The sequence below is a fragment of the Pseudarthrobacter sulfonivorans genome, assembly GCF_024391045.1.
GTDB classification, from domain to species: domain Bacteria; phylum Actinomycetota; class Actinomycetes; order Actinomycetales; family Micrococcaceae; genus Arthrobacter; species Arthrobacter sulfonivorans_B.
In genome coordinates, this window is sequence record NZ_JANFCZ010000003.1 from 115,079 (window position 1) to 171,466 (window position 56,388).

Sequence of the window (56,388 nt, forward strand, 5' to 3'; positions counted from 1 at the left end):
GCATGGTGTCTGAAGGGGTGGACGTACCCCGGCTCTCCGTGGGTGTCTACGCGACGTCCACCTCCACTCCGCTGTTCTTCGCGCAGGCCGTGGGACGTTTCGTCCGTGCCCGGAAGCGTGGCGAGACCGCATCGGTGTTCCTCCCGTCCGTGCCCACGCTGATGGCGCTGGCCAACTCCATGGAAATGGAGCGGGACCACGCGCTGGACCGTCCCGAGAAGGAAGACGGTGACGGTCTCTTCAACCCTGAAGATTCCCTGATGGCCGAGGCCAACCGGGAGGACAAGGCGTCGGACAGCCTCACCAAGGGCAAGTTCGAGGCACTCGATTCCCAGGCGTCGTTTGACCGCGTGCTGTTCGACGGCGGCGAATTCGGGACCGGGGGAGAGGTAGGCTCCGAGGAGGAACTGGACTTTCTGGGTATCCCCGGTCTGCTGGACGCCGAACAGGTGGGAACGTTGCTGCGGCAGCGCCAGCACGATCAGCTCAACCGGAAGAACCGGCGCGCGCCAGCGGCGGAGCAGGCGCCTGCCCCTGCCATTCCTGACCACCGGATGCTGATGGACCTGCGTAACGAGCTGGCCAAAAACGTGGCTGCCTGGGCTGCACGAACCGGGACTCCGCACGGTGTGGTGCACACTAAGCTCCGAACCGTCTGCGGCGGCCCGCCCGTAGCGCAGGCCAACGAGGAACAGCTGCAGTCGCGGCTGCGGAAGCTCCAGGACTGGTTCATCGGCCGCAAGTAGCCGCGGGCCGGCATGCCTTAAGATCTGGAATGCCTTAAGCAAAGGTGGGCCCGGCGCACAGCGCCGGGCCCACCTTGCTATTCGAACTGTTAGGACTGCCTCAGGAGACGTCCACGCCACCAAGTTCCATTTCGGCCACGGCATCGTCGAGATCCTCGGCGATGCCCGCCGTCAGGGAACGGATGACCGTCACGGAGTAGCCCGCCTGGACGGCATCAAGGGCCGTTGCCATGACGCAGTAGTCGGTGGCGATCCCCACCACCACCACGTCCTCGACATCGTGGCTTTGGAGCCAGTCGTCCAGGCCGATGGCGTCATCGGCCGGCGCATAGGCGTCTGCGTCAGCCGGCAGGGAGCCGGGCTGCCGGTCGCCCGTGGGCACGGCATCCTCAGGAGCCAGCAGTCCCTCGAAGCCGGAATAGGCCGCCGTAAACTGGCCCTTCTGGAAATAGGCCTGGATGTATTCGGTGTCCAGGTCAGGGTGGAGTTCGGCGCCGCGGGTGCCGGCAACGCAATGCGGCGGCCAGCTGTCCTTGAAGTCGGGCGTCTCGGAGAAGTGCGCGCCGGGATCAATATGCCAGTCCTGGGTGGCCACAATATGGTCGAACTCGCGGTGGTGGGCATCCACGTACTCGCTGATCGCGCCGGCCACCTCAGCCCCTCCGGCCACAGCGAGGGAACCGCCCTCGCAGAAGTCGTTCTGAACGTCAACGATAATCAGGGCGCGGGACATCGGTCCTCCTCAGTTTTCTTCATAGAGAGTAGGGATGGCAGGCTCTCCACGCTGCAGGCGGTTGACCACCGGCGGCAGTTCGGCCATGGTGTCGGCGTGCCGCTGCCTGGCCCGGACCACACCCTCGGATCCCGTCCACCCGGGCAGCAGCTCGCCGTTCTTCATAAACTGCTGCAGCAGCGGCCGGTCGTTCCCGTCGTCCTCGGGCCGGTGGCCGATGCCCACAATTTCCTGGGTGGCGATGCCGCGCTCGTTGAGCTTGCGCAGTGCATACTTCCGGCCGCCCATGCTGGTCTTGTTCTTGGCGGCCTTGGCTACCGGGACGAAATTGCCGGCATCGTCCGCGCGGCTGACCAGCTTGTACACCATGCTGGCGGTGGGCGCGCCGGAACCTGTCACCAGGGACGTGCCCACCCCGTAGGAATCAACAGGGGCCGACTGCAGCGCCGCGATGGCGAACTCGTCCAGGTCCGAGGTGACCATGATCCTGGTGTGCTCATTGCCCAACTGGTCGAGCAGCTGGCGCACCGACGACGCCTGGGCTATCAGGTCGCCTGAGTCCAGCCGGACACCGCCCAGGTTTGGCCCCGCCAACTCGACGGCGGCACGGACCGCCGCTTCGACGTCGTACGTATCCACCAGGAGGGACGTGCCCACGCCCAGGGACGCGAGCTGCGCCTCAAAGGCGTCCCGCTCGGTGTCGTGGAGGAGCGTGAAGGAGTGAGCGGCGGTACCCACGCTCTTGATGCCGTAGCGGAAGGCCGCCTCAAGGTTTGAAGTGCTGTGGAACCCTGCGATGACGGCGGCCCGGGCGGCCGCAACCGCAGACTCCTCATGCGTGCGGCGGGAGCCCATCTCGATGCAGGGCCGGTTGCCCGCCGCCGTGATCATCCGCGACGCCGCCGAAGCGATGGCGGAGTCATGGTTCAGCACGGACAGCACGTACGTCTCCAGCATGCAGGCCTCGGCAAACGTCGACTCCACAATCAGGATGGGCGAGTTGGGGAAATACGCCTCGCCCTCGGCGTAGCCCCAGATGTCCCCGCTGAACCGGTAATTCGCCAGGTAGTCCAGGGTGTCCTGGTTCACCACCCCCGTGCGGCCCAGGAAATCGAGCTCGGCTTCACCGAACCGGAAATCGGCGATGCCTTCCAGGAGCCGGCCCGTGCCCCCCACAATCCCGTACCGCCGGCCGTCCGGGAGGCGCCGGGCAAAGGCCTCGAAAACCGACCGGCGGTGCGCGGCCCCCGAATGGAGCGACGCCTGCAGCATGGTCAGCTCATAGTGGTCTGTGTACAGGGACGTGCGGGGATGGTCCCAGCCGGCAGAGGTACTCACAAAATTCACTCTAGTCCCCACCGGCTCCCACGTCTCGCTCCGCTTCGCCGCGGGCCCCTCGCCGGCGTGGCCCCACCCACCGGCTCCCACGTCTCGCTCCGCTTCGCCGCGGGCCCCTCGCCGGCGTGGCCCCACCCACCGGCTCCCACGTCTCGCTCCGCTTCGCCGCGGGCCCCTCGCCGGCGTGGGCCCCTTATCCCCATAGAATGGACAGATGAGCTTAAGCGTTGCGCCCGGCCCCGCTACCAGGGAGGGCACCCGGACCGGTACAGAGTCGTCCACAGACACCCTGACCGCCCCGGACATCCCCTGGAACCTGGTGATCTGGAATGATCCCGTCAACCTGATGAGCTACGTGAGCTACGTCTTCCAGAGTTATTTCGGCTACCCGGAGAGCAAAGCCAACAAGCTGATGATGGAAGTCCATAAAAAAGGACGGTCCATCGTTGCGCACGGCAGCAAGGAACAGGTTGAACGCCACGCTGTTGCCATGCACGGCTATGGCCTCTGGGCCACCGTGGAAAAAGCAACCGGCGGCAACAGCGGGAAGTCAGGGAAATCCGGCGGGTCCGGGCAGGGCAAGGGGAAACGTGGCTAAGGCATTCAAATACGGGCTCAAGGGCATCACCGGGTTCCTTGAGCCTGCCGAACGTGAGTTGCTCCGCAGCCTGATCAGCGACGTCATCTCCATGCTCCAGCCGGCCGAACACGCCAGCCAGGATCCGCTCGCGGCCCTGATCGGCCTGGACATGGATGTCAAGGAACCAACGGACCGCGCCGTGAAGCGGCTCCTGCCCAACGTCATGAAGGACGACGACGGCGCGTCCCTGGAGTTCCGCCAGCTCACCGAGCGCTCGCTGCGGGAAACCAAAATTGGCGCGCTGCGGGCCGCCGCACTGGATCTCGACAAGGACGACATCGTCCTGACGGCGGACGCGGCCAGGCACTGGTCCATGGCCCTGAACGATGTCCGCCTGGTGCTGGCCGAACGCCTGGACATCCGGGACGAGGCAGACGCCGAGCATGTACACCGGATGCAGGACTGGTCCCAGGCCGAGGACGTGGAAAGCTACCTCGCCCTGGTGTACAACTTCACTACCTGGCTGCAGGAGTCCTTGGTGCAGGCCATGCTCCAGTCCTTGGATTCACGCGCCTGACCCTGCGGCCTGCTGTCCGCTGATCCGCCGGCGCGGGCCGCAGTGTGACAAATTCGACATGAGTGCGCCGCCACAATGTGATGGCTGCGGCCGCAGGGAAGACCTATCCTCGAATAATCATGACTACAGCCTCGAGCACGGACCCGGTAGCCGCAGCAGCACGGGAGACCGCAGCCAGCAACAGCGCCGGCCTGGTGGGATCCCGCCCTCTTGGCGTCTTTGATTCGGGCGTCGGCGGGCTGACCGTGGCGCGGTCCATCATCGACCAACTGCCCAACGAGTCCATCCTGTACGTGGGGGACACCGCCAACGGACCGTACGGGCCGTTGCCCATCGCCGAAGTCAGGGCGAACGCCCTGGGCGTGATGGACGAACTGGTGGACTCCGGTGTCAAGCTGCTCACCATTGCCTGCAACTCGGCGTCAGCCGCTGTCCTCCGGGACGCCCGCGAGAGGTACACCGCCAAGTACGGCATCCCCGTCATCGAAGTCATCCAGCCCGCGGTCCGGCGGGCAGTTGCCGCCACCCGGACCGGGCGCGTCGGCGTCATCGGAACCTCGGCCACCGTAGGCTCCCGCGCGTACGAGGACACCTTCGCGGCCGCGCCGGACCTGGCCATCACGTCCGTGGCCTGCCCGGCGTTCGTCAGCTATGTGGAAGCCGGCATCACCACCGGCCCCGAGCTTCTCGCCGTCGCCGAAGAATACCTGGCCCCGCTGAAAGCCGCCGGGGTGGACACCGTGGTCCTTGGCTGCACGCACTACCCGCTCCTGACCGGTGTGATTTCGTTTGTGATGGGCGACGCCGTGACCCTCGTGTCCAGCGCCGAGGAAACGGCCAAGGACGTGTACCGGGCATTGGCCAACCACAACCTGCAGCGCACCACCGCAGCCCCGCCGGAGCATCACTTCATCGCCACCGGTGACGCCGCCCAGTTTGAGACCCTGGCCCGCAGGTTCCTGGGCCCCGAAGTCCTCTCCGTACGGCACGTGGACCACGTTGCGGCGCAGTACCCCACCGGGAGCCTGGCCCGCATCACCCCGGAAATGATCGAGGCCGCCCAGCGCGCCAGTGCCCGCCCCGGGCGCACGGGCCAGCGGATTTCCAACTTCGTTGGCGCCCACCGCGCCGGAGGTCCCGCCCAGTGAAACTGACCATCGTGGGCTGTACGGGATCGTTTCCCGGTCCCGGCTCGCCGGCGTCGTGCTATCTCCTGACCGCCAACGACGGCGAGCGGACGTGGAAGATCGTCATGGACCTCGGCAGCGGCGCACTGGGCGCCATCCAGCGGTACACGGACCTGGAGGACATCGACGCGATCTTCCTCACCCACCTGCACCCGGACCATTGCATGGACCTCTGCGGACTGCATGTGGCCGTCCGCTGGAAGCCCGGCGGCTGGGGGCGCGGACGGATCCCGGTGTGGGGTCCCGCCGCAACGGCGGACCGGATGGCCACGGCATACGGGCTGGAACTGGACCCGGGGATGCACGAGGAATTCGACTTCACCAACTGGACCGAGCGGAAGCCCGTCACCGTGGGCCCCTTCACCGTGACACCGTTTGCGGTCAACCACCCGGTGGAGGAAGCCTACGCCCTCCGCGTGGACGTCACCGAGCCGGACAAGGACGGCAACCCCGTCAGCCGGGTCCTGACGTATTCGGGCGATACCGACTCCTGTTCCGGCCTGGAAGAGGCTGCCAAGGACGCGGACATCTTCCTGTGCGAAGCCGCATTTGAGGAGGGCCGCGACGACGCCATCAAGGATGTGCACCTGACCGGCAAGCGTGCGGGGGAGGCCGCAGCTGCCGCCGGGGCCCGCAGGCTGCTGCTCACCCACATCCCGGTGTGGACCTCGCCGAGCATCGTCATGGCCGAGGCCAAGGAAGTGTTTGGGCAGCACGTGGCAGTAGCTGTGGCCGGAGTGCACTACACGATCTAGGCCTCCCGCTTACGGGCGTCACCGGAGCGGCCCGGGCCCGTCGGGCCGCTATGCTGCGAGTCGATAAGCTAATGGCATGACTTCTGAAGCAACTGCAGTGCCCGTAGTGCGCGCCGACGGCCGCGCCCCCGACCAGCTCCGCCCCATCAGCATCACCCGCGGATGGTCCAAGCAGGCCGAGGGATCGGCCCTCATCGAGTTCGGCAACACCCGGGTGCTGTGCACGGCTTCCCTCACAGCAGGCGTACCGCGCTGGCTCAAGGGCGAAGGCCGCGGCTGGGTGACCGCCGAATACGCCATGCTTCCCCGGGCCACCAACACCCGCTCCGACCGTGAATCGGTCAAGGGCAAGATCGGCGGCCGGACGCATGAAATCTCCCGCCTGATCGGCCGTTCGCTGCGCTCCATCATCGACACCAAGGCCCTGGGCGAGAACACGATTGTTCTGGACTGTGACGTCCTCCAGGCCGACGGCGGCACCCGCACCGCGGCCATCACGGGCGCCTATGTGGCCCTGGCCGACGCCATCCGCTTTGCCCGCGACAACAAACTCATCGCGAAGAACGCCCAGCCCCTCGTGGACACCATTGCCGCCGTGTCGGTGGGCATCATCGACGGCATCCCCATGCTGGACCTGCCCTATGTCGAAGACGTCCGCGCCGAGACTGACATGAACGTTGTGGTCACCGGATCCGGGAAGTTTGTCGAAGTCCAGGGCACCGCCGAAGGTGCCCCCTTCGACCGTGACGAGCTTAACCAACTGCTCGATCTTGCCCTGCTGGGCACTACCCAGCTGGCGGCGATCCAGCGCGAAACCCTCGCGGACGCGCTGTGAGCATGGCAGCTCGCGGGGGTGCCTCGCCTGAACAGGGGGTGCCGGACCGGGTGGTGCAGGGCGGCGTGCTGCCGGAAAACACAGCACCGCGGCTGGTGCTCGCCACCCACAACAAGGGCAAGCTTCGGGAACTCCGCGAACTCCTGCGCGGTCAGGTTCCCGGGCTCGACGTCGATACGCAGGTGGTGGACGCCGCTGCGGCAGGTGCCCCCGACGTCGTCGAGACGGGCGTGACGTTCGCCGAGAATTCGCTGCTGAAGGCGAGGGCGGTGGCGGAGGCCACCGGTCTGGTGTCCATCGCGGACGATTCTGGCCTGGCCGTGGACGTCCTCGGCGGGGCGCCCGGGATTTTTTCGGCACGGTGGGCCGGGCGGCACGGCGATGATGCCGCCAACCTCAGGCTCCTGCTCGACCAGCTCTCCGACGTACCGGACGCGCACCGCGGCGCGGCCTTCGTCTGCGCTGCGGCGCTGGCCGTTCCGTCGGCAGGCGGCAGCGGACACGAGGTGGTGGAATACGGCCAGCTCGAGGGCATCCTGCTGCGCGAGCCGCGCGGTGACGGCGGCTTCGGCTATGACCCTGTCCTCCAGCCGGTGGGCGAGGACCGCAGCTGCGCCGAGCTCCTGCCGGCAGAGAAGAACGCCATCAGCCATCGCGGTAAGGCCTTCCGGGCTCTCCTGCCTGCGATCGTCGAGGCCCTGGCCCGCCGGTAGCGGCGGGGCCCACACCCGCGACCGGGACGACTAAGGGAGCCACACACCTGGGTGGCTCCCTTAGTCATTTCCGGAGTCCGCGCGGAGATTGTCCCGGGATCTCAGTCCAGGTTGGTTTTGCGTTCCTCCACGGGCTCGTGCTCTTCGATGAATTCGTCCACGGGATCCGTGCCGAAGCGGGCCGCCTGGCGCTTCGCGGACATGCCCCGGAGAACCTCGATGGCGATCGGTACCACGGAAACCAGCACGATGGCGATGAAGATGATGTCAATGTTGTTGCCCACCCAGCTGAACTGGCCCAGCCAGGCACCCAGGAGCGTGACGCCGCCGCCCCACAGCACGGCGCCGATGACGTTGTAGAGGAAGAATTTCTTCTTGTCCATCTGTGCCACGCCCACGATGACGGGCACGAAGGTCCTGATGATGGGGACAAAACGCGCCAGGATCAGTGCCTTGCCGCCGTGCTTTTCGAAGAACGCGTGCGCGCTCTCCACGTTCTCGCGCTTGAAGAGCCTGGACTCGGGCTTGTTGAAGATGGCGGGCCCGGCCTTGGAACCGATCAGATAGCCGGCCTGGTTCCCGAGGATGGCAGCCACGATGATCAGGGCGCACATGCCCCACAGGTTGAATTTGATGGCGCCGGTGGACACCAGCAGGCCCGCGGTGAACAGCATCGAATCACCGGGCAGGAAGAATCCCACCAGGAGGCCTGTTTCGGCGAACACAATGGCGCAGACCACCAGGACCACCCAGGGCCCGAGCGGCGAGTCGCGAAGGAAGACATCGGGGTTCAGCCAGTCGGGCAGGAACGAGGCCAGCTGTGGCTGGACGGGTCCTGCACCGCCCAGCATGGGCACGGCAAGGTCGCTGATCGCATGAAAGTTCACCTCCCTAGGGTACTGGACCAACGTGACAGCACGTCCGCCGGGCAGGTGATATCCGCGACAGGGCCGCCCCGGTGACAGGGGAACGGCCCTGCCCGGCGGTAAAGTATGGGCCGTGGGACTGGACTTTACGGCGATCGATTTCGAAACGGCCAATGGCTTCCGGGGCTCGCCGTGCGCGGTGGGTCTGACGAAGGTCCGGGGCGGACGCGTTGTGGAGGAAGCATCCTGGCTGATGCGGCCGCCCGCAAACCACGACCACTTCGACTTCCACAACGTCCGGATCCACGGGATCCGCTCCGAGGACGTTGCCGGCCTTCCCCGCTTCGGTGAGCTGTTCCCGGAGATCGGTGCTTTCATCGGCGGCGACATCCTGGCCGCCCACAACGCCGCCTTTGACCTGGGCGTGATCCGTTCCGGCCTTGAGGTGTCAGGCCTCGCCGGTCCGGCCTACGAATACGTCTGCACCGTGATGCTGTCCCGGCGCTGTTATTCACTGGTGTCCAACTCGCTGCCGTTCGCAGCCGAGGAAGCCGGCGTTCCGCTGGTCAACCATCACGATGCCGCCGAGGACGCACGGGCCTGTGCCGGCATCCTGATCGACATCGCGGCGCGCAACAATGCCAACAGCATTGCCGAGTTGTATCTTTCGCTGGGCCTCGAGCTGCCCCGGCAGGACTCCTTCGACCCGGCGTACGACGAGCTATCCAAACCCAGCCTCGCCGCACTCTCCGGCCCTGCGGCCTGCCGCAGCGGAGCGCCCGTGCGCCCTTTTCTGTCCGGCTGGCCGGAGGAAGGTGCCAACCCCCTCCCGAACGCCGACGCCGAGCCCTCCCACCCGCTGTACGGCCAGACAGTGGTCTTCACCGGGCAGCTGGCCATGGCCCGGCCGGAGGCGAAAGTGCGATCGGCCGAGCTGGGTGCCCGGCCGGAAAGCCGGGTGACCGCGCGTACCACCGTGCTGGTGGTGGGCGACGGTTTTGTGGCCTCGGACCTGCGGTCCGGGCGGCTCACGGGCAAGGCCCGGCGTGTCCTGGAGCTCCACGACCGTGGCCAGCCCATTGAGGTTCTGTCCGAAGGGGAGTTCCTGCAGATGGTGGGCGGCTACGCCGGCGCCGCGGCAGTATAGGGAAGCGCCCCGGTTCATCCGGCGCAACAAATCTTCCCAGCAGCGGGGCCGGCTCCTAGCCTTGCAGGATGAGCCAACCTATGCACGGCCGCGGCAGCGGTATCAGCTGGTCTGCTGTGTTTGCCTTTCCCAATCCGGTTAATGAGTACGCAGCCCGGATCACCGCGGGGCTGGTGGTGCTGCTAGCCGGCGCCACTTTGCTGACCGGTTCGGGCTGGGGGCTCGTCCTGATCGCTGCGGGGTTCTGGCTGCGGGTACTTTTCGGGCCGCGCTTTTCGCCGCTGGCGCTGCTGTCCGTCAAACTCCTCGCTCCGCGGCTGGGCCGCGCCCGCCTGGTGCCCGGGCCGCCCAAGCGTTTTGCGCAGGGCATGGGCACCGTGGTCTCCAGCACTGCCCTTCTGCTGTTTGCCGCCGGCGCCGCCCCTGCCGCCTGGATTGCGCTGGCGGTCCTCATCGCGGCGGCCTCCCTGGAAGCCTTTGCCGGATTCTGCCTGGGGTGCGTGATCTTTGGTGTCCTGCAGCGCCGGGGCGTGATCCCGGCGGACATCTGCGAGGCCTGCAACAACGTGGCCCTCAGGCGGTCGTAACCCCCACCAGCAGATCGGCCATGCCCCGGATGACCTCAGGGGCCTCGAGGGCGTCGAGCCATTCCGGGGGCAGGGCCTGCTCGCCGTAAAAGGCGCCCAGGATGTTGCCGGCGATGGAACCCGTGGAGTCGCTGTCGCCGCTGTGGTTGACTGCCAGCGCCACGGCCGCCCGGAAATGGTCTGCGGGCGATGCCCCGGAGTCCCTGCGTGGTGCGGTGGCCAGGACCGCGTAAAGCCCGACGGCGAACGCTTCCTCTGCCACCCAGCCCTCGCCGAGTTCGCGCACGAGTTCCTCCGGCGCGAGGACGCCACCTTCCGCATGGCGGATCGCTGCTTCGAGGCGTGCCGGGAGCTCTGCCGCCACTTCCTCCAGCCCGCGCACCTCCTCCAGGACCGCCGTCGCCGCTTCCTGCAGGCCGGCGCCGGACACCAGCAGGTGGATGAGCAGGCTGAAGCCGCCGGCACTCTGCCGCGCGGACGGATGGCCATGGGTCAGGGAGGCGGCATCCGCACTCAACTTGTAGACGGCGTCGGACGCGATATGGGGAATCAGGCCAAAGGGCGCTGAGCGCATCACGGTTCCGCAGCCCTTCGAGTCCGGGTTCACCGGCCGGTAGACCGTACCCATCTCGCCGGTGGCCAGGCCGCTGAGGCAGGCGTTCCCCGGGGCCCTGCGGTGCCGCAGCACCTCGTTGCCGTCGATCCAGCGCTTCGGCTGCACCGGGGCGGACGACGGCACCGGCACCCCCTGGGTGTCCAGCCAGCGCAGGTACGCCAGCCACACGCACGCATTCACGTCCGCGCCCACGCCGTCATTGGCCCATTCCAGCGCCTCCACCAGGCCGTCCACCGTGTACAGCGTCATTTGCGTGTCGTCCGAAAAGTGCGTGCCGCCGTCGAACATTGCGAGGTCCGTCACGCCGGCCGTGCCGAAGCGGCCGCGGATCGTCTCGATGGAGTCGAACTCCACGGCGTAGCCCAGCGAGTCTCCCAGGGCGCCACCCAGGAGGCAGCCGTGGATGCGGGACTTCAGCGAGGGCGCGCCGGCGCCCGGATCGATGCTCATACCAGCCAATTTACCGTGATGCGGAAGCCGGACGCGCCCGGTGCCGCGCGGTCCATCAACTAAGCTCAGACTCAGCCAATGCCCAGAATTCCTTGGCACAATGCAGAGGCCGCGCCGGAACTTCCCGCCGGCAGCCAGACTTTGCCGCGCAGCGACGCCCCCGACGATTAAGGACTCCCCGCCATGACCACGCCTGTTTCCGTCCACCACGGTTCCGCCTCCGGGCCGGCAGCCGGCAACGGCACCGACGTCCGGCCCGGGCTGGTGTCCAGGCTGTCCGCCGAAGCGTTCGGCAGCCTCTTCATCGTGGTGACCGGCCTGGGCGTGCCCCTTTTCTCCATTCCGCAATCCAGCCCGCTGCCGGCCGCGCTCGCCGCGGGACTGGCCGTGACGGCGGCCATGCTTGCCTTCGGCTACGTTTCCGGCGGCCACTTCAACCCGGCCGTGACGGTGGGGCACGCCGTCGCCGGACGGATCCGCCTCGGCGACGCCGCAGCGTACATCGGAGCCCAGCTGGTGGGGGCGCTGCTGGGCGCGCTGGCGCTGTTCGGCATCCTCCGGACCCTGCCGGGAATCCAGGACAGCAGGACCGCATTCGACACCGTGACCGCCGGCTTTGGTGAGCACTCCATCATCCAGGCTCCCATGGCCGCCGTGCTCCTGCTGGAAGTCCTCGGAGCTGCCATCCTGGTGGCCGTCTTCCTGGGCACCACCACCCGCAACAACCTGAACCGGCCGGCCGCCGCCGTTGCCGTGGGCCTGGCCTTTGCGGTGTTGCTGCAGCTGGGACTCTCGGTGGGCAACGCACCCTTCAACCCGGCCCGGGCCACCGCCTCCGCCATCTTCAGCTCCAGCTGGTCCCTCGAGCAGCTGTGGCTGTTCTGGGTGGCGCCGCTCGTGGGTGCCGGCATCGCAGGGCTGGTCTTCCGTGGCTTCGGTGCCCAGGATGCTCCGGCCGCTTCGGCGGCTGACAGCGACGCTGCTGATGTTGACGGTGTAGAGGACGTTGCCGATGTAGACGATGTTGATCGCGAAATTGAATTCGCCGACGCCGATGCCCCGGCAGTCCAGGGAGCGGCCGCGCAGGAGCAGTCCCGCCGGGACGAGGCACAGGAATTTTTTGACGGAAAGCGCGGCTAGAAGCACTGGCCGGCGCCGGCCGCGGCGGGTTTGCCGCGGCTGTTGCCTTAACTGTCAGTGCCAGCCGATAGCGTAGGAATATGCGGTTACTGCACACATCGGACTGGCATTTGGGCCGGTCGTTCCACGGGGTCGGAATGCTGGACGCCCAACGGTCCTTCGTTGATCAGCTCGTCAGCGCCGTCTCCGCGCAGGGGATTGATGTTGTCCTGATCGCCGGTGACGTCTACGACCGCGCCCTGCCGGGTGTCGACGTCGTGCGCCTCCTGGATGACGCCCTGGTCCGGCTCACCGCGTCAGGCGCCACGGTGGTGCTGACCAGCGGCAACCACGACTCCGCCATCCGGCTGGGCTTCGCTTCCCGGCTGCTCGAACGCGGTGGCGTACACCTGCGGACCAGGCTGGCGGACCTGGACCAGCCGCTGGTCCTGCCCTTGGAGCCGGGCGGTGATGCGCCGGGTGCCGCCCTGGCCATCTACGGCATTCCGTGGCTGGAGCCGCGACTGGTCGCCGAGCAACTCGGGGCCGAACCGGCCAGCCACTTCGCAGTGACCCGCGCCGCCACTGACCGTATCCGGGCTGACCTGTCCCGGCGCAACGCAGAAGGAACGGTCCACTCCGTGGTCCTCGCCCACACGTTCGCCAGCGGCGGCATCAGCTCGGACAGCGAGCGGGACCTTAGCATCGGGGGAGTCGGCGCGGTCCCGCTGGACCTGTTCGACGACTTCAGCTACACGGCCTTGGGGCACCTTCACGGCCGGCAGACGCTGTCCTCGACCGTCAGGTATTCAGGCTCACCCCTGGCCTACTCGTTCTCCGAGGCCAAGCACGTCAAGGGAGGGTGGCTTATCGACGTCGGCCCCGGCGGCGTCACGGCTGTCTCGGAACTCTCCTGGGAGGCCCCGCGGAAGCTGGCGGTGCTCCGCGGCCGGATTTCCGACCTGCTGGAGTCCGGTGAGCATGCCTGGGCCGAGGACGCATACTGCCAGATCACGCTGACCGATGCCCAGCGCCCCCGGCAGGCCATGGAGCGGCTGCGCGTCCGCTTTCCGGACACGCTGGTCCTGGGTTTTGAGCCGGAGGGCGGTTCGGCCAGGGCGTCCGCGAGTTACAGCACCCGCCTCGCCGAAGCCCGGGATGACCTTGAAGTGTGCTGCGGATTCCTGGATCACGTCCGGGGCCGGGACGCGGACGACGCCGAGCGGCTGGCCATTGCCGCCGCCTTGGATGACGTGCGTCTCCGGGAGGCATCGCTGTGAGGATCCACCGCCTGGCCATTTCCGCCTTCGGACCGTTTGCCGGCACCGAAGAGATCGACTTTGACAGGCTCAGCGCCCACGGCCTATTCCTCCTGAACGGACCCACCGGGGCCGGAAAAACCAGTGTGCTCGATGCCGTCTGCTTCGCGCTCTATGGATCCGTGCCCGGCGCCCGCCAGGACGGCAAACGGCTCCGCAGCGACCACGCCGAACCTTCCCGGGAGCCTTCGGTCACCTGTGAGTTTTCGGCACAGGGACGGCACTTTGAAGTCACCAGGTCTCCGGCCTGGGACAAACCCAGCGCCCGCGGCAAGAACGGCTTCACCACGCAGCAGGCCAAAACCCTGTTGCGGGAACGCGTCGGCGGAGCGTGGACGGAGAGGTCCGGGCGCAATGACGAGGCCGGTGCCGAGATTACGGCGCTGTTGGGCATGGACCGGGAGCAGTTCACCAGGGTGGTCATGCTGCCCCAGGGCGACTTTGCTGCCTTTCTGAGGTCCAAGGCGAGCGATCGCCTGGACCTGCTGCAGAAGCTTTTCGGCACACAGCGGTTCGAAGCGCTGGAGCAGGAACTGTCAGCCCGGGCGCAGGCGGCACGGAACGATGTCGCGAAGCTGAACGGGGAACTTGAGCTGCTCGCCTCACGTGCGGAAGCCGAGGCCGCAGCACTGTTTGACGGCACACCCGCGGAAGAAACTTCTGCCGGAGATGCAGCTGTGGGGGAGCCGGACGGGCCGGCCCCGGAGGAACCGGGCGCCCGGATCGGCTGGCTGCAGGCCGGCGTGACCCGGCGCGCCCGGGGGTTGTCCGCAGCAGCGGAGGCTGCGGCGGCAAGGAGCAAACTCGCGGCGGGCCGGCTCGAAAGGGAAACAGCCCGTTGCGAACGCCGGCGCAGGCTCGATGCGGCCACGGCACGGAAGGCAGCCGTCGAGGCGGGCCTGGCCGGACTGGAAACGAAGGCGGCGACGCTCGAACGGCACCGCCGCGCCGAGGTACTCACCGGGCAGCTCCAGGCTGTCCAGTCGAGTGAATCCCAGGTTCGGAACGCTGCCGGTGCCCTCGATGCCGCCGTCACGATCCTGCGGCTGGCGGCGGGCGAGGACCCCGAACTGGAACACCTTGACCTTTCCGCTGCGGATGCGTCTGGTGCCGTCGACCCCCTGACCGGCCTTGACGTTGCGGGCGAACTGAGCCGGATCCGGTCCCTGCTGGCAGTGGTTGAGGCGCGGCTGCCCGACGAAGAGCGGCTGCACTCGCTGGCCACCAGGGGCAAGTCCCTGGCGGTGCAGCAGCAGGAACTCAGCCAAACGGATGCTGAACTGGCCGGGCTCATCGGAGACCTGCGGGCGGAGAAATCGGACCTCACGGCCGGACTGGAGCCCGTGGAACTGCTGGCCGCAGCTGCCGAATTGCGGGCCAAGGAAGCGGCTGCCGCGGAAGAGCTCCTGGACGTTGTCCGGCGGCACCAAACGGCAGTTGCGGAACAGGTGCACGCGGCGCAGCGCCATGGTGCATCCCGGGAACTCCAGCTGGAGACGAAGGCCCGCTGGCTGGACCTGAGGGAGGAAAGGCTGGCCAACGCTGCCGCGGAACTCGCGGCCCACCTGGCGGAAGGGGACGCCTGCCCGGTTTGCGGCAGTGAGGACCACCCGGCCCCTGCGGCAGCCGCGGCATCTGCCCTGGGGCTCAGCCAGGCCGAGGAGGCCGCGCAACACGCCTACGAGGAGGCGGAAGCCAAACTTGCGGCGGACAGTACCGCGTTGGGTGAGGCAAGCCAGCTGGTTGCCGTCCTCGCGGGACAGGGCGGCGGCACCCCGGAGGATGACGCCGTCCATGCAGTGGCAGCAGCACGTCTGGCCGCCGACCAATCCCGGCATGCCGTGAAGGAACTGGCCGAGCTGAAGCAACGGATTGATGAGGTGGAGGCCCGGATCAAGGCGGCGGAGGCTGCCAGGCAAAGGGGCGCCGAAGAGCTCGCCCAAGCTGCTGCTTCGGCCGTTGAGGTGGCGGAGAACCTGGCCTCGCTGGACCAGGCCCTGTCCGGCCTGCGCGGCGGCCACAGCAGCCTGACGCGGCGCCTGCGGTCTTTGCAGGACGCCGCCGCCACACTGGAGAAAGCCGTGGGGGCCCGGGCCCAGCTGGAGAAGGCCAACGCCCGCGCCGAGGAAGCGCGCCTCGAACTCGAACGGGCGTTGCCGGATGCCGGTTTCGGCACCGCCGACGAAGCCCGGGCGCACTTGCTGGCAGCTGCGGAGGCAACGGCCCTGCAGGGTGAGGTCCGGGCCAGCTACGACGAACAGGCACGGATTGCCGAGCTGTTCGCATCCGAGGACCTGGTGCTGGCGTTGGAGGAAGCCACCACAGCCCCAGTCGAAGACGAGGACTTGGTGGCTCGGCTCCAGGCGGCGGCCGCGGAGGCGAGCCGGGAGGCCCGCGACGCCGACCTCGCCGCCGGTATGGCGGGACGCTGTGTCGAGTCGCTTGCTGCTATCGGCAGCGAGTACCGGCAGCTCGCCGGATCGGCACAGGAGCCCAGGGAACATGCCCAGCTGCTCACGGCGCTGGCCGAGACCGCGGCCGGGCGCGGCGAGAACACCTACCGCATGAGCCTCAACAGCTACGTCCTCGCGGCACGGCTGGAGCAGGTGGCGCTGGCTGCATCGGAACGCCTCGTGGCCATGAGCGACGGCCGCTACCTGCTGCAGCATTCGGATGCCAAAGCTGCACGCGGCGCCAAATCCGGGTTGGGGCTTGAAGTGGTGGACCAGTGGACCGGGCACCGCCGGGACACCTCCACACTTTCCGGCGGCGAATCCTTCATGGCCTCGCTCTCCCTCGCCCTGGGCCTGGCTGACGTTGTCCAGCAGGAATCCGGCGGCATCCAGATCGATACCCTCTTTGTGGATGAAGGCTTCGGCAGCCTCGATGAGCAGTCGCTGGAACAGGTCATGGACGCGCTCGAGGGCCTTCGCGACGGCGGACGCGTTGTGGGCCTTGTCAGCCACGTGGGGGAAATGAAGCAGCGAATCGGAACACAGCTCCAGGTCATCAAGGGACGGAACGGTTCCACGCTGCGGATCTCCGACGCCGCGGAAGTGCTGGTATAAGCCGGGTATAATTGGACAGTTACCGGGTTTCGCGCATCGGGAGGAGGGACGATGCGCACGAGTGAATGTGCCCGGAAACTTGAACCCAACACCCCTTCCTTCCGTCATCTCCCCAACGGAATCAGCCCTATCCGCCAGTGAACCGGCTTCCGCCACTGCCCCTGCGTCTGCTGCCCCGGCTTCCGCCGCTGCCCCGGCGCGCGCGGGCCGGTTCGCCAGGCTCCCACAGCTGGCCGGCCGCGGTTTCATCCCGCTCGGCCTCTTCGCCCGGGTGCCCCTGGCCATGCTCACGGTAGGCGCCCTGACCCTGGTTACCTCGGCCACCGGCTCCTACGCCGTGGGCGGCATGGCGGCCGGAGCCGTGGGAATCGGAGCTGCCTTCGGAGCGCCGGTTTTCGGTGCCCTGGCAGACCGCCACGGGCAGCGCCCCGTGCTCCTGGTGGCGGCAGTCCTCAACGCATTAGCCGTCGTTGCCCTCATCAGTACAGCCTGGATTCCGGCCGACGGGTCCTTCCCTGCCGCGCTTGCCGGGGCAGCCTTCCTCGTCGGTGCAACCTGCCCGCAGGTCGGCCCGCTCGCCCGCGTCCGCTGGATGGCGCTGGTTTCCCGGCAAGGCGGCAAGGACGCCGGCCGTGACCTCGATACAGCATTGTCCTACGAGGGGACAGCCGACGAACTGACCTTCGTCCTGGGCCCGGCCCTGGTGGGGATCCTTGCCAGCATGGTGGCCCCCTGGCTGCCGCTGGCCCTGGCCGTTGTCATGACCCTGACACTGGTCCCGGCTTTTGCCCTGCACCCCACGCACAAAGCGGTGCCTTTGAAGCGGACGGCCGGAGCCAAGGCCGCCAGGATACCTGCCGCCGTCGCCCTTCCTGCCCTGGCCATGGTGGCCATGGGCACGTTCTTCGGATCAACCCAGACGGCACTGAGCTCCTTTTCCGCAAGCTTCGCCAGCTCCGAGGTCGCCGGGCTGCTGTACTCGGTCATGGGCGTGAGCTCCGCTGCCGCCGCCCTGTCCGTGGCCTACTGGTCCAGGCGTTTCAAGCCTGTGTCCCGCTGGATGGTCAGTGCGGCAGCCATGTCGGGCCTCGCGCTGCTGCTCGCGGTGCCGGATTCCCTGGGCGGCATGATCGGTGTCCTGCTGGTCCTTGGCCTGCCGGTGGGACCGGTCATGGTCACTGTCTTCACCATCGGCGGAATCGTGGCTCCCGCCGAGAGGCTGGGAACGGTCATGACTGCCCTGGCCAGCGGGATTGTGGCGGGCACAGCGCTGGGCGCCTTCCTGGCGGGCCAGCTTGCCCAGGCGGACGGCTACCAGGCAGCTTTTGTGGTGCCTGTTGTTGCCGCCGGGGCGCTGTTTGTGCTTGGTCTGGCAGCTGCCGTCCTGCTTCGGAACCGGGCGCGCCGCGGGGCGGACGCCTAGGCCCGCAGAATGCTGACGGCGTCCTCGTCGGTCAGTTGTTCGAAGTGCCGGTAGAAGCTTCCCACCGCGCGGAACTTACCGGGCAGGTGCAGGCACAGGACCGCATCGCAAACCTGGGACACGGCGGTGTAAGCCTCCACCGACCCCACGGGGGCGGCCGCCACTACAGTTCCTGCGCCGGCTGACCGTACGGCCTCCACTGCTGCGCGCATCGTCGCTCCGGTGGCGAGTCCGTCGTCGACCAGGAGGACTGTCTTGCCCGTCAGATCGTGGCTGATCGAAGGATAGGTTTCCGCCCGCCGAAGGAGTTCCGCCCGCTCACGGGCCTCCACTTCGTTGAGCCATTCCTGCCGGACACCATGCTCCAAAACCCGGGCTATCAGAGGCCGGTTGAGTAGCCGCACAATGCGGCCACCGGACCATGCCAGGGCACCATACGCAGTTTCTTCGTGTCCGGGAATGCCGAGCTTTCTGACCAGGACCGCGCCAAGAGGAAGATAGAGAGCCTTGGCTGCTGCGGCCGCAACCGGGATGCCCCCGCGGGCCAGCCCCAGCACTATGGCGTCAGGGCGTTCGCGGAACTGCGTTAGCACGGACGCCAGTTGCTCACCGGCATCCGTGCGATCCTCAAAACGCGTGCTCATCGGTCCCTCTCCGGCTGTCCCGCCCCGCTTCCAGCCTACCTTCTGCGGCTGCGGCGGGATGCCGGCGGGACCTGCTACCGCGGCCTTGGCGTCAGAAAAGTGCGGCAGTCACGGCCGCGGTGACGTCGTGGATCACGGCGGTCCGTTGCGGAACGTCAGCCAGGCCGGTGCCCTTGGTGTAAACCACCAGGGCGTAGCTCCCCGCCGAGTTGGCCAGGATGGCGGCGTCATGGAGTTCGTCGTCCAGGAGTCCGTATTTGTGGAACACGGTCACCCCCGCCGGGACGGCTGCCGGAATGAGGTCTTCGAAGTTCGTGTGCTGCATGTAGGACAGAAGCTGGTCCGTGTGCTCCGGGTCAAGGAGCCGGCCCTCGTACAACTCCGTCAGGAGGTGGGCCATGTCGGCGGTGGAGAGCGTGTTCACCTGAGGGTCATACGAAATGCCGAGGGCGGCCGCATAGGCCGACAGATTGTCCAGGCCTACCGCATCCATGAGCAGGCTCCAGGAGTCGTTGTTGCTGTCCTGGATCATGGCCTGGATCTGGAATCCCGCGGTGAAGGCGCCGAGCGTGTCCTCGAGCGATGCCGAGCCCTCCTCCACCATGCTGTAGAAGGCCGCAGCAGTCAGGACCTTGGCCGTGCTCGCGGCCTCGAAGGGTGCCGCCACGCCGTATTGATGCAGTTGACCGCTTACCGTATCCATCAGCGCGACGCCCACCTGGTACTCGCTGTTGGCGGCGACAATCGCGTCGATAGTGTTGCCGAGGGCCGCGTCGATGGGTGCGGCGACTGCTGCGCCCGCTGCCCCGGCGCCTGCCCCGGAGCGGGCGATGGCGTGAGCGGTTCCTGCAGCCTGCGATGAACCGGCCGCCGACGGCACGGCATGTGCCAGGCTGTAGACACTGGCAATAAGCGCTACGGCAAGGAACGCGGCGACGGCCGCCAGGACGGACCGGCGCCGCGTGGCGTTGGAGGGCCCGCGGGAGCGCAGTTTGTGTGGATCGTGCATCTGCCGATCCAAGCAGGGGAACCTATGCGGGAGCTAAGAAACACCTGTCAGGTGGTAGACACGTGCTTGCTAGACACCCAGGAACGAAATGGCGCCCTGCTTGAAGACCCGGCTGGTGATGGCGTTGGTGTGGTTCCGGCCCGGGAGCACCAGTTGCTCGGCCATCGACCCGGCCCGGCGGCCCAGCTCGGCCAGCTGGGGCATGGTGGTGGCGCGTTCGTCCTTGTCGCCGGCCACCAGCAGCATGGGCATGTGCGGGACGGCTTCGGCGGGGTCGAAAGGCTCGGCCTTGATGGCTTCCACCAGCGACAGCAACGCGAAAATGTTGTTGCTTGGCAGGAGCATGGCCATCTTCAGCAGCCCTGCTGTGGACTCGTCGGCAATGGGGGTGCCGTCGGCGAGGTACCGCTGGGCCGCGATGAGATCGAAGGCAGCCAGGGGATCGGCGATGTTCGGTCCGCCCAGGACCATCCGGTGCACCAGCTCGGGCTGCGTGGCGCCGAATTCCCAGGCCAGCCGGGAACCCAGTGAATAGCCCACCACATCAACCCCGCTGGCGGGGTCACCTTCGTGCGCAGGCCGCACGCCGGCGTCGAACACTATCTGCAGCAAATCCGCCCGGATCCGGCTCGGCGAGTAGGAATCGAGATCCTCCGGTGCGCCGCTGCGGCCGTGGCCCGGCAGGTCCACCGTGATGACCCGGCGTCCGGCGTCCAGGAAGGCAGCCAGCCAGCCGGTGTCCTCCCAGTTCAGCTTGCTGGAGGATGAGAAGCCGTGGATCAGCAGGACGGGCCGGAGCCCCGCGTCACTGGCCGGATCATGCACCTCCACGTACAGCTGGGGGTCGGTGCCCTCAACAGTGTGCGAATGCATATCGCCGGTGTGCCTGCCGCTCATAATGTCAGTCCTCGTCAAGTACGGCGCTCAGGCGGGGCCCGGCGCGTCAGTGCGTCATTCCCGCACCACTTTACCTGCCTGCGGACCGGGCACTTCAACCGCGGACGCCCCGGGTGCGGGCCCTCCCAACCGGGTGGCAGCAGGTGTCGTTTTCAGCGCTCAGAAGAACACCTGCTGCTACTTACTTGGGCTGGCGTTCACGCCCGGCCAGCCGGGCACCGACCCAGCAGGCTGCGGCGAGGCAGACCACCAGGGCGAAGGTGGAAAGCAACTGGATGCGGCTGCTTTCGGCGCTGAAACCGACGGCGAAGATCAAGGCCAGCAACGCCAGCCCGAAGACCGTCAGGCCCGGGAAGCCCTTCATCCTGAGCGGCAGGTCGGTGCGGTCCCGGTCGGCCCGCCGCCGGAGGATCAGCTGCGAGACCAGGGCCGTGCCCCACACCACCAGGCACGTTGATCCGACAAGCTGGAACAGGGCCGGCAGGATCCGGTCCGGGAACAGGAGTTCCAGGACGGTGGCGAAGAAGCCGAACGCCACCGAGACGCCCACCGCGATCATGGGGACGCTGGCGCCGGTCAGGCGCGACAGGAAGCGGGGCGCCTCGCCGCGTGCGGCCAGTGAGTACACCATGCGGGAGGCTCCGTAGAGGTTTGCGTTCAGGGCGGAGAGAAGCGCGACGACGGCCACCAGGGTGATTGCCGTACCGGCACCTGGGATCCGGGCCGCGTTAAGCACCCCGGCGAAGGGCGAAGCGAGGCCCTCGGAGCTGACCGGCAGGACCGCTGCGATCACAAACACCGATCCGATGTAAAAGATCAGGATGCGCCACAGCACGGTCCGGACTGCCCTGCCCACGCTGTGTTCAGGGTCCTCCGTCTCCGCGGCGGCAACGGCCACGATCTCGGTCCCGCCGAAGGCGAAGATCACCACGAACAGTGCCGTGGCGATGCCGCCGAGTCCGGCGGGGGCGAAATCGGACGTGATGTTGGCCAGTCCCGGCGAGGCCACCTCGGGGAGGATGCCCAGGAGCAGCGCAGCACCGACGCCCAGGAACAGCACGATGGCGGCAACCTTGAGGATGGCGAACCAGAATTCGAACTCGCCGAAGTTCCGGACCCCGGTCAGGTTGATGGCGGTGAACGCCACCATGAAGATCAGCGCCAGGGCCCAGACCGGGACGACAGGCCAGACGGTAAACAGGAGGCCTGCGGCGCCGAGGGCCTCCGCGGCGATGACAACCACCAGCTGGAGCCACCACAGCCAGCCCACCGTGGCGCCTGCGGTTTTGCCCATTGCCCGCTCGGCGTAGACGGAGAAGGCGCCGCTGGTGGGGTTCGCCGCGGCCATTTCGCCCAGCGCCCACATGACCAGGATGATCAGCGTCCCCGCTACCAGGTAGGACACCAGCACGGCCGGTCCCGCTGCGTGCACGCCGGCTCCGGAGCCCAGGAAGAGCCCGGCGCCAATCGCACTCCCGAGTCCCATCATGGTGAGCTGACGGGGCTTCATGGCATGGCCGAGGTGGGACTCCGGACGCACAGCCGTGGACTTCGATGTCATGCGAGTAAACCTTCTTGGGGATAGGGGTGCCCTCAAAAGGGACCTAATGAACTTACCTCCTCCGCAGCGTGTCCGGCGAAACATTTTGATTCGCCGGAAACTGGTCGTAGAATCAGTTCTAGTCAATCTGACTCTAACTACACGAGGATGTGCCCCGGCCCGGCAGCCGGCGGGAGAAGGCGGGTGAGCAAGCATGTACACAGGTTCAGCCAACGTTTCCGAACGTGCCACAGCGGCACCACTGCTTGCCATTTCCACCGTCATCTTCGCCCTGCGGCCCAGCGAATCCTCGGGCCGCCCCACGCTGTGGATTCCGCTGGTCCGCCGGATCCGTGAACCGTACAAAGGGTTGTGGGCCCTTCCCGGCGGCCCGCTGACGCACAGCGAGTCCCTGCAGGACGCGGCCTCACGCAACCTGCAGGAAACCACCGGGCTGGCCCCCAGCTACGTGGAGCAGCTCTACGCCTTTGGCGGCCTGCACCGGTCGCCCTCGCAGCGGGTGGTCTCGATCGTCTACTGGGCGCTGGTCCAGCCCACCGAAGCCGCCCTGGCTGACGAATCGGAAAACGTGAAGTGGTTCCGCGCCGACAAGGTGGGCGGACTGGCTTTCGACCACAACGCCATCGTCGACTACGCGCTGTGGCGGCTGCGCAACAAGCTCGCCTACGGCTCGGTGGCCTACCACTTCCTGGGCGAGTACTTCACGCTCGCCCAGGTCCGGGAGGTCTACGAAGCAGTCCTGGACACCCGCCTGGACCCGGCCAACTTCCGCCGCCAACTCAAATCCACGCCGGAGATCGAAGCAACCGGCGAATACCTCCAAGGCGGCAAGCACCGCCCGCCCCGCCTTTACCGCTTCACCGGCCGCCCCGGCCTCGACCCCGATAACAGGAGCACACCATGAGCAGCGTCAACACAGCCATCCAGCTGATCACGCGCCAGCAGGCTGAAAGCGCTGCGGGCGCGGCCAGCACCTGCAGCCCCGCCCTGGCCAAGGGTCCGTGGGAGTACGATCTTGCCGAGGCGCTCGCCGGTGCCCCCGCGTACGGACCCGGCGCCTCCAGCTCCGACGTGGCTCCCGCCGCGACCCCCCGCCAGGGCCAGCTGCCGGAGGAGTACAAGCTTGCCAGCGAAGCCGAGCTGGACGTCCGCATCCGTGCGGCCAAAGACAAACTGGGCGACCGTGCAGTGGTCCTCGGCCACTTCTACCAGCGCGACGAAGTCATCCAGTACGCGGACTTCGTCGGCGACTCCTTCCAGCTGGCCAACGCGGCGCTCACCAGGCCCGACGCCGAAGCCATCATCTTCTGCGGCGTGCACTTCATGGCCGAGACCGCAGACATCCTCTCCACCCCGGACCAGGCCGTCATCCTGCCCAACCTCGCCGCCGGCTGCTCCATGGCGGACATGGCAGACGCCGACTCGGTGGAGGAATGCTGGGAGCAGCTTGAGGAGATCTTCGGGACCGAGGCCGACGCCGAAGGCCGTGTTCCGGTCATCCCAGTCACCTACATGAACTCCTCCGCAGTCCTGAAGGCTTTCTGCGGCCGTAACGGCGGCATCGTCTGCACGTCCTCCAACGCGAAGGTTGTCCTGGAATGGGCCTTCGAACGGGGCCAGCGCGTCCTGTTCTTCCCCGACCAGCACCTGGGCCGCAACACTGCCAAGGCCCTGGGCGTTCCCCTGGAACAGATGCCAATGTGGAATCCGCGCCAGGAACTCGGCGGCAACGACGAGCAGGTGCTGCTCGATTCCCGCGTCATCCTGTGGCACGGCTTCTGCTCGGTCCACAAGCGTTTCAACGTGGGCCAGATCGAAAAGGCCCGTGCCGAGTTCCCCGGCGTCAACGTGATTGTGCACCCCGAATGCCCCATGGAGGTGGTGGACGCCGCCGATTCCGCGGGATCCACCGATTTCATCAAAAAGGCCATCGCCGCAGCCACAGAGCCAGCGACGTTCGCCATTGGCACCGAAATCAACATGGTCAACCGGCTCGCCGCCGAGTATCCGCAGCACACCATTTTCTGCCTGGACCCGGTCATCTGCCCCTGCTCCACCATGTACCGGATCCACCCCGGCTACCTCGCCTGGGTCCTGGAAGAGCTTGTCGAAGGGCGCATCGTCAACCGCATCACAGTGGACGACGCCGTTCAGGACAACGCCAAGACCGCCCTCGAGCGCATGCTCGCCGCCCGCCCGCTGTAACACCGGAACCGAATCGAGCCCGCCATGACAGCAGAGAGCCCAGCCCGAGGGCCGCGTCCCCAACGTCTGATCGTCGTCGGGAGCGGCATTGCGGGGCTCTACGCCGCGCTGCTCGCCGCCGATGCCGGCGCAGAGGTGGTCCTGCTGACCAAAGGCGCGCTCGCGGACAGCAACACGTTCTACGCCCAGGGCGGGATCTCCGCCGTACTGGACGAGCCGGCGCCCGGCGACACCGTGGCCGCGCACATCGCGGACACCCTCAAGGCCGGTGCGGGGCACTGCAACGAGGAAGCTGTCCGGGTTCTCTGCACTGAGGCAAGGGTGGACATCGCCGGGCTGCAGCGATTCGGCGTGCGTTTTGACCTGGAGGACGACGGCGACCCCGCCCTGGGTCTCGAAGCCGCCCACTCGGCACCGCGCATCCTGCATGCCGGTGGCGACGCCACCGGGGCCGGCGTGGCCCGGGCACTCATCCAGACCGTCCTGGCCGCCGAAGCCGCGGGCAGGATACAGGTCATCGGGCGTGCGCAGGTGACGTCCCTGCTGCAGGGTGGCGGCCGAGTAAGGGGGGTTAACTTCCTCCACAACGGGCGGGAACTGGGTGTCCACGGTGACGCCGTCCTGCTCGCCACCGGGGGAGCAGGACGGCTTTTCGCCCAGACCACCAACCCTGCCGTCGCCACTGCGGACGGACTGGCCCTCGCCTGGCGCGCCGGAGCCGCCGTGGCGGACCTCGAATTCTTCCAGTTCCACCCCACCTGCATGGTGCGGCCCGCCGTCCGGGAAACCGGAGGCAGCGAAGCAGGAGCCACGGCTGAGCCCCTCCTGATCTCCGAAGCTGTCCGCGGCGAAGGTGCCATCCTGGTGGACGCCACCGGCGAACGGTTCATGCCCGCGTACCACCCTGACGCCGAGCTGGCCCCGCGGGACGTCGTCTCCCGGAGCATTGCCCTGCACCTCGCCGGCCTCGGTGACCCCAACGGCCACGTCTTCCTCGACGCACGCGTGATCGAGGCCAGCCGCGGCCCGGGCTTCCTCGCCAAGCGGTTCCCCACCCTCAGCGCCCGCACCCTGGAAGCCGGGATTGACTGGACCCGCGAACCGGTCCCCGTTGCTCCGGCAGCGCACTACTGGATGGGCGGCGTGGTCACCGACCTCCACGGACGTACTTCCGTGCCCGGGTTGTTGGCCGCAGGGGAGGTGGCCTGCACCGGGGTCCAGGGGGCCAACCGCTTGGCCAGCAACTCGCTACTTGAGGGACTCGTTTTTGGGCGCCGGGCGGTTGATGCGTTCCTTGCGGACGCGTTGAGTGGGGTGTCGCCCGACGCTGTTCCTCCGCTCGCTGTCTCGGCCGCTGGCGGCCTCCCCTTGACGCTCGCTTCCGGAACACCCTCGGTCGACGATGCTGCACTCGCGTTGCGTGCGGCCACCGAAAACGGACCGGTTGCCATTGACGCGTCAGCGTCCGGTCCTTGGCGGATTGAAACCGTTCCGGCACCCGGGCCGGTTGAGAGGTCCTTTGCCGCGCCGGGGCCGTTTTCGCGGGATGCACTTCGACGGCTCATGACTGCCAAAGCCGGGGTAATTCGGGACGGGGTGCTGCTGCGGGAGGCAGGCACTGAATTGGCTGCCTGGGCCGATGTGTGGAACCCCCTGAACGTTCCGGACTCGCTGGATCCCAGTGCCCACGAGGACGCCAACCTGCTGCTGGCGGCGCGGCTGCTGGTGCATGCCGCCCGGGAGCGGCGGGAGTCCCTCGGTGCGCACTACCGCAGCGACGGGCAGATGGCACCTGCCGCCGTCGAACCTTTTGATCAGCGTTACACCATGAGCCGGAAAGCGAGCCTCGTTCAATGACCAGCCTGACCCTCCCCGCAGCACCCGTCCGGGACATCCTGGAACGGGCCTTTGCCGAGGACGCGCCCAGCGGAGACATCACCTCACAGCTGCTTATCCCGGCTGAGGCCCGCGCCACCGCCGTCCTCAATGCCCGGGTACCCGGGGTATTCAGCGGCGGAACCGTGTTCCGCGATGCCATGAAACTGGTTGACCCGGACACCGACGTGGAGCTGCTGATTGCCGACGGGGAAACGTTCGACGCCGGCACGCACCTCGCACGCGTCAGCGGCAGCGCCCGCTCAGTGCTCCTCGCCGAACGCGTCGCGCTCAACCTGGTCCAGCGCATGTGCGCCATCGCCACCAAGACGGCCGAATTCGTGGAACGTGCGGGCGGCACCAAGGCCCGCATCACCGACACCCGCAAAACCACCCCCGGCCTGCGGGTCCTTGAGCGGTACGCCGTGCGGTGCGGTGGGGGAGCGAACCACCGCTACAGCCTGTCCGACGCCGTCCTGGCCAAGGACAACCACCTCGCCGTGATGACCGGGGGAGATCCCGCCAGGCTCACCACCCTGCTGGCCGCTGCGAAAGCCCAGCTGGGGCACACCACACACTTCGAGGTGGAGGTGGACAGCGCCGAGCAGATCGAACCGGTGCTGGCCGCCGGGGTGGACACCATCATGCTGGACAACTTCACCATCGAAGAGCTCCGTGCCGGTGTAAAACAGGTCGACGGTCGGGCCATCGTGGAGGCCAGCGGGAACGTGAACCTGGGAACCGTCGCGGAAATCGCCGCCGCCGGGGTGGACGTCATCTCCATCGGCGGCCTCACCCACAGTGTCGCCGCACTGGACCTGGGCCTGGACGTCGAACTGAGGGCCGGCTGATACGGCCATGATCTTCCTCGACGCCGCCGCCACCACCCCCGTCCGCCGCGAGGTCCTGGAGGCCATGTGGCCGTACCTCAGCGGCGAATTCGGCAACCCCTCCAGCCATCACACGCTGGGTGAGGCCGCTGCATCAGCGCTCGCGGCCGCCCGCGCGACAGTAGCCAAAGTGCTCGGCTGCCGGCCGGGAGCAGTCACCTTCACCTCAGGCGGCACGGAGGCGGACAACCTCGCGGTCAAAGGCATCGCCTTGGCCCGGCAGGCCGCAAATCCGGCACTCAACCGGGTGGTGATCAGCGCCGTCGAACATCCCGCAGTGGAAGAGTCGGCGCGGTACCTTGAACGGTTCCACGGGTTCACCGTGGACGTAGTGCCGGTGGACAGCACCGGCCTGGTGACGCCCCTGGCGCTCGCAGCTGCGCTCCGGCCGGAGACCGCACTGGTGAGCATCATGTACGCCAACAATGAAGTGGGCACCATCCAACCGGTGACGGAACTGGCGGAACTGGCACGGACCCAGGGCATCCCGTTCCATACTGACGCCGTGCAGGCTGCCGGGTGGCTGCCCCTGGACGTCAAAGCGCTCGGCGTGGACGCGCTCAGCATCTCCGGCCACAAACTGGGGGCTCCCAAAGGCTGTGGCGTGCTGTTTATCCGTGGCCGGACCCGGATCGAGCCGTTGCTCCACGGGGGTGGCCAGGAGCGAGGCAGGCGGTCCGGCACGGAGAACGTGGCCGGAGCCGTGGGCCTGGCTACCGCGCTGACCCTGGCGCAGGCCGCCCAGCTGCAGACCGCCCACCATGTGACGGCACTGCGGGACGGCTTCATCCGGGACGTCCTCGACGCCGTTCCGGGCGCTGTCCTGACCGGTCACCCCACCGAGCGGCTGCCGTCCGTGGCCTCGTTCTGTTTTCCCGGGACCAGCGGCGAATCCGTGCTCCTGGAGCTGGAACGGCAGGGCGTGGTGTGCTCAAGCGGCTCCGCGTGCGCTGCGGGCTCCGACGCGCCCTCACCCGTCCTCACCGCACTGGGCATCGACGCCGAAGTCGCGCAGACGGCAGTGCGGTTCAGCTTCGAGTCCACCGTCAGCGGCACAGACGTGGCGGCCGCCGCCGAAGCCGTGGGCGCCGCCGTCGGAAGCGTCCGGACCCTCGGCCGCAGCTGACGTCGCGCTGGGTGGAGCGGGTCAGATGTGGCGGGCGCGGCGGAAGATCCAGTGCCGCAGCAGCGTAAACCGCACGGCCGTGGCAAAGAATCCGGAGAGCGTGGTGGTCCACAGTTCCTCAGACACGGTGGCGGCCGGATGCACCGCGTGCAGGATCCCCAGGCTGCTCCCGGTTATGACCAGCGCGATGACGATGAGGATCAGCCCGTTCAGGTGATCCTGCGCCCGCTTCCGGCTGGACGTGATCTTGAAGGTCAGGCGGCGGTTCAGGGCCGTGTTCATCACGGATGTCACGATGAGCGCCGCCGCATTGGCGAGCTGGGGATCAATCCATTGCCGCAACAGCGCGTACAGTGCCAGGGAGGATGCGGTGCAGATGACGCCCACGCCGGTGAAGCGGATGAGCTGACGGACGGCCGGAAACCTGAAGATTCCGGGGTAATGCCGTGTGGTCGGCGGCCGTCGGACGGGCTGCTGCGTCAGCTGGGCGCCGGGCGCAGCAGGGGATTCCATGTTTCAAGCCTGACACATCAGGCGGCGGTTTCCTCCCAGGACGCCGCTTTGACCGGGTTGGTGAGTTCGCCGATACCCTCCACGCGGCACACCACCGTGTCGCCCGGCTGGATCCGGGCGCATTCGGCCGGAAAGCCCGTGAGCACCAGATCGCCCGCATGCAGGGTCATAAAGGAAGTCAGGTACACCAGGATTTCGTCCACCTTCCAGCCGAGGTCGGCGCTGCTGGCGGCCTTGAGTTCGGTTCCGTTGTGGATGATGCCAATGGAGAGATCGGCGTCATCGAGTCCCGTGACAATCCAGGGACCGGCGGGCGTGAAGGTGTCCTGGCTCTTCGCGCTGATCCACAGGTCATCCGACTTCTGCAGGTCCCGCGCGGAGACGTCGTTGCCGATGGTGAAGCCGAGGACGGCGCTCCGGGCGGTTTCCAGCGTCAGGCCGCGGACGGTGCGGCCGACGACGACGGTCAGCTCGGCCTCCGGGTCAACGTAGCCAACAGTGGAACTCAGTTCAATCGCGTCGCCGGGGCCGATGACGCTGGTGGCAGCCTTGTGAAAGGCCTGCGGCGGAAGGTCCCGGCCGGGCTGGCCGGTGTTGTGCGCCATGCCCAGGACGTTGGCTGGAACAGACGGCGCAAGGAACGTGAACGAGTCCTGGTCCACGGCGGCCCCGGCCTCCCAGCCTGGCCGCGCCGGACTGTTGGCATTGGCCCGGGAGCCCGGGAAAGGTGAATCCACAACAGTCCAGGAACGGCCGGCCGCCGAACCGAAATCCGGGGCGTCGTTGGCCACGAAGAAATGCTCGTCCGCGGCAACCGGGGACAGGGGGCGGACGCGGGCAAGGCGGCAGGGTGCGCTGGAAGTCATGAAGACATCCTACGTCCTCCGGACAGTGTTCGACGGCGGCCCCTGCGGACGGGTGCGGCCTTGAGGAGTGCTCGCGGCCTTTGGGACGGCGAAGGCCGGTTCAGTACAGCTCGCCCACCGGGATTTCGACCGCCAGCCGGTTGGACGGACCGGGCAGCGGGCAGGCCCAGGCATCGTTGTAAGCGCAGGACGGGTTGTAGGCGAAGTTGAAGTCCAGGACAAACTCGGCACCAGGCCCGGAACCGCGGACGCCATGGAAGGAGCCTTTAATGGTGTCCAGCAGGTACCGGCCGGCCCCGTAGGTACCGCCGGGGCGGCCGGCCGTGGCATCGCGGAACGGCACGAAAATGCCGCCCCCGTAACCGTGCAGCTTCCAGACGCCGAGCTGGCCGAGTTCGGGGAGGTCGAACGTGCCGAGCCGGATGAACCGAATCACGCCGTCGGTGGTGGTCTCGGCGGTCATCTCCCGCCCCGCACCTTCAGGAGTCAGCGGTACGTAGAAGCGGTACACAGGATCGTAGTCCGCCGTCTTCAGGCCGGAGAACTGCGCTTTGTCCTCAGGGGTGAGGGGGGACGCGGGGTGGGTCCCGAACATGCGGTCCCGTTCATGGCGCCACAGGGAATGCGCCTCGGCGGGATCATCGGCGGCGATTCCTCGCACAGTCTCGTACAGGGCGAACGTCCGGAGCCGCCAGTCCGCGATGTCGAGGGCAGAAATATCCGCCAAGCTTGGGTCTTCTGTGCCAGAATGCTCATCCCTCATGCTCCCCAGCCTAGCCCCTTGGTTTCGGGGAAGGGCCGACGGCGACACGAGCCGTCTGCCCCAGGGTCGGCCGCGGCCTCCCGATAGGCTGGTTGCATGACAAGCAGGGCGACATCCTGGGCACTTCGGACCGCGGCGCTAGTGGTGACCGGGACCCTCGCGGCCGGGTGCAGTGCACCTGGCGGCAGTGGTCCCGCATGGACTGCGCAGCCAAATGCCTCGTCCGGTGCCTCCCCGGACGGGACCAGCACCGGTGGCGGCTCGCCGGCGGCGGAGCCTGCCCCGACGTCAAGCGGGTCGGCCGCGGCGACTCCCGGCCCGGCCGCCACCGCGGCCGCCTGGAAGACCTTCACCGACCCCGGCCGGACTGTCAGTTTCGACCTTCCCGAAGAATGGATCGCCCAGTCCGTCACCCCTGAGGACGGGGCCCTGCCCGGGGCGTTGAAGATCGAGGTGAAAAAGCAGGACGGCACCTTCATGGCTGCTTTGCGGACCGGGCTGGCGCCGTCGGAAGCCGCATGCCCGGACAGCGGCAAGAAACCCTATGTGGTCATCAGCAGCGTTCCCGTGTCACTGCCCGGCCTCGCGGGCGAAGGCACCATCGCGCCGCATGCTGTGTACCGCGTGATCCAGGGCTACCGGTACTTCGGTTCCTATGGCATCACGAACATTGTGGGCGGGGCGGACGGGCAGGCCTGCGAACTGCGAAATGTGGTCCGCGGCCCGGCCGGCAAAGGGGACTACTCGTTCGGGGACGTTGCAGTGCTGAAGGCCTTTGCGCCCGATGAGAAAGTGGCACCCGCCAAAACCTTTGACACGCTGGGGCAGGCCGCCAAGTATGTTGACGAGAGCCCGGACTTCGCGAATGTGCAGCGGATGCTAATGTCCTTGGAGATCAAAAACTAGACCGCCTCCGGCGCCACCAGCGCCGGGCCAGAGCGGCTGTTCTGCCACTACCTCACACCCCGGAGATACATGGAACGCACCGTTGCCGCACGCATGGTCTTTATGACCGTGGCGGATACCAAGGCAGCATTGGCCATCGCCGTAGCCAAGAACCCCGGCTACACCTCCTTTGAAGAAACCCTCACCATCACGGCGGACGGAGCCCCGGTCCCGGCCCGCGAACTCGCTGACTTTCACGGCGGCCGGCTCCACTACATGGAGTTTGCTGAGCCGGCCGAAGTGACGGTTGAGTACGCTGCAACGGTGACGGGGAGGGCGGAGCCGGAGGAGTCAACACTTGCCGAGCTCATCCGGTACGTCCGGCCGAGCCGCTACGCGGAATCCGACAGGCTCCTTCCCACGGCCTACGCCGAGTTTGGCGGCCTGCACGGAGTTGAACTGCTCCACGCCGTCAGGAACTGGGTCTACGGCGAGTTGAGGTACATCAGCGGTTCTTCCCGGGGAACCGACGGCGCCGTGGAAACCCTCCTGCACCGGCGCGGGGTATGCCGGGACTTCGCTCACCTGGCCATCGCACTCCTGCGCTCGAAGGACGTCCCGGCACGGCTCGCGGCAGTTTATGCGCCGGGTCTGACCCCGATGGATTTCCACGCCGTGGCGGAAGCCCACGTTGATGGCGCCTGGCATGTCATCGACCCCACCGGGCTTGCCCCGCGGGAGTCGATGCTGCGGATCACCGCGGGCCGGGACTCATCCGACACGGCATTCCTGTCCACCGTGGGCGGACGCCTGACCCTGAACGAGCTGCGGGTCAGTGCCGTGGTCAACGGGCAGCTGCCCGCCGAGGATCCGGCCAGCATGGTGGTTCTGGCCTAACTGTTCGGGCTAGCCGTTCCGGCCTTCCGGTCACCTGACCGGTTTGGCGACCACCGAAGCACGGAGCTTGTCCGTCAGCCGCCGGAGCTCTTTCAGTTCGGCAGCTGTCAGGGCCGGCCCCACCAGACTGGAGATGTCCCGGACGTGCTCGCGGCCAATCTCCTTCTGCAGGTCGGCCCCTTGTTCGGTCAGCTTCAACAGCACGCCCCGGCCGTCGTCCGGCGCCGGCATCCGGACGATGAGGCCACGTTTTTCCAGCCTCTCCACCAGCCTGCTCAGGCTTGACTGGCTCAGGAGGACATGGTCGTTGAGCTCATTGAGGCGCAGCCACCCGGACGGACATCGGGACAGCGTGAACAGGACGTCGTACTCGTTGATGGCCACATTCTTGAACGCTTTGCCGGACTGGAGCCTGCGCATGACGGCAACCTGTGCCCGGAACAGGGATTCCCAGGTTTCCGCGGCGAGGCGGCTCGGAGTTTCCTTCGCATCGGCAGTCATTACGCCTCCGAAGAAGCTGTTTCGTTGGCCTGGGACGCCATCAGCGCAGCGACGCGGCCGGCGTGGGTGGGGGGATCCGGCACGTGTGCCGGCTTCAGGGCTGCGTACTCCTTGCGCAGGACCGGCAGGACTTCCTCGCCGAAGAGATCCAGCTGCTCGAGGACGGTCTTCAGCGGCAGGCCCGCATGGTCAATCAGGAACAGTTGGCGCTGGTAATCGCCGAAGTACTCGCGGAACGTCAGGGTCTTTTCGATGACTTCCTGCGGGCTGCCCACGGTAAGGGGAGTCTGCGAGGTGAAGTCCTCCATGGACGGGCCGTGGCCGTACACAGGTGCGTTGTCAAAGTAGGGCCGGAATTCCTTGACGGCATCCTGGGAGTTCTTGCGCATGAAGAATTGTCCGCCGAGACCCACGATCGCCTGGTCAGCCTTGCCGTGGCCGTAGTGTTCGTAGCGCTCACGGTACAGGCCGATCAGCTGCTGGTAGTGCTCCTTGGGCCAGAAGATGTTGTTCGCGAAGAAGCCGTCGCCGTAGTAGGCGGCCACTTCAGCGATCTGCGGCGTGCGGATGGAGCCATGCCACACAAAGGGCGCGACGCCGTCGAGCGGGCGCGGCGTGGAGGTGAAGTTCTGCAGCGGGGTCCGGAACTTGCCGGACCAGTTAACTGTGTCCTCATCCCAGAGGCGGCGCAGCAGGCTGTAGTTCTCGATGGCCAGTTCCACGCCGTCCTGGATGTTCTTGCCGAACCAGGGGTACACGGGTGCGGTGTTGCCGCGGCCCAGGACCAGGTCCACGCGTCCGTCCGCAAGGTGCTGCAGCATGGCGAAGTCTTCAGCGATCTTGACGGGATCATTGGTGGTGATCAGCGTGGTGGCCGTGGAGAGGATGATCCGCTCGGTCTGGGCGGCGATGTAAGCCAGGGTGGTGGTGGGGGAGGACGAGAAGAACGGGCGGTTGTGGTGCTCGCCGATGGCGTACACGTCCATGCCGATCTCTTCGACCTTCTTGGCGATGGCCACGGACGCCTTGATGCGGTCGTTCTCCGTGGGTGTCAGGCCGGTGGTGGGGTCAGCGGTGATGTCGCTGACGCTGAATACGCCGATCTGCATGGTTGGCCTTCCGTTCGTGGGCTTTTCTGGGCTTGTTAACAAGATACCAGATGTGCATGCATTTGCATGTATCGATCTGTACAACGTTTCGCGGTCCCGAAAATTCCCGCGTTGCGGCCGCGCCCAAATGCCCGGCGCCCGGGCGCCCGGAGTGCCGTTAGTGCCAACTTCAGGCCCCCAGCCTGGACGGTCATGCCGGCCGGGCCGGGTGGACCGGCCGCGCCTTGCGGATGTTGAGGAAAAGGGCTTTCCCGATTTCGGCGAAACCTTTGGCATGTGGCCCGAATCACTCTAGATTGTGGAGCAGGAAAGCGCATTCCAAGAACCACTACCTCACGAAATGGGCGGCAGGGTTCTGGCGGCCCGTGGTGTTCGTCGTCGCCCTCGTTCTTTTGTGGTGGCTGGTCACGGCGCAGCAGTGGGTGGTTCCCTTCATCCTTCCCAGCCCACAGGACACCCTCAACGCCCTGACCGGTAACGGCATCTAGCTCGTCCAGCACACCGGGGTGACAACGCTGGAAACCGTCCTCGGATTTGTCATCGCCATTGTCCTGGGTGAACTGGTCGCGGTCCTGATGGTCTATTCGCGGTCGTTGGAGAAGACCATGTACCCGATAATCCTCTTTGCCCAGGCCATCCCGAAGATTGCCATTGCACCCCTGTTCGTCGTCTGGCTTGGCTTTGGCCTGGAGCCCAGGATCTGGGTGGCGGTTCTGATGGCTTTCTTCCCCATCGTTGTATCCGGCATGGCAGGCCACCGGTCCGTCGATCCGGAAATCCTGGAGCTCACCTCGACCATGGGCGCCAATCCGTTCAAGACATTCCTCAAGGTCCGGCTGCCGGCGTCGCTGCCGCAACTGTTCTCCGGTCTTAAGGTGGCGGCCACCCTGGCCGTGACGGGTGCCGTCGTCGGGGAATTCGTGGGAGCCAATGACGGCCTCGGCTATGTCATTCTCCAAGCCAACGGCAATATCGACACCGCCATGCTCTTCGCAGCCTTGATCATCATGTCCGTCCTGGGCATCCTGCTCTTCGCCATCATCCAGGTTGCCGAATGGTTCCTCGTCCCCTGGCAGGCGTCCCGGCGCACCGGCGGCGCCTCCACCAACGGCTAAGTCCCACACCCGCAGTCCAACTCAACGGAGAGAACGCTATGAAACACATCCGCACAGCCGTCCTGGCCGCCATCGCGGCGGGATCACTTGCCCTCACCGCCTGCGGGGGAGGCACGCCGGCCGGAGGCGCCCAGTCCGAGGGTTCCGGCGAGGCCAAGCCGGTGACCCTGATGTTGAACTGGTACCCCTACGGCGAGCACGCCGCGTTCTATTACGGGGTCCAGGAAGGCATCTTCAAGAAACACGGAATCGACCTGACCATCAAGGCGGGCCAGGGATCCACCAAGACCGTCCAGGCAACCGGCCAGGGCCAGATGGACTTTGGCTGGGCCGACACGCCGGCCCTCCTGGCCAACGTGGACAAGGGGGTCAAAGTGAAAAGCCTCGGCGTTTACCTGCAAACCACCCCGTCCGCAGTGCAGATCTTCAAGGACTCGGGCATTGAAACCGTGGCGGACCTGAAAGGCAAAACCATCGCGACCTCCGCCGGCGATGCCCCCACCGTCACTTTCCCGCTCTTCCTGAAGGCGGCCGGCCTGGCGGAAACCGACGTCAAGCAGCAAGACCTCGACGCCGCGGGCAAGGTGGCAGCCGCCCTGTCGAACAAGGTCGACGGGCTGATCGGGTTCGCGCATGACCAGGGCCCCACCATCGCTGCCAAGAGCGGCAAGGCCATGACCTACCTGCGGTATGCCGACCAGGGCATCAACTTCTACTCCAACGGACTTATCTCCTCGGACGCTTACCTGGCCAAAAACCCCGAGCTCGCCAAGGAAATGATGGCAGCCGTCTCGGAATCGTTCACCGCGGCAATCGCCAAGCCGGAGGCGGCGGCCAAGTCGATGGAAGGCAAGGATCCCCAGGTTCCGGATCATGCGGTGGTGCTGGAGCAGTGGACGCAAACCATCAAGCTGCTGAGCACGCCGGCAACTGCGGGCAAGAAACCGGGAACCAACGATCCCGCCGACTGGGCCGCCACCATCAAGACCCTCGCCGGAGCCGGCCTCATCGGAGAAGGCAGCGACGCGTCCAAATACTTCGATTCGCAGTACCAGCCCAAGTGAAAGCTGAGGACAACATGACAGCCCTTTTGCAGGAGAAGCCGGTGACTACCACCAAGCCGGTTGTGACCATCGAGAACTTCAACATCACGTACTCCACCAAGCGCAGCCGGATGACTGCCCTCGACGGCATCAACCTAACGGTTGAACAGGGCGAATTCCTTTCCATTGCAGGGCCTTCGGGTTGCGGAAAGTCCACCCTGCTTAAGGTCGTGGCCGGCTTGACCGCAGCGACCAGCGGCCAGGCCCAACGGCGCGGCCAGCAGATCAAGGGGCCGCGCCGTGACATTGGCTACGTCTTCCAGCGGGCAGCGCTGCTCGAGTGGCGGAACGTCAGGGGAAACATCCTGCTCCAGGCCGAAATGCGGGGCATGGACAAGGCCAAGGCGGCGCGCCGGGCCGATGAGCTGATCGAGATGACCGGCCTCGGGGGATTTGAGAAGTCCTTTCCGCATGAGCTCTCCGGCGGTATGCAGCAGCGGGTTTCGCTCTGCAGGGCCCTCCTGCACGAGCCTGACGTCCTGCTGATGGACGAACCCTTCGGCGCTCTGGACGCCCTGACCCGGGAACGCATGGACATCGAACTGCACCGGATCTGGCGGGAGACCGGCACAACCGTCATCCTGGTGACCCACTCCGTGGCCGAGGCCGCCTTCCTAGCCAACCGCGTGGTGGTCATGAGTGCGCGGCCCGGCACCATCCTGGAAACGCTTGATGTTCCTCTTGGGTCGTACCGCGACTATGCGGCCACCATGGAGGACCCGGACTTCGTCAGGGTTTCGGCACGCGTGCGCGAACTGCTGGGGGCTTCACACACAGCCGAATAGTGGATCACGGGCGCTGTCCAGGCGCCTGACCCAGAAGGCAGGGAGGGGAGCAGATCAGCTCCCCTCCCTGCTGCCTTCAGCGGCGGAAGCGCCTTGCCTGAAGCGGTCTTGAAAGGTGCGGCTACTCGGCGTCGCCCGCAGCGGCGCGGCGCCCGCTGACTTTGGGAATCGCACCGGTGGTCCAGTCACTGAACTCTGTGTCGACGTCGTCCGGTGCTCCGTACTCAGGATTCCCCTGCATGGCGCGGAGCAGCATTTTGCGTTCCCGCCGCCCTTCCACGAGCCGGTACAGCACGGGGACCAGCACCAGTGTCAGGGCGGTGGAGGACACCAGGCCGCCGATGACCACCACTGCAAGCGGCTGGGAGATGAAGCCGCCGCCCCCCGTCAGGCCCAGCGCCATCGGCGTCAGGGCGAAAACGGTGGCCAGGGCAGTCATCAGGATGGGGCGCAGGCGCTGCCGCGCACCGTGGGTGATGGCGTCCGCAACGGTCATTCCGGGCAAACCGTTGCGTGGCTGCCGGTACTGGTTGATGAGGTCAATGAGCACAATGGCGTTGGTGACCACGATGCCTACCAGCATCAGCATGCCGATCAGTGAGGGCAGGCCCAGGGGCACCCCGGTCGCCAGCAGCAGCGCAACGGCCCCGGTGGCCGCAAAGGGAACGGAGACCAGCAGGATCAGCGGCTGGATCAGGGACTTGAAGGTGGCCACCATGATGACGTACACAATGGCAATGGCTGCCAGGAGCGCCAGGCCCAACTGACGGAACGACTCCGCCTGCTGGGTGGTGGCGCCGCCAAGTTCGGCGGTAACCCCGGCGGGCAGGCTGACCTCCGCGAGGCGCTTCTGCACCTCCGCGTTCACCGCGCCGAGGTTGGAGCCCGACGGCGTGACTGACACTTTGGCGGTCCGCTGGCCGTTGCTGGAGGTAATGGACAGGGGGACGTCCACCTGCTCCACGGAGGCGATGCTGCCAAGGGTCACAGGTCCGGCGGCGGCCGGCAACGCAATATTGCGCACCGCATCGATGCTGGCGAACCGGGTACCCTTGCCGATCTGTACCGGGAAGTCGGTGGTCTCGATCCGCACCGTGCCGGCGGGCACAGGGCTGATGGTGGCGGCCAGGACGCCGGCCACCTGCGATTCATTCAGCCCGGCTGCGGCAGTTTTGGCCCGGTTCACCTTGACCTGGACCACCGGCTGGCTGGCCGCAAGGTTGGTGGTCACCTCACTGGTCTCGGGGATGCCGGTCATGGCGTCCACCATGGCGTCGCTGGCCGTCCGAAGGTCCCCGGAGGTCGCCGCCTTGATGGTGATGTCCACGGAAGACGACGTGCCAAAGCCGCCCTGCTGGGAGCCGACAGTAACCTTCCCGGCATCGGCAACCCCGGCCAATTTGGTGCGGACCGTTTCCTGAAGCTTTGCCTGGTTCACTTTCTCATCCGTCACCACTGTGAAGGTGGAGTTGGAGGACCCGGAGGAGGTGAGGGCGGCGAAGCCTGCCTGCGCGTTGCCGGACGTGACCTGGACGTTCTTGACGCCGTCAATGCCGCGGAGGACTTCCTCAAGCCGTACCGCCGCAGAGCTCGTATCGGCAAGGCTTGTGCCGGCGGGCAGCACCTGCCGGACGGTCATGCTGTTTTGGCCGGAATCCCCGAGGAGGTTGGTGGCCAGAAGCGGCGTCATGGCACCCGTCCCGCCAAGCACCAGGAGGGCGGCAACCAACGTCCACACGGGATGCTTCTGGGTCTTGCCCAAAATGGGGAGGTAAGCGCGCTGCAACAGGCTCTTCTGTTCCGACGCGTGCGCCTTGGCCCGGGCGGCAGCGGCGGCTTCACGGGCGGCCGCCGATCCGGGAGCGGCTACGGCCGGGCTCTTGAGGAACCAGTAGGCGAGGACGGGAACGATCGTCAACGAGACCAGCAGGGATGCCAGCAGCGCCATGGTGACCGTCAGCGCGAAGGGACGGAACAGTTCCCCGGCGAGTTCCCCCACGAACGCAATGGGGAGGAACACGGCCACGGTGGTCAGCGTCGAAGCGGTGATGGCACCGGCCACTTCGCGGATGGCGGTGACGATGGCGGTGACCTTGTCCTCGCCGTAGCTGAGGTGCCGCTTGATGTTCTCGATCACCACAATGGAGTCATCCACCACACGGCCGATCGCAATGGTGAGACCGCCCAAGGTCAGGATGTTCAGCGAATAGCCGGTTGCGGAGAGCCCGATGAACGTCACCAGGAGCGAAAGCGGAATGGAAACGGCCGTCACCAGGGTTGAGCGCGCAGACATCAGGAAGACCAGGATGACGGCCACGGCGAAGCCCAGGCCCAGCAGCCCCTCGGTGGTGAGGTCCTTGATGGACTTCTCGATGAACGGGGCCTGATCGAACACCGCGGTGAATTTGGCGTTGGAGCCCAGTTCCGCCTCGAGGGCCGGCAGCGAATCGTTCACGGCGTGGGAAATGCCCACCGTGTCGCCTTCGGGCTTCTTGGTGATGGACACCGCCAGCGTTTCCTGGCCGTTGGTCCGGGTGATCGAGGTGCGATCGTTGTCGCGCAGGCTCACATCCGCCACAGTGCCGATGGTTGCCCCGTTTTTGGCGCCGCCCAGCGGGAGGGACTTGATGGCGTCCAGGGAGTCCACCGGGCTGCCGATCTGCAGGGACAGGGTCTTGCCCTGGTCCTCGATGGTGCCTGCCGGGACCAGCGATCCGTTGTTCCCCAGCGCAGTCCGGATGGACTCGATGGAGGCGCCGTTGGCGGCCATGGCGTCGGGCCGCGGGAGTACTTCGATGTGCTGGCTGGCGCCGCCGGTCACATCGGCGCCGCGGACGCCGTCGATCTTCTGGAGCCTGGGCACGGAGAGCCGCTGAAGGTCGGCGTTCAGCTCGCTCAGTGGCTTGTCGGAGGACACCGCAAGGGACACGATGGGAAAGTCGCTGATGCTGCCGGCGATGGCTTGCGGCTGGACGTCCGCCGGCAGGGACCGCTTGGCGTTGGAGATGGCGCGGTCGATCTGGTTCCGGGCCCGGTCAAGGTTCGTCCCGTAGTTGAAGACCAGGGTGATCTGCGACGAGCCGTTGCGTGACGTGGAGGACGTGGACTCCAGGCCCTCCACGCCGTTCAAGGCCGTTTCCAGGGGCGCGCTGACCTGCTTGTCCACCACTTCCGGCGAGGCGCCGGGCATGGGGGTCAGCACCGTGATCTGCGGGAACTCGATGGACGGGATGAGTTCCTGCTTCAGCGATGACATGGTGATCACGCCGAACACCGAGGCGAAGACGGTGATCAGCGCGATCAGTGCCCGGTTTGCCAGTGAAAGTTGTGCTAGCCGGAACATCGCATGGTCTCCTGTGGGGGATTAACGGACTGCGGGGACCGGACCTGCCTGCCAGACCGGTGGTGCGTCAGTGGTTTGCGGGAACGCTTTCCAGCTGGAGTGCCTTGGCGGTGGCAACTTCGAGCTCGGCGGCGAGGTCCGGGTTTTCATCCAGCTTCACGCCGTAACCGGGCATCATGTCCTTCAGCTTGCCCTGCCAGCCCTTGAAGTTCTTCGGGAAGGCTTTCTGCAGCAGCTCGATCATGATGGGGACAGCCGTGGACGCGCCGGGCGAGGCACCCAGGAGGGCGCCGATCGTGCCGTCGCGGCCGGCGATGACCTCGGTGCCGAACTGCAGCACGCCGCCCTTCTTCGGGTCCTTCTTGATGATCTGTACGCGCTGGCCGGCGGTGATCAGTTCCCAGTCGCCGTCCTTGGCCTCGGGGTAGTACTCACGGAGCGCTTCGACCTTGTCGCCGTGGCGCTTGGCCACTTCCTTGACGAGGTAGGCGGTGAGGTCCATGTTGTCCTTGGCCACGGCAAGCATCGGAATGATGTTGCTGGGGCGGATGGACAGCGGCAGGTCCAGGTAGGAGCCGTTCTTCAGGAAGTTGGTGGAGAAGCCGGCGTACGGGCCGAACAGCAGTGAGCGTTTTCCGTTGACGTAACGGGTATCCAGGTGGGGAACGGACATGGGCGGGGCGCCCACGGAGGCCTGTCCGTAAACTTTGGCGCTGTGCTGGGCTGCCAACGATTCGTCGGTGCAGCGGAAGAACTGGCCGGACACGGGGAAGCCGCCATACCCCTTGCTCTCCGGAATGCCGGAAGCCTGCAGGAGGTGCAGCGCACCGCCGCCCGCACCCACAAACACAAACTTGGCGTGGATTTTCCCGTGCTCACCGGATGCCGGGTATTTCAGCGTCAGGTCCCAGCCGCCGTCGGACGCTTTGGAGATCCCGGTGACGTCGTGGCCGTAGTTGACCTCGACGCCGTTGTTGCCCAGGTAGGTGGTGAGTTCGCGGGTCAGTGCTCCGAAATCGACGTCGGTGCCCTCGGCTGCGCGGGTGGCGGCGATCTGCTGCTTGGGGTCGCGGCCCTTGACGATCAGCGGAGCCCATTTGGCGATCCGGGAGTGGTCCTCGGAGTACTCCATGCTGCGGAACAGGGTGTGGGACTTGAGCGCTTCGTAGCGGGTCTTGAGGAACTTGGTGTTGTTCTCACCGATCACAAAGCTCATGTGCGGGACGGTGTTGATGAAGCCCTTGGGTGAGCCGATCAGCTGGTTTTCGACGAGGTGGGACCAGAACTGCCGCGACAGCTGAAACTGTTCGTTGATCAGCAGGGCTTTGGCAGGGTTCACCGAGCCGTCTTTGGCTGCGGGGGAGTAGTTGAGCTCGCACAGTGCTGCGTGCCCCGTGCCGGCGTTGTTCCAGGGATCGGAGCTTTCCAGGCCGGGCTGGTCCAGGCGTTCAAACAGGGAAATGGTCCAGTTCGGCTCAAGCTGCTTGATGAACGCACCGAGGGTGGCGCTCATGATGCCGCCGCCAATCAGGACGACGTCGGCATGTTGGGTCTTTGATATGAAGGTCACAATCAGTCTCCGATAGCAGCGGCTCTGGCTGTCACAGAATATCCCTGCCCGGCCCTCTTACTGAAATTGGGCCCGTGCGTCAAGGCTTTAGCTGCACCTTCGTGAAAACTTCACTTAGCACCGGGGACGCCGGGTAGCTGCTGACACGGTCCGACAGCGCCAGCGCCGAAATAGGGAAGGCGATGGGAACTGCCGGGACGGTGGCCGCGATCTGGGCGTTGATGGTGTGATATTGGTCATCGCGTTCCTTGCCGGCAGGCAGGCCCCGCGCCCGGTTGATCTTGGAAAAGACCTGCGGGTCCTGGTAACCGAACTCACCGTTCTTTTCGCCGAAGAGCGGCCCCACGAAGTTTTCCGCATCCGAGTAGGCGCCGTTCCAGCCGAGCAGGTGCAGGGCGTGATCCCCCGGGGACTGGACTTTCTGGAGATAGCCGTCGGACCAGTCCACCGGGACGGGCTTGATGTTAAACCCGACGGCGGTCAGTTGCCTGCTGAGTTCCGCGTAGATTTTCTCCGGCGTGGGGAGGTAGGGCCGGGTGGCGTTGAGGGGGTAGTAGAACCGCAGTTCCTCCCCGGCGTAGCCGGCTTCGGCAAGGTTGGCCTTCGCCTTGGCCGGATCGTGGCCCAGCTCGGGAGCTTCGTTGTTGAAACCGCTGATCTTGGGCGGGACGAATTGTGTGGCCTTGGCGGTGTTGTCGATGAAGAACTTGCGGATCAGGGTGTCCTTGTCGATGGCCATCTCGACCGCCTGGCGGATCTTCAGGTTCTGCAGGATGGGGACTTCCTGGTTCATGCCCAGGTACATGACAGAGAACGGGTCGCGCTGGACGATCTGCATGCCCCGTTTGACGAGCTGATCGAAGTTCCCGACCGTGACGGCGTCGTAACCGTCGATCTTGCCATCCAGCAGGGCCTGCAGGCGCGTCTGCGGGTGGTCGTAGGTGACGAAGTTGATGGTGGCGATCTGGCCACGCTCACCCCAGTACCCCTTGTGCGTCACCAGCCGGACGCTGGTTTCGTCCCAGGCGGCCAGGCTGAACGGCCCGGTGCCCACCGGGTTGGTGGCAAACGCCGAAACCGGGTTGCCGTTCCGGGTCTGGTTGAGGACGTCTGCAGTGCCTGAGGTGAGCGCTGCGGGGGAGGCGATGGCAAAGGCCGGCAGGGTCAGTGCCTGAAGGAAGGCAGTGAACGGCTGGGTGAGGTCGATCCGGACGGTGTCAGCAGTTTCGGCCGTGCAGCTCTTGAAAATGGAAAGGGCCGCGTCATCGGAATGGGCTTTGAACACGCTCTTGAAGGAGATTCCCGGAGCTTGCTTGCGCAGGTCCGCCGGGAACGCGAACCAGCGGTTGAAGTTCTGGCAGACGGCGTCGGCGTTGAATGGCGTGCCGTCGTGGAAGAACACGTCGGTCCGCAGCTTGAAGGTGTAGGTGCGGCCTTCGTTCGAGTCGGCCCATTCCGTCGCCAGCAACGGGGTGGGCTTTCCGGTGGTCTGGTCCACTCCCACCAGGCCTTCGAGGATCTGCCGTGTGATCCGGTAGCTTTCCACATCGCTGGAGAGGGCCGGGTCGAGGCCCAACGGCTGGGATGCTGTGCCGAACGTGAACGTTTCGGTGGGTTCCGATGCCGTCGCGGAAGGTGTGGCTGATGTTGACGACGGTGACGGCGACGGGGTGCCTGTGCAGGCCGTCAGGCCTAAGGCCATAAAAACGGCGCCGGTCTTGATGACCGTTCGCCGCGATGTACTGCTGGGCACTCGTCTATCACCTCTGGGCTGTTCCTGGCCGGCGCCGCCAAGTGGGGGCCAGGGACATAGTCTAATTGACGGGCCTTGGTGTTCCCGGCAGCCGCATCGCTCCCGGCATGGGAGCGGCCCGTTCCTCCTCGGAACGGGCCGCTTCCTACTGCGGTGCCGGGCGTGGCCGGCGGTGGATCCCCCTTGGATTACTTGGGCATCAGCACCGAGTCGACCAGGTAGACCGTGGCGTTTTTGGTCTTGACGCCGCCGCAGATGACGTTGGCGCCGTCCACCTGGAGCGCGTTGCCGCTGCCCGTCACGGTGACCGAACCGCCCTGGACGGTGGCGTGCGTGCCCGCGATCTTGTCCGGAGTGATCTGGCCGGGGACTACGTGGTAGGTGAGGATCTTGCTCAGCAGGGCGTCATCTGTCTTGAGGGTCTCGATGGTTGCCGGGTCGATCTTTGCGAACGCGTCGTCCACCGGCGCGAAGACTGTAAATTCGCCGCCGTTGAGCGTGTCCACCAGGTTGACCTTGGGGTTCAGCTTGCCGGAGACAGCCGCGGTGAGCGTGGTCAGGATCGGGTTGTTGGAGGCGGCGACTGCCACCGGGTCAAGGGCCATGCCGGCAACTGACCCTGCGCCGGTGGGGACCTTCTCGGCGTAGCCTGCGCAGCCCGGACCCACCAGGTTTGCGGCAGGGTCCATGGCGGTTGAGCTGGCGGTCATGGACGGCGACGGGGCCATGCTGGACGTCGTCGGCGCGGCTGACGGGGCAGCCGTGCTCGGTGCCGTCGTGGTGGATCCGCCGCATGCCGTAAGGCTCAGCAGGGCTGCAGCTGCAACGCCTGCGACGGTGAAGGTTGTGCGCTTGATTGACTGCATTTCGGTTCTCCTTGTTTATTGGTTTCTGCCGATTTCTTGCCTGCCGCAGGCGTGGAGCCTGATGCGTGACCTGTTCCGACTGTCGGGCACCTGCCCTGGGCTGGTGTCTCATGGGGTATTCGGGCGGAGTTCCGGAATGGATGGGTGGAATGAAAAGACTTCTTCAATCAATGCTCGTCGTTGAGTCGCGGGGTTAAATGCAGAGTTCCCGGGCCGCGGGGCCCGGGAACTCTGTGTATGTGTGCGCAAGGGGGGACTTGAACCCCCACGCCCGAAGGCACAGGAACCTAAATCCTGCGTGTCTGCCAATTTCACCACTCGCGCGTGGCAGCTGACGTAGTTCCTGCTCCAACCAGCGGACCGGGATGGGGACAAAACGTACGACGGCGGATGCCAGTACCCATTGTAGCGTCGGCCGGGTGCCGGTTCTGTCAGCCCCGGTGCCGTGGCGTCAGCGCAGGAAAGTCTGCGCTACGCGTCCAGTTTGAGGTCGCGCCGCAGTTTTGCCACGTGTCCGGTGGCTCGGACGTTGTATTGGGCCAATGCCACTTTGCCGTCGGGATCGATCACGATGGTGGAGCGGATCAGCCCCTCATAGGTCCGGCCGTAGTTCTTCTTTTCGCCCCATGCCCCGTACGCCTCTGCCACAGCATGGTCCGCGTCTGAAAGGAGCGGGAAACTGAGGTCTTCGTTGGCGGCAAACGTGGCCAGCTTTTCGACCGAATCGGGGGAGACGCCCAGGACGCGGTAGCCGGCGGCCGTGAAGGAGGCCAGATTGTCGCGGAAGTCGCACGCCTGTGTGGTGCAGCCGGGGGTGGAAGCTGCCGGGTAGAAAAAGACAATGGTGCCTGCGGCCGGGCCGGAAGCCAGGCTTACGTCCTGACCGGTCGAATCCTTCAAAGTGAAGCCGGGCGCCACTGCACCGGGCAAAAGTTTTTCAGCCAATGTTGATCTCCTTGTTGCAAGCGGGACATCCCACCCTAGTAAGCATCGGGAATCGGTGCTAGCCAGCCGTAGCTATACTTGCAGGTATGCCTGACATGGATCGCTGGCCCACAGGGCGTTTACTGTCCACTGCCGCGCGCCTCGTGGAACACTCCTGGAATGAAAAGCTCAGCGCCATCGGCCTGACGCATGCAGGTGTCATTGCCATTGAGGTGCTTGCGGCCCAGGGCCCCATGACGCAGGCCCAGCTCGCACAGTTTGTACGGGTGCAGGCACAGACCATGGGAAAGACGCTCACGCGGCTGGAGGCCCACGGCCACATCGCAAGGGTGCGCAGCACCTCCGACCGGCGCAGCCAGGTGGTATCCCTTACTGACAGCGGCCGGGAAGCGGCGGACGCCGCCGTCGAGATGGAGCGTTCGGTACTGGCCGCGGCCACCATCGATCCTGAACTTCTGCGGCATGAGCTCCAGGCTGTTGTCCGCGAGCTGGCCAGTCAGTTCTCCTCGCCGGCAACCCGTGCCCTGGTGGACGGCCCCCCGCTCGGCTAGAACTATTGGATCGGACTCTGGCCGATTCGGGGAAGATTACCGGCATTGCACCTGCGGAGTCCGCGCGGTGGTGCCGGTTTTTTGTTGGTGAATGTTGCGTTGGCAGATGTCGGGGATAAAAGAAACAGCCCCAGGCAGTAACCAAAGCCTTGGAAGGCTTCTGCGGCTCAAGGTCGCGTGTGCGGCCTGAATGCTCTCAGGGTACCGGATATTTATCCACTGACTAGATGAACTTTCGGCAGGGTTTTAGCGAGGATCTATTGCTGGGGCTGAACGGTGAGCACGACAATGTCCGGTTCGTTTGGATCGGGACTGGTGACGTTCAGGATGTAGTAATAGTCCCCGTCATTCCCTGTGGCCTGGCAAGTCGTCGTCGGGCCGATTGCCTCGCCCCGCCGCTGGCAGTTCTTTTCGATCTTCATCTCAAAGTCGACCTTTGAGACCACTGACTTGAGTTCGTCAAGGCTGATTGTTTTGCCTGCATCCCAGCGCTTGGAGATGCTGGGGCACGGGTTGGGACTCATGCATAGTAAGCGCTCGGGCCGGACAATGTCCGACTCTTTCTTCCAGTCGGCAGGGATGGCGAAGCGATCGACCCGGGCGACAACATCTGCAGTAACCCTGTCTTCGGCAGCCCGGACCGCAAAGAGCACAGCCGTCACGGCGAGTACCAGCACCGCGATGACAACAGCGGTGATTGCTGTTTTTTGCTTCACTGTGATCCCCCAAAGCCATCAGTGTAGGCGTCCCCGCCGGACAACCGGCTTGGTGATGTCTGCATAGTATCCTCATGTGGCAGCTTTGTTAGTTGAATTGTCATAGCCGGCCCGTATCGCACCCCCGCTTACTTTCGACCGGGCAGGGCTCAAGGCCGGACACAGGGAACCCATCCAGGCGCTCCGGGATGGGTTCGATGTGAGCTACCAGGGCACCTTCTTTGATCCCTGCCTTCCTTCCGGGGGTGACCCGCGCTGGACGCCCTGCCTCAAATGCGCCGACTGCAAGGCTGAGATGGAAAGCGCCGATGATCTGATGCTGGTGCGCCGGATGAACCGGGCCCGCCGGGCAAAGCTCATGGGTGCCGGAATCAAGACCATGTCCATGTTCGCCGCCGCGGACCTGCCCGACGTCGGCATCAAGATGAACCCCGAGTGGCAAATTGTGCTCCCGCGGGGCACACGGCCATGGGGGACAGGAGACTAATGGGTTGGTGGGACGACGAAACAGGCGCCGAACGTGTGGCCAAAATTAAAGGACAGAACCAGGCAGCCGAACACGCCCGCCGCCAATCGTCCAAAGATAGAGGAGCGCGAGAACAAGAAGCAGGAGCGGTGGGAAGCGGAGAATCTCCGGTACCAGCGCGCAGAATATGCGGCGGAACTTGCCGCGTGGACGAAGAACCCGACAGAGTACCAATCACGGCGGTCTGGATCATCCTCAAACTCACATTAGGGGAAGACCCGGCGAAGATCCATCGCGGACACATCTTTAACACGATACGGGTCGGCAAGGTTCTCTACCTGATGGCGCGCGACCTGGGGCTCAAAGCTGCCGTACTGCTCGAATCGGCGGCGCGGAACCATCCGCTCGTGGACGGCACCAAGCGGACCTCCTGGACACTGATGGTGCTGTTCCTGTGGCTGAACGGCTACCGGCACGACTTCAGTAGGGATGACGCCTTCGATCTGGTCGTCGGAGTCGCTGAAGGACGGCTGAGCCTGGGGGACTCCAGCGCCCGCATTGGCGCCCGGCTGGTGGCCAGGACGGCCTAGGGGGTTGCGGAACGAGTCGGTCCACCGCTTCGCGCAGCAGGATCCGCGTGCTCCCCAAAGTGACACTTCGGTCGCAAACGCGGAAAACAAAACCCCGCCTTCACATGCCGTTCGGCTTGTAAAGACGGGGTTTCCTTTGGTGCACCCCCCGGGACTTGAACCCGGAACCCATTGATTAAGAGTCAATTGCTCTGCCAATTGAGCTAGAGGTGCATCTCTTTGCGGTGATCTTCGTGGCTTTTTGTTTCCCCGTTGATCTCCGCAACGACATGAAACTCTACACGAACTTCCGGTGCATGTGAAATCGAGCGGGTGGAACCGGGGACGGTCAGCCGGATGGGGCCAGAACCAGCACAAAATCAGGGTTTTGGTTGTTGGTGAGCAGCCAAAATCCGCCGTCGGGGGTTCGGATGACGTCCCGGATCCTCCCGTACTCTCCTGTGAAATAGGCCACAGGAGGGCCGGCGTCCTCGCCGCTGAGGGCGACGGTCCAGAGGCGCTGCCCGCGGAGGGCTCCCAGGTAGGCCGTCGAACCGGCAATCTCCAGGCCGCTGGGTGAAGAATCCGCCGTGGACGGCCACACGACCTTGGCATCGAGGTACCCGGTGCGGTGTGGCGCCCCGGTGACCTCGGGCCACCCGTAATTTCCGCCCGGCACGATGAGGTTGAGCTCGTCATCCACGTCCGGACCGAATTCGCTGGCCCACAGGCGCCCTCCGCTGTCCCAGGCCAGTCCCTGGACATTCCTGTGCCCGAGGCTATAGACGACGTTGCCGAAGGGGTTGCCAGGGGCGGGCTGTCCGTCCGGAGTGATTCTGAGGATCTTCCCGCCCAGCGCGTCGGGGTCCTGCGGCTGCTCCCGGCGCTGGGAGTCGCCGGTTCCAACGTAGAGGAAACCGTCCGGCCCAAACCGGATTCTGCCGCCGTTGTGGGTTGAAGCTTTGGGAATGCCGGTGAAAATCACCTGCGGGTCATCAAAGGTCAGGGACCCGCCGGGCGCCTCCGTCAGCTTGACGCGGGCGATGCGGTTGTCCTGGGACGAGGTGTAGTACATGTACAGGTAGCTGTCGGTGGCGAAGCCGGGGGAGAGGGCAAGGCCCAGCAGGCCGCCTTCCCCGCCGGGGCTGACCCCGGGGACCTGGCCCAGCGTCGTGGCGCGGCCATCCTTCACTGCCTTGAGAAGCGCAGAGTCCCGCTCGGAGATGATGGCCGTGCCGTTCGGCAGAAATACGGCTGCCCAGGGAATAGTGAGCTGCAGGTCAAGGCGCTTCAGGATTTTCGGTGCAGCAGCCGGGACCGCGCTGCCGGTCCCGCGGCCCGCGGCGCTCCCCATCCCCGCGCTGTTCCCCGTCCCCGCGCTGCTCCCCATCGGGGCATCTTGTCCGCTCCCCGTGCAGCCGGACAGAAGCACTGCCAGACATAGTGCCATGGCGCCGCTGGGGAGTCCGCCGGCCCGGAACGCCCGGGCCGGCATTTGGCTGTGGTCAGAGGCGGTTCCGCCGGGGAGCCCGGAATCCGGCTGCCTCCGCGTGGGCCGCCGACTCGAACCAGACGTCTGCCGCGGTCTGCTCATAGTCCGGATGCCCTTCCTCGTAGTAGACCATCGTGCCGGCGTTGGCCTTCACCGCGTATTCAGCGGGGCCGCTGCCGTCCGGGCCCGGCGAGGCCGAGCCGGCACCGTAGGGCTCCTCCGCGGCGAGGTGGCCGCTTGGCTCGGACGCCGGGGCGGAGAAGCCGGCGGGCGACGCTGCCTGCGCGGCCGGCCGGGCATCCCCTTCGTATGCTTCCTGGCCGGCCATCGCGGTTTCATCAGCGTTCGGGCCGTCGGGCAGATTTTCCGTCAGGTCGTCCGCAGCTGCCGTTTCGGCGCCGGGAAGCGTGGGAGCGTGGGGATCGGTGTACTCGGCGTGATGCATGTAGTGGGCGCTCTCGGTGGCCTCCGGGACGGCAGCTGGAGCCGACGCTTCGGCCAGCGGCGTGGCGGCCGCGGCTGAGGCACCAGCTGCCGCCGCGCCGGCTGCCGCAGCTCCGGCCGGCCTGGTTGTGGCCGAGTGGCCCGGATGCGCGGACCCATCAGTTTCTGACCACTGAGTTTCCCACTCGTCCTCCGCCCGGCTGCCCGTGGATGCCGCGCCGCTTGTGGGTCCTGCGCCTCCCGTGGATGCCGCACCACCTGTGGGTGCCGCACCGCTGTAGGCATCCGCTCCGGCCGCGGCCTCGTGGGGTGCGGCGGGCTCCGATAGCGCCTCGGTTTCCCGGGAGGCCATGGGCTCCTGGGCCGTCAGGGGTTCAGCAGCAAAGGTCTCTGCGGAAGGCAGGGTCTCCTGGGGCTCCAAGGGCTCGGCCGCCTGGAATTCGTTGGCGGGCCCGGATTCGAAGCCGGCTGTCTTTTCGCCGACAGAGCCGGGTGAACTGGCAGGTTCCCGGCGACCGACCGTTCCGGACCGCTCCAGGTCGTCGTCGGCCGTGGTCGGGGGAACGGGTTCCGACGGGCTGCCGAAACCTGCAGCGCCGGGAAGGCCTGCAGTGCCGGCGGCTTCCGCCGAGGCCGCAGCACTGCCCCCGGACAAGCCGCCTTCGGCCCGGCGGGAAGGCACGCCGTCCCCACCGGGAGCGCTGCCCTTGTTCGCGGAGTTGCTGCGGTTCAGCAGCCACCACACAATGCCGACAATCACTACGATCGCGATGATCCAGAAGACAAAATCCATAGCGGGGCCTTTCAGTCCGGATGGCATGGTTGCCGTGTCACCGACGGTACGTGGGTGCGAACGGCACTGTCTAGGTCGTAACAGGGCCACGGCGGGCAGAGCCACGCCGGAACTGGACTCCGTACACCGCGTGCGGCCATCCCACCGGCAGTCGCAGCCCGCGCCATCCCAGGTTTTGAAACGCGAGTCCCTCTATGTGATCGAACGATTCCGGAAATAGCCCAAAAACGGAGCTGCAGGGTCTTCCGAAACAGCATCAGAGCCCTAGACTTTGAGCCATGAGTGCCGATGCCCAAGCGACAACTGAGAACAAGCCTGATATCAAGCCCCGCAGCCGGGTCGTCACCGACGGTATCCACGCCGCGCCGGCGCGTGGCATGTTCCGTGCCGTGGGCATGGGCGATGACGACTTCGCGAAGCCGCAGATCGGCGTCGCGAGTTCGTGGAACGAAATCACCCCGTGCAACCTGTCCCTGAACCGGCTGGCCCAGGGCGCCAAGGAAGGCGTCTTCGCCGGCGGCGGCTTTCCGATGCAGTTCGGCACCATCTCCGTGTCCGACGGCATCTCGATGGGCCACGAGGGCATGCACTTCTCCCTGGTCTCCCGTGAAGTGATCGCCGACTCCGTGGAAACCGTCATGCAGGCCGAGCGGATTGACGGCTCCGTTCTCCTGGCCGGATGTGACAAATCCCTGCCGGGCATGCTGATGGCAGCAGCCCGCCTGGACCTCGCCAGCGTATTCCTTTACGCGGGCTCCATCATGCCGGGTTGGGTCAAGCTCGAGGACGGCTCTGAAAAGGAAGTCACCCTGATTGACGCCTTCGAGGCTGTGGGTGCCTGCGCGGCCGGCAAGATGAGCATGGCAGACCTCACCCGTATCGAAAAGGCCATCTGCCCCGGCGAAGGCGCCTGCGGCGGCATGTACACGGCCAACACCATGGCCTGCATCGGCGAGGCCCTGGGGATGTCGCTCCCCGGATCCGCCGCACCGCCGTCGGCAGACCGCCGTCGTGATGAATTCGCCCGCAAGTCCGGAGAAGCAGTGGTTAACCTGCTCCGCCTGGGCATCACCGCCCGCGACATCCTGACCAAGGAGGCCTTCGAGAACGCCATTGCCGTGACCATGGCCTTCGGCGGCTCCACCAACGCTGTCCTGCACCTGCTCGCCATCGCCCGTGAGGCCGAGGTGGAGCTGACCCTGGATGACTTCAACCGGATCGGCGACAGGATCCCGCACCTGGGCGACCTGAAGCCGTTCGGCCGCTACGTGATGACCGACGTCGACAGGATCGGTGGTGTGCCTGTCATCATGCGGGCACTGCTCGACGCCGGCCTGCTGCACGGCGACTGCCTCACCGTCACCGGCAAGACCGTCGCGGAAAACCTCGCGGCGATCAATCCGCCGGATCTGGACGGTAAGATCCTGCGCGCCATGGACAATCCGATTCACAAGACCGGCGGCATCACCATCCTGCATGGTTCCATGGCCCCTGAAGGCGCCGTGGTCAAGAGCGCCGGCTTCGACGCCGACGTCTTCGAAGGCACCGCGCGGGTGTTCGAACGTGAGCAGGGCGCCCTGGATGCACTGGACCACGGCAAGATCAAGGCCGGTGACGTCGTCGTCATCCGGTACGAAGGCCCCAAGGGCGGCCCGGGCATGCGCGAAATGCTCGCCATCACCGGTGCCATCAAGGGCGCCGGGCTGGGCAAGGACGTCCTGCTGCTGACTGACGGCCGCTTCTCCGGCGGGACCACCGGACTCTGCATCGGCCACGTCGCGCCGGAAGCGGCCGACGGCGGCCCCATCGCCTTTGTCCGGGACGGCGACCGGATCCGTGTGGACATCGCGGCGCGTTCGTTCGACCTCCTGGTGGACGACGCCGAGCTCGAGGCCCGCAAGGAGGGCTGGGAGCCACTGCCGGCCAAATTCACTAAGGGTGTGCTCGCCAAGTACGCCAAGCTGGTGCACAGTGCCTCGACCGGCGCCTACTGCGGCTGACGCCTTCCCAACTGACTGGCAGATAACGTCGCGAAAAGCCCATTTGGGGGCGTTAACTGCGAGTCAGTTGGGGAGAACGACCAATTAGTGGACAATGGAGTCCACATGGTGAGATGTGCACCACCCTCGTTGACATGCATCTCACCCAGAGGGAAAACTGAACGCATGATCGCAAACGTTATGAGCTGCGCCGCTGCAACAGCAGTCGTCGTCCTTACCAAGCGCGTGGCAGCATAGCCCGACTGGTAAACGTACCGTCACGCGCAACCCCTCGAAGAGCCCACAGGCTGAGGGGTTTTTTTATTTTCCGCAGTTCGAGATAACAAAAGATCCACAAGGAAGAGTCCGATGAGCAAAGGATCGCCGATCAGCCCCTCGCTGATGGCTACCAAGTCCGCTGGAGCCCCCAAGGCTCCGGAACGTGCCGACCGAACGGCTGACCACGCCGTTTCCGTCACTGATGTTGCCGCCGTCTCTCCTGTCCTTGGGCCGAACAACGTTGTACCCCCAACGGTGATGACCGGCTCAGAAGCTATTGTCCGCTCGCTCGAAGAACTCGGCGTGGACGATATTTTTGGTTTGCCCGGTGGCGCGATCCTGCCTACCTATGACCCCTTGATGGCCTCCAGGATGAATCACGTCCTGGTCCGTCACGAACAGGGAGCCGGCCACGCCGCGCAAGGCTATGCCATGGTTACCGGGCGGGTGGGCGTCTGCATCGCCACCTCCGGCCCCGGTGCCACCAACCTCGTTACCGCCATCATGGATGCCCACATGGACTCCGTGCCGCTGGTGGCCATTACCGGCCAGGTGTCCAGCGGTGTGATCGGCACCGACGCATTCCAGGAAGCCGACATTGTGGGCATCACCATGCCCATCACCAAGCACTCGTTCCTGGTGACGGACCCCAACGACATCCCGCATGTGATGGCCGAAGCGTTCCACCTGGCCTCCACGGGACGTCCCGGTCCGGTGCTGGTGGACGTGGCCAAGGATGCCCAGCAGGGCAAGATGACGTTTTCCTGGCCACCGAAAATCGACCTCCCCGGCTACCGGCCGGTGACCCGCGGCCACAACAAGCAGGTCCGCGAGGCCGCGAAGCTGATCGCCGCAGCCACCAAGCCGGTCCTGTACGTGGGCGGCGGTGTGGTCAAGGCCCACGCTTCGGCCGAACTCCGCGAACTTGCCGAGCTGACCGGCGCCCCCGTTGTCACCACCCTGATGGCCCGTGGAGTCTTTCCGGACTCCCACCCGCAGCACGTGGGCATGCCCGGCATGCACGGCACGGTCTCGGCCGTCACTGCGCTGCAGCAGTCGGATCTCCTGATCACGCTCGGCGCACGCTTCGACGACCGCGTCACGGGCGTGCTGAAGACGTTCGCTCCGAATGCCAAGGTGATCCACGCCGACATCGATCCCGCGGAAATCTCGAAGAACCGCACAGCCGACGTGCCCATCGTGGGCTCGGTCAAGGAGATCATCCCCGAACTTTCCGAGGCCATCCGGTCACAGTTCGAGACAACAGGCACCCCCGACCTCACTACGTGGTGGGCCTTCCTGAACAACCTCAAGGAAACCTACCCGCTGGGCTGGACCGAGCCGGAAGACGGCCTCACCGCCCCGCAGCGCGTCATTGAGCGCATCGGTGCACTGACCGGTCCTGAAGGCGTCTATGTTGCCGGCGTGGGCCAGCACCAGATGTGGGCCGCTCAGTTCATCAAATACGAGCGCCCGCATGCCTGGCTGAACTCCGGCGGTGCCGGCACCATGGGTTATGCCGTTCCTGCCGCCATGGGTGCCAAGGTGGGGGAGCCGGACCGCGTGGTCTGGGCGATCGACGGCGACGGCTGCTTCCAGATGACCAACCAGGAACTGGCCACTTGCGCGATCAACAAGATCCCCATCAAGGTTGCCGTCATCAACAACTCCTCGCTGGGCATGGTGCGCCAGTGGCAGACCCTCTTCTACGAGGGCCGCTACTCCAACACCGACCTGAACACCGGCCACGAGACCGTCCGGATCCCGGACTTCGTCAAGTTGGCCGACGCGTACGGCTGCGCTTCGTTCCGTTGTGAGCGGGACGAGGACATCGACGCGACCATCCAGAAGGCCCTCGAGATCAATGACCGTCCCGTGGTCATCGACTTCGTGGTGAGCCCCGACTCCATGGTGTGGCCGATGGTGCCCGCCGGCGTAAGCAACGACCAGATCCAGGTTGCCCGCAACATGACCCCGGTATGGGAAGAGGAGGACTGAACATGACCCGCCACACACTGTCCGTTCTGGTTGAAGACAAGCCCGGTGTACTCACGCGCGTCGCGAGCCTGTTCGCCCGCCGTGCCTTTAACATCAACTCCCTTGCCGTGGGCCCGACGGAGGTTCCGGGCATGTCCCGGATGACCGTCGTCGTCGACGCCGACGGTGACCTCATTGAACAGGTCACCAAGCAGCTCAATAAACTGGTCAACGTGATCAAGATTGTTGAGCTCACCCCCGAATCTTCCGTACAGCGCGACCACATCCTGGTCAAGGTACGTGCGGATGCCGCAACTCGTCTGCAGGTGACCCAGGCTGCAGACCTGTTCCGCGCTTCAGTGGTTGACGTCTCCACAGACTCAGTGGTCATTGAAGCAACAGGCCATCCCGAAAAGCTCACGGCACTGCTTTCAGTGCTTGAGCCCTTCGGCGTCCGCGAAATTGTGCAGTCCGGCACCCTGGCCGTTGGACGGGGATCCCGCTCCATGAGTGATCGGGCCCTACGCTCCGCGTAAAGCACAGCCTAAAGGCACAGCCTAGGCCGCTCCCGGCGCCCGAGCAGTACCGCAGCAAGTTTTTACACCAAAGAAACCACTCAAAAGGAGTTACGCAAGTGACTGAAATGTTTTACGACGACGACGCCGACCTGTCCATCATCCAGGGCCGCAAGGTTGCCATCGTCGGCTATGGCTCCCAGGGCCACGCCCACGCGCTGAACCTGCGCGACTCCGGCGTTGAAGTTGTTATCGCCCTCAAGGAAGGCTCGTCCTCGATCGCCAAGGCACAGGATGCAGGCTTCACGGTCAAGACCGTCGCCGACGCCGCCGAATGGGCCGACGTCATCATGATCCTGGCACCGGACCAGCACCAGCGCGCCATCTACAACGACTCCATCAAGGACAAGCTGACCGCCGGCAAGGCCCTGGCCTTCGCGCACGGCTTCAACATCCGCTTCGGCTACATCGAAGCCCCCGAGGGCGTCGACGTCATCCTGATCGCTCCGAAGGCTCCGGGCCACACCGTGCGCCGCGAGTTCGAAGCCGGCCGTGGCATCCCGGACATCATCGCCGTCGAGCAGGACGCGTCCGGTTCCGCCTGGGAGCTGGCCAAGTCCTACGCCAAGGCCATCGGCGGCACCCGTGCAGGCGTCATCAAGACCACCTTCACTGAAGAGACCGAAACCGACCTGTTCGGCGAGCAGTCCGTCCTCTGCGGCGGCGTGTCCCAGCTGGTCCAGTACGGCTTCGAAACCCTGACCGAAGCCGGCTACCAGCCGCAGATCGCTTACTTCGAGGTACTGCACGAGCTCAAGCTCATCGTTGACCTCATGTGGGAGGGCGGCATCGCCAAGCAGCGCTGGAGCGTCTCGGACACGGCCGAATACGGCGACTACGTTTCCGGACCGCGCGTCATCACCCCCGAGGTGAAGGAAAACATGAAGGCTGTCCTCGCGGACATCCAGAGCGGCGCCTTCGCCAAGCGGTTCATCGAGGACCAGGACAACGGCGCTGTCGAGTTCAAGGCGCTGCGTGCCAAGGCCGAACAGCACCCCATCGAGGAAGTTGGCCGCGAGCTGCGCTCCCTGTTCGCCTGGCAGCAGCAGGACGCTGACTACGTAGAAGGCTCAGCAGCCCGCTAAGGCTGCACTGCAGGCGCCCTGCAGGGTGCCCTCGTGAGGCCGGGTTCACTTAACAATGTGAGCCCGGCCTTTCCGTACGCCTAGACTTGTTCCATCCCAAGGACTGCAACGCAGAGGATCACCCGTGTCAAAACCCGTAGTACTGCTCGCCGAAGAACTTTCACCCGCCACCGTCGAGGCCC

The 56,388-nt window shown here is 66.0% G+C and carries 52 protein-coding genes, 2 tRNA genes and 1 pseudogene (2 of these 55 only partly in view); 32 read left to right on the plus strand and 23 right to left on the minus strand.

What is annotated here, in order from left to right; translation table 11 throughout:
• Positions 1 to 746 carry the 3' end of a DEAD/DEAH box helicase gene (locus NQJ30_RS03255; RefSeq protein WP_255768294.1) on the plus strand. It extends 1,036 nt beyond the left edge of the window, so only the last 746 of its 1,782 coding nucleotides appear in the window; its start codon lies beyond the left edge, outside the window; it ends in the stop codon at positions 744 to 746.
• 100 nt (positions 747 to 846) lie between these two features.
• Here the strand turns inward: NQJ30_RS03255 and NQJ30_RS03260 are convergent, their stop codons facing one another.
• Both NQJ30_RS03260 and NQJ30_RS03265 read right to left on the minus strand, forming a co-directional pair.
• Positions 847 to 1,479 (minus strand): isochorismatase family protein, encoded by a 633-nt coding sequence (locus tag NQJ30_RS03260; RefSeq protein WP_255768295.1) that lies wholly within the window; start codon positions 1,477 to 1,479, stop codon positions 847 to 849.
• Between the two features lie 9 nt (positions 1,480 to 1,488).
• Positions 1,489 to 2,817: a nicotinate phosphoribosyltransferase gene (locus NQJ30_RS03265; protein WP_255768296.1), complete on the minus strand. Its 1,329-nt coding sequence runs from the start codon at positions 2,815 to 2,817 to the stop codon at positions 1,489 to 1,491.
• Between the two features lie 214 nt (positions 2,818 to 3,031).
• On the opposite strand from NQJ30_RS03265, the gene clpS reads away from it, so the two are divergent.
• The 6 genes from clpS to rdgB all read left to right on the plus strand — a co-directional run bounded on the left by clpS (position 3,032) and on the right by rdgB (position 7,464).
• Positions 3,032 to 3,415 (plus strand): ATP-dependent Clp protease adapter ClpS, encoded by a 384-nt coding sequence (gene clpS / locus NQJ30_RS03270; protein WP_255768297.1) that lies wholly within the window; start codon positions 3,032 to 3,034, stop codon positions 3,413 to 3,415.
• On the plus strand, positions 3,408 to 3,974 hold the full coding sequence (locus NQJ30_RS03275; RefSeq protein ID WP_255768298.1) for a DUF2017 domain-containing protein: 567 nt from the start codon (positions 3,408 to 3,410) through the stop codon (positions 3,972 to 3,974). Before clpS ends, NQJ30_RS03275 begins: the two co-directional genes overlap by 8 nt.
• 119 nt (positions 3,975 to 4,093) lie before the next feature.
• Positions 4,094 to 5,122, plus strand: a complete 1,029-nt coding sequence (murI, locus tag NQJ30_RS03280; RefSeq protein ID WP_374113210.1) for a glutamate racemase — start codon at positions 4,094 to 4,096, stop codon at positions 5,120 to 5,122.
• The gene (locus tag NQJ30_RS03285; protein WP_255768300.1) at positions 5,119 to 5,916 is read left to right on the plus strand and encodes an MBL fold metallo-hydrolase; all 798 of its coding nucleotides are present in this window, start codon (positions 5,119 to 5,121) and stop codon (positions 5,914 to 5,916) included. The genes murI and NQJ30_RS03285 overlap by 4 nt, the downstream gene beginning before the upstream one ends.
• A gap of 76 nt (positions 5,917 to 5,992) precedes the next feature.
• Positions 5,993 to 6,751: a ribonuclease PH gene (gene rph, locus NQJ30_RS03290; protein WP_304663778.1), complete on the plus strand. Its 759-nt coding sequence runs from the start codon at positions 5,993 to 5,995 to the stop codon at positions 6,749 to 6,751.
• A gap of 2 nt (positions 6,752 to 6,753) precedes the next feature.
• Complete coding sequence (gene rdgB, locus NQJ30_RS03295; RefSeq protein ID WP_255768301.1) at positions 6,754 to 7,464, plus strand: RdgB/HAM1 family non-canonical purine NTP pyrophosphatase; 711 nt, start codon at positions 6,754 to 6,756, stop codon at positions 7,462 to 7,464.
• A 101-nt stretch (positions 7,465 to 7,565) separates the two neighbouring features.
• On the opposite strand, the gene NQJ30_RS03300 is transcribed toward rdgB, so the two are convergent.
• Positions 7,566 to 8,336: a VTT domain-containing protein gene (locus NQJ30_RS03300; RefSeq protein ID WP_308215147.1), complete on the minus strand. Its 771-nt coding sequence runs from the start codon at positions 8,334 to 8,336 to the stop codon at positions 7,566 to 7,568.
• A 127-nt stretch (positions 8,337 to 8,463) separates the two neighbouring features.
• Here NQJ30_RS03300 and NQJ30_RS03305 point away from each other — a divergent pair, with 127 nt between their 5' ends.
• A complete protein-coding gene (locus NQJ30_RS03305; RefSeq protein WP_255768302.1) occupies positions 8,464 to 9,477 on the plus strand; it encodes an exonuclease domain-containing protein in 1,014 nt (337 codons plus the stop codon).
• A gap of 68 nt (positions 9,478 to 9,545) precedes the next feature.
• Complete coding sequence (locus NQJ30_RS03310; RefSeq protein ID WP_255768304.1) at positions 9,546 to 10,064, plus strand: DUF4395 domain-containing protein; 519 nt, start codon at positions 9,546 to 9,548, stop codon at positions 10,062 to 10,064.
• Here NQJ30_RS03310 and NQJ30_RS03315 read toward each other — a convergent pair.
• Entirely contained in the window at positions 10,051 to 11,130 is a 1,080-nt protein-coding gene (locus tag NQJ30_RS03315; RefSeq protein WP_255768305.1) for an ADP-ribosylglycohydrolase family protein, read from the minus strand. The genes NQJ30_RS03310 and NQJ30_RS03315 overlap by 14 nt on opposite strands.
• A gap of 183 nt (positions 11,131 to 11,313) precedes the next feature.
• On the opposite strand from NQJ30_RS03315, the gene NQJ30_RS03320 reads away from it, so the two are divergent.
• From NQJ30_RS03320 to NQJ30_RS03335, 4 genes are all read left to right on the plus strand, one after another.
• Positions 11,314 to 12,270, plus strand: coding sequence for an MIP/aquaporin family protein (locus NQJ30_RS03320; RefSeq protein ID WP_255768306.1), 957 nt, complete (start codon positions 11,314 to 11,316; stop codon positions 12,268 to 12,270).
• 80 nt (positions 12,271 to 12,350) lie between these two features.
• A complete protein-coding gene (locus NQJ30_RS03325; protein WP_255768307.1) occupies positions 12,351 to 13,529 on the plus strand; it encodes an exonuclease SbcCD subunit D in 1,179 nt (392 codons plus the stop codon).
• Positions 13,526 to 16,636, plus strand: a complete 3,111-nt coding sequence (locus tag NQJ30_RS03330) for an AAA family ATPase (protein ID WP_255768308.1) — start codon at positions 13,526 to 13,528, stop codon at positions 16,634 to 16,636. Before NQJ30_RS03325 ends, NQJ30_RS03330 begins: the two co-directional genes overlap by 4 nt.
• Before the next feature lie 79 nt (positions 16,637 to 16,715).
• A complete protein-coding gene (locus tag NQJ30_RS03335; protein WP_374113211.1) occupies positions 16,716 to 18,059 on the plus strand; it encodes an MFS transporter in 1,344 nt (447 codons plus the stop codon).
• Here the strand turns inward: NQJ30_RS03335 and NQJ30_RS03340 are convergent.
• The 4 genes from NQJ30_RS03340 to NQJ30_RS03355 form a co-directional block, all read right to left on the minus strand.
• Complete coding sequence (locus NQJ30_RS03340; protein WP_255768309.1) at positions 18,056 to 18,703, minus strand: phosphoribosyltransferase; 648 nt, start codon at positions 18,701 to 18,703, stop codon at positions 18,056 to 18,058. The genes NQJ30_RS03335 and NQJ30_RS03340 overlap by 4 nt on opposite strands.
• A 91-nt stretch (positions 18,704 to 18,794) precedes the next feature.
• Positions 18,795 to 19,712: a serine hydrolase gene (locus NQJ30_RS03345; protein WP_255768310.1), complete on the minus strand. Its 918-nt coding sequence runs from the start codon at positions 19,710 to 19,712 to the stop codon at positions 18,795 to 18,797.
• A gap of 69 nt (positions 19,713 to 19,781) precedes the next feature.
• Positions 19,782 to 20,609 (minus strand): alpha/beta fold hydrolase, encoded by an 828-nt coding sequence (locus tag NQJ30_RS03350; protein ID WP_255768311.1) that lies wholly within the window; start codon positions 20,607 to 20,609, stop codon positions 19,782 to 19,784.
• A 181-nt stretch (positions 20,610 to 20,790) separates the two neighbouring features.
• Entirely contained in the window at positions 20,791 to 22,170 is a 1,380-nt protein-coding gene (locus NQJ30_RS03355; protein WP_255768312.1) for an amino acid permease, read from the minus strand.
• Between the two features lie 193 nt (positions 22,171 to 22,363).
• On the opposite strand from NQJ30_RS03355, the gene NQJ30_RS03360 reads away from it, so the two are divergent.
• The 5 genes from NQJ30_RS03360 to NQJ30_RS03380 are packed head-to-tail and all read left to right on the plus strand — an operon-like array spanning position 22,364 to position 28,266.
• Positions 22,364 to 23,074: an NUDIX hydrolase gene (locus NQJ30_RS03360; RefSeq protein WP_255768313.1), complete on the plus strand. Its 711-nt coding sequence runs from the start codon at positions 22,364 to 22,366 to the stop codon at positions 23,072 to 23,074.
• Positions 23,071 to 24,375 (plus strand): quinolinate synthase NadA, encoded by a 1,305-nt coding sequence (nadA, locus tag NQJ30_RS03365; RefSeq protein ID WP_255768315.1) that lies wholly within the window; start codon positions 23,071 to 23,073, stop codon positions 24,373 to 24,375. The genes NQJ30_RS03360 and nadA overlap by 4 nt, the downstream gene beginning before the upstream one ends.
• A gap of 24 nt (positions 24,376 to 24,399) precedes the next feature.
• Positions 24,400 to 26,232: an L-aspartate oxidase gene (nadB, locus tag NQJ30_RS03370; RefSeq protein ID WP_255768316.1), complete on the plus strand. Its 1,833-nt coding sequence runs from the start codon at positions 24,400 to 24,402 to the stop codon at positions 26,230 to 26,232.
• Positions 26,229 to 27,101 carry a carboxylating nicotinate-nucleotide diphosphorylase gene (gene nadC / locus NQJ30_RS03375; protein WP_255768317.1) on the plus strand — a complete coding sequence of 291 codons (873 nt, stop codon included), beginning with the start codon at positions 26,229 to 26,231 and terminating at the stop codon, positions 27,099 to 27,101. The genes nadB and nadC overlap by 4 nt, the downstream gene beginning before the upstream one ends.
• Before the next feature lie 7 nt (positions 27,102 to 27,108).
• Positions 27,109 to 28,266: a cysteine desulfurase family protein gene (locus tag NQJ30_RS03380; RefSeq protein ID WP_255768318.1), complete on the plus strand. Its 1,158-nt coding sequence runs from the start codon at positions 27,109 to 27,111 to the stop codon at positions 28,264 to 28,266.
• 21 nt (positions 28,267 to 28,287) lie between these two features.
• On the opposite strand, the gene NQJ30_RS03385 is transcribed toward NQJ30_RS03380, so the two are convergent.
• The 3 genes from NQJ30_RS03385 to NQJ30_RS03395 form a co-directional block, all read right to left on the minus strand.
• Positions 28,288 to 28,779, minus strand: a complete 492-nt coding sequence (locus NQJ30_RS03385) for a GtrA family protein (RefSeq protein WP_255768319.1) — start codon at positions 28,777 to 28,779, stop codon at positions 28,288 to 28,290.
• A 17-nt stretch (positions 28,780 to 28,796) separates the two neighbouring features.
• On the minus strand, positions 28,797 to 29,645 hold the full coding sequence (locus NQJ30_RS03390) for a fumarylacetoacetate hydrolase family protein (protein WP_255768320.1): 849 nt from the start codon (positions 29,643 to 29,645) through the stop codon (positions 28,797 to 28,799).
• A 100-nt stretch (positions 29,646 to 29,745) separates the two neighbouring features.
• Entirely contained in the window at positions 29,746 to 30,408 is a 663-nt protein-coding gene (locus NQJ30_RS03395; protein WP_255768321.1) for a DUF1684 domain-containing protein, read from the minus strand.
• A 96-nt stretch (positions 30,409 to 30,504) separates the two neighbouring features.
• Here NQJ30_RS03395 and NQJ30_RS03400 point away from each other — a divergent pair, with 96 nt between their 5' ends.
• Positions 30,505 to 31,314 carry a hypothetical protein gene (locus NQJ30_RS03400; protein ID WP_255768322.1) on the plus strand — a complete coding sequence of 270 codons (810 nt, stop codon included), beginning with the start codon at positions 30,505 to 30,507 and terminating at the stop codon, positions 31,312 to 31,314.
• 69 nt (positions 31,315 to 31,383) lie between these two features.
• Entirely contained in the window at positions 31,384 to 32,190 is an 807-nt protein-coding gene (locus NQJ30_RS03405; protein ID WP_255768323.1) for a transglutaminase-like domain-containing protein, read from the plus strand.
• A 30-nt stretch (positions 32,191 to 32,220) separates the two neighbouring features.
• Here NQJ30_RS03405 and NQJ30_RS03410 read toward each other — a convergent pair whose 3' ends face one another.
• Positions 32,221 to 32,691, minus strand: a complete 471-nt coding sequence (locus tag NQJ30_RS03410; RefSeq protein WP_255768324.1) for a MarR family winged helix-turn-helix transcriptional regulator — start codon at positions 32,689 to 32,691, stop codon at positions 32,221 to 32,223.
• Positions 32,691 to 33,800, minus strand: a complete 1,110-nt coding sequence (locus tag NQJ30_RS03415) for an LLM class flavin-dependent oxidoreductase (RefSeq protein ID WP_255768325.1) — start codon at positions 33,798 to 33,800, stop codon at positions 32,691 to 32,693. The genes NQJ30_RS03410 and NQJ30_RS03415 overlap by 1 nt, the downstream gene beginning before the upstream one ends.
• Positions 33,801 to 34,096: 296 nt before the next feature.
• On the opposite strand from NQJ30_RS03415, the gene NQJ30_RS03420 reads away from it, so the two are divergent.
• Genes NQJ30_RS03420 through NQJ30_RS03435 form a run of 4 tightly spaced genes read left to right on the plus strand, consistent with a single transcriptional unit; the run spans position 34,097 to position 36,803 of the window.
• A complete protein-coding gene (locus tag NQJ30_RS03420) occupies positions 34,097 to 34,288 on the plus strand; it encodes a hypothetical protein (RefSeq protein WP_255768326.1) in 192 nt (63 codons plus the stop codon).
• Positions 34,289 to 34,306: 18 nt separating this feature from the next.
• Positions 34,307 to 34,915, plus strand: coding sequence for an ABC transporter permease (locus tag NQJ30_RS03425; protein ID WP_255768327.1), 609 nt, complete (start codon positions 34,307 to 34,309; stop codon positions 34,913 to 34,915).
• Positions 34,916 to 34,953: 38 nt separating this feature from the next.
• Positions 34,954 to 35,979 carry an ABC transporter substrate-binding protein gene (locus NQJ30_RS03430; RefSeq protein ID WP_255768328.1) on the plus strand — a complete coding sequence of 342 codons (1,026 nt, stop codon included), beginning with the start codon at positions 34,954 to 34,956 and terminating at the stop codon, positions 35,977 to 35,979.
• A 41-nt stretch (positions 35,980 to 36,020) separates the two neighbouring features.
• Entirely contained in the window at positions 36,021 to 36,803 is a 783-nt protein-coding gene (locus NQJ30_RS03435; protein ID WP_255768329.1) for an ABC transporter ATP-binding protein, read from the plus strand.
• 121 nt (positions 36,804 to 36,924) lie between these two features.
• On the opposite strand, the gene NQJ30_RS03440 is transcribed toward NQJ30_RS03435, so the two are convergent.
• From NQJ30_RS03440 to bcp, 6 genes are all read right to left on the minus strand, one after another.
• Positions 36,925 to 40,146, minus strand: a complete 3,222-nt coding sequence (locus tag NQJ30_RS03440) for an efflux RND transporter permease subunit (protein WP_255768330.1) — start codon at positions 40,144 to 40,146, stop codon at positions 36,925 to 36,927.
• Positions 40,147 to 40,213: 67 nt separating this feature from the next.
• The gene (locus NQJ30_RS03445) at positions 40,214 to 41,716 is read right to left on the minus strand and encodes a malate:quinone oxidoreductase (protein WP_255768331.1); all 1,503 of its coding nucleotides are present in this window, start codon (positions 41,714 to 41,716) and stop codon (positions 40,214 to 40,216) included.
• A gap of 79 nt (positions 41,717 to 41,795) precedes the next feature.
• The gene (locus tag NQJ30_RS03450) at positions 41,796 to 43,469 is read right to left on the minus strand and encodes an ABC transporter substrate-binding protein (RefSeq protein ID WP_374113212.1); all 1,674 of its coding nucleotides are present in this window, start codon (positions 43,467 to 43,469) and stop codon (positions 41,796 to 41,798) included.
• Between the two features lie 188 nt (positions 43,470 to 43,657).
• Complete coding sequence (locus NQJ30_RS03455; RefSeq protein WP_255768332.1) at positions 43,658 to 44,335, minus strand: fasciclin domain-containing protein; 678 nt, start codon at positions 44,333 to 44,335, stop codon at positions 43,658 to 43,660.
• A gap of 242 nt (positions 44,336 to 44,577) precedes the next feature.
• A tRNA-Leu gene (locus tag NQJ30_RS03460) sits at positions 44,578 to 44,659 on the minus strand.
• A 147-nt stretch (positions 44,660 to 44,806) separates the two neighbouring features.
• Entirely contained in the window at positions 44,807 to 45,280 is a 474-nt protein-coding gene (gene bcp / locus NQJ30_RS03465; RefSeq protein ID WP_255768333.1) for a thioredoxin-dependent thiol peroxidase, read from the minus strand.
• Between the two features lie 95 nt (positions 45,281 to 45,375).
• On the opposite strand from bcp, the gene NQJ30_RS03470 reads away from it, so the two are divergent.
• On the plus strand, positions 45,376 to 45,831 hold the full coding sequence (locus NQJ30_RS03470; protein WP_255768418.1) for a MarR family winged helix-turn-helix transcriptional regulator: 456 nt from the start codon (positions 45,376 to 45,378) through the stop codon (positions 45,829 to 45,831).
• Between the two features lie 257 nt (positions 45,832 to 46,088).
• Here NQJ30_RS03470 and NQJ30_RS03475 read toward each other — a convergent pair whose 3' ends face one another.
• A complete protein-coding gene (locus tag NQJ30_RS03475) occupies positions 46,089 to 46,547 on the minus strand; it encodes a hypothetical protein (protein ID WP_255768334.1) in 459 nt (152 codons plus the stop codon).
• A gap of 295 nt (positions 46,548 to 46,842) precedes the next feature.
• Here NQJ30_RS03475 and NQJ30_RS03480 point away from each other — a divergent pair, with 295 nt between their 5' ends.
• Together NQJ30_RS03480 and NQJ30_RS19030 are read left to right on the plus strand one after the other, a co-directional pair.
• Positions 46,843 to 47,034, plus strand: coding sequence for a hypothetical protein (locus tag NQJ30_RS03480; protein WP_255768336.1), 192 nt, complete (start codon positions 46,843 to 46,845; stop codon positions 47,032 to 47,034).
• A 185-nt stretch (positions 47,035 to 47,219) separates the two neighbouring features.
• A complete protein-coding gene (locus NQJ30_RS19030) occupies positions 47,220 to 47,603 on the plus strand; it encodes a type II toxin-antitoxin system death-on-curing family toxin (RefSeq protein ID WP_255768337.1) in 384 nt (127 codons plus the stop codon).
• Positions 47,604 to 47,740: 137 nt separating this feature from the next.
• Here the strand turns inward: NQJ30_RS19030 and NQJ30_RS03490 are convergent.
• The 3 genes from NQJ30_RS03490 to NQJ30_RS03500 form a co-directional block, all read right to left on the minus strand.
• A tRNA-Lys gene (locus NQJ30_RS03490) sits at positions 47,741 to 47,816 on the minus strand.
• Positions 47,817 to 47,931: 115 nt separating this feature from the next.
• Complete coding sequence (locus NQJ30_RS03495; protein ID WP_255768338.1) at positions 47,932 to 49,077, minus strand: PQQ-dependent sugar dehydrogenase; 1,146 nt, start codon at positions 49,075 to 49,077, stop codon at positions 47,932 to 47,934.
• A gap of 10 nt (positions 49,078 to 49,087) precedes the next feature.
• Positions 49,088 to 50,311 (minus strand): sunset domain-containing protein, encoded by a 1,224-nt coding sequence (locus NQJ30_RS03500; protein ID WP_255768339.1) that lies wholly within the window; start codon positions 50,309 to 50,311, stop codon positions 49,088 to 49,090.
• 278 nt (positions 50,312 to 50,589) lie between these two features.
• On the opposite strand from NQJ30_RS03500, the gene ilvD reads away from it, so the two are divergent.
• From ilvD to serA, 5 genes and pseudogenes are all read left to right on the plus strand, one after another.
• On the plus strand, positions 50,590 to 52,311 hold the full coding sequence (gene ilvD, locus NQJ30_RS03505; RefSeq protein ID WP_255768340.1) for a dihydroxy-acid dehydratase: 1,722 nt from the start codon (positions 50,590 to 50,592) through the stop codon (positions 52,309 to 52,311).
• 348 nt (positions 52,312 to 52,659) lie between these two features.
• Complete coding sequence (locus tag NQJ30_RS03510; protein WP_255768341.1) at positions 52,660 to 54,567, plus strand: acetolactate synthase large subunit; 1,908 nt, start codon at positions 52,660 to 52,662, stop codon at positions 54,565 to 54,567.
• Positions 54,568 to 54,569: 2 nt separating this feature from the next.
• Complete coding sequence (gene ilvN, locus NQJ30_RS03515; RefSeq protein ID WP_255768342.1) at positions 54,570 to 55,082, plus strand: acetolactate synthase small subunit; 513 nt, start codon at positions 54,570 to 54,572, stop codon at positions 55,080 to 55,082.
• 71 nt (positions 55,083 to 55,153) lie between these two features.
• Positions 55,154 to 56,206 (plus strand): annotated as a pseudogene (ilvC, locus tag NQJ30_RS03520) (ketol-acid reductoisomerase); the annotation flags it as partial.
• Positions 56,207 to 56,330: 124 nt separating this feature from the next.
• Positions 56,331 to 56,388 carry the 5' portion of a phosphoglycerate dehydrogenase gene (gene serA / locus NQJ30_RS03525; protein WP_255768343.1) on the plus strand. 1,532 nt of this gene lie beyond the right edge of the window, so only the first 58 of its 1,590 coding nucleotides appear in the window; its start codon is at positions 56,331 to 56,333; its stop codon lies beyond the right edge, outside the window.

What these genes read in the sequence shown, in the direction of transcription:
- NQJ30_RS03310 (WP_255768304.1), top strand. Translation starts at nt 9,546, where the DNA reads ATGAGCCAACCTATGCACGGCCGCGGCAGCGGTATCAGCTGGTCTGCT.
- NQJ30_RS03395 (WP_255768321.1), bottom strand. Translation starts at nt 30,408, where the DNA reads ATGAGGGATGAGCATTCTGGCACAGAAGACCCAAGCTTGGCGGATATT.
- NQJ30_RS03385 (WP_255768319.1), bottom strand. Translation starts at nt 28,779, where the DNA reads ATGGAATCCCCTGCTGCGCCCGGCGCCCAGCTGACGCAGCAGCCCGTC.
- nadB (WP_255768316.1), top strand. Translation starts at nt 24,400, where the DNA reads ATGACAGCAGAGAGCCCAGCCCGAGGGCCGCGTCCCCAACGTCTGATC.
- NQJ30_RS03350 (WP_255768311.1), bottom strand. Translation starts at nt 20,609, where the DNA reads ATGAGCGGCAGGCACACCGGCGATATGCATTCGCACACTGTTGAGGGC.
- NQJ30_RS03500 (WP_255768339.1), bottom strand. Translation starts at nt 50,311, where the DNA reads ATGGATTTTGTCTTCTGGATCATCGCGATCGTAGTGATTGTCGGCATT.
- clpS (WP_255768297.1), top strand. Translation starts at nt 3,032, where the DNA reads ATGAGCTTAAGCGTTGCGCCCGGCCCCGCTACCAGGGAGGGCACCCGG.
- NQJ30_RS03315 (WP_255768305.1), bottom strand. Translation starts at nt 11,130, where the DNA reads ATGAGCATCGATCCGGGCGCCGGCGCGCCCTCGCTGAAGTCCCGCATC.
- nadC (WP_255768317.1), top strand. Translation starts at nt 26,229, where the DNA reads ATGACCAGCCTGACCCTCCCCGCAGCACCCGTCCGGGACATCCTGGAA.
- rdgB (WP_255768301.1), top strand. Translation starts at nt 6,754, where the DNA reads ATGGCAGCTCGCGGGGGTGCCTCGCCTGAACAGGGGGTGCCGGACCGG.
- NQJ30_RS03455 (WP_255768332.1), bottom strand. Translation starts at nt 44,335, where the DNA reads ATGCAGTCAATCAAGCGCACAACCTTCACCGTCGCAGGCGTTGCAGCT.
- NQJ30_RS03440 (WP_255768330.1), bottom strand. Translation starts at nt 40,146, where the DNA reads ATGTTCCGGCTAGCACAACTTTCACTGGCAAACCGGGCACTGATCGCG.
- NQJ30_RS03260 (WP_255768295.1), bottom strand. Translation starts at nt 1,479, where the DNA reads ATGTCCCGCGCCCTGATTATCGTTGACGTTCAGAACGACTTCTGCGAG.
- NQJ30_RS03510 (WP_255768341.1), top strand. Translation starts at nt 52,660, where the DNA reads ATGAGCAAAGGATCGCCGATCAGCCCCTCGCTGATGGCTACCAAGTCC.
- rph (WP_304663778.1), top strand. Translation starts at nt 5,993, where the DNA reads ATGACTTCTGAAGCAACTGCAGTGCCCGTAGTGCGCGCCGACGGCCGC.
- ilvD (WP_255768340.1), top strand. Translation starts at nt 50,590, where the DNA reads ATGAGTGCCGATGCCCAAGCGACAACTGAGAACAAGCCTGATATCAAG.
- NQJ30_RS03345 (WP_255768310.1), bottom strand. Translation starts at nt 19,712, where the DNA reads ATGCACGATCCACACAAACTGCGCTCCCGCGGGCCCTCCAACGCCACG.
- NQJ30_RS03410 (WP_255768324.1), bottom strand. Translation starts at nt 32,691, where the DNA reads ATGACTGCCGATGCGAAGGAAACTCCGAGCCGCCTCGCCGCGGAAACC.
- ilvN (WP_255768342.1), top strand. Translation starts at nt 54,570, where the DNA reads ATGACCCGCCACACACTGTCCGTTCTGGTTGAAGACAAGCCCGGTGTA.
- NQJ30_RS03360 (WP_255768313.1), top strand. Translation starts at nt 22,364, where the DNA reads ATGTACACAGGTTCAGCCAACGTTTCCGAACGTGCCACAGCGGCACCA.
- NQJ30_RS03405 (WP_255768323.1), top strand. Translation starts at nt 31,384, where the DNA reads ATGGAACGCACCGTTGCCGCACGCATGGTCTTTATGACCGTGGCGGAT.
- NQJ30_RS03495 (WP_255768338.1), bottom strand. Translation starts at nt 49,077, where the DNA reads ATGCCGGCCCGGGCGTTCCGGGCCGGCGGACTCCCCAGCGGCGCCATG.
- NQJ30_RS03320 (WP_255768306.1), top strand. Translation starts at nt 11,314, where the DNA reads ATGACCACGCCTGTTTCCGTCCACCACGGTTCCGCCTCCGGGCCGGCA.
- NQJ30_RS03430 (WP_255768328.1), top strand. Translation starts at nt 34,954, where the DNA reads ATGAAACACATCCGCACAGCCGTCCTGGCCGCCATCGCGGCGGGATCA.
- NQJ30_RS03390 (WP_255768320.1), bottom strand. Translation starts at nt 29,645, where the DNA reads ATGACTTCCAGCGCACCCTGCCGCCTTGCCCGCGTCCGCCCCCTGTCC.
- murI (WP_374113210.1), top strand. Translation starts at nt 4,094, where the DNA reads ATGACTACAGCCTCGAGCACGGACCCGGTAGCCGCAGCAGCACGGGAG.
- NQJ30_RS03415 (WP_255768325.1), bottom strand. Translation starts at nt 33,800, where the DNA reads ATGCAGATCGGCGTATTCAGCGTCAGCGACATCACCGCTGACCCCACC.
- NQJ30_RS03400 (WP_255768322.1), top strand. Translation starts at nt 30,505, where the DNA reads ATGACAAGCAGGGCGACATCCTGGGCACTTCGGACCGCGGCGCTAGTG.
- nadA (WP_255768315.1), top strand. Translation starts at nt 23,071, where the DNA reads ATGAGCAGCGTCAACACAGCCATCCAGCTGATCACGCGCCAGCAGGCT.
- NQJ30_RS03480 (WP_255768336.1), top strand. Translation starts at nt 46,843, where the DNA reads ATGGAAAGCGCCGATGATCTGATGCTGGTGCGCCGGATGAACCGGGCC.
- NQJ30_RS03470 (WP_255768418.1), top strand. Translation starts at nt 45,376, where the DNA reads ATGGATCGCTGGCCCACAGGGCGTTTACTGTCCACTGCCGCGCGCCTC.
- NQJ30_RS03355 (WP_255768312.1), bottom strand. Translation starts at nt 22,170, where the DNA reads ATGACATCGAAGTCCACGGCTGTGCGTCCGGAGTCCCACCTCGGCCAT.
- NQJ30_RS03340 (WP_255768309.1), bottom strand. Translation starts at nt 18,703, where the DNA reads ATGAGCACGCGTTTTGAGGATCGCACGGATGCCGGTGAGCAACTGGCG.
- NQJ30_RS03380 (WP_255768318.1), top strand. Translation starts at nt 27,109, where the DNA reads ATGATCTTCCTCGACGCCGCCGCCACCACCCCCGTCCGCCGCGAGGTC.
- NQJ30_RS03325 (WP_255768307.1), top strand. Translation starts at nt 12,351, where the DNA reads ATGCGGTTACTGCACACATCGGACTGGCATTTGGGCCGGTCGTTCCAC.